This is a genomic window from Streptomyces sp. NPDC051561, from assembly GCF_044454195.1.
In the GTDB taxonomy this organism is placed as follows: domain Bacteria; phylum Actinomycetota; class Actinomycetes; order Streptomycetales; family Streptomycetaceae; genus Streptomyces.
Genome location: NZ_JBITDM010000015.1, coordinates 1 through 57,671, shown reverse-complemented (window position 1 = coordinate 57,671; position 57,671 = coordinate 1). Strand labels below are relative to the sequence as shown.

The window sequence follows — 57,671 nt, the reverse complement described above, 5'->3', positions numbered from 1 at the left end:
GAAGAATCCCGACTCCGACGACTTCTTCGTGGGCCAGGAGCCGAACGACCGGGGCAGCTGGTTCGACGAACAGTCCTCCCACGCACCGCCCAAGCCCCACCTCGTCTACAAGGGTGAGGTCGACCTCGCCGTCTCCGACGGCTTCGACCTGGCCGTGGAACACGCGGGCGGCGGGCAGGAGCCGAAGAACTTCTTCGCCACCGACAAGCAGTTCAACGACTCGGTCAAGCGGCTTCCCGGAGCCAAGCAGAACAAGGGGATCTCCCTCTCCAAGACCGGCAGGACCCTGACCATCGAGGGCCGGGGCAAGACGGTCACGCTGTACGAGATCGAGCCCAAGCTCCGCAAGGAGAAGGGCGGTCCGAAGACCAAGGGCCTTGAGGTGACGGGCCCGCAGCGCTGCAACGAGATGATCGGCGTCGTCACGGGCAAGCGCAGCATGGCGCGCGCGGCCGACGCCCAGTACTGGGAGGTCCTGGAGAAGTTCCTCGTGCGCCTGGACCCGCAGGGCGGCTGGAAGGGCAGGTACCAGGAGGCCATGGATCTCGGCAGCGACGGCGACACCGAGCCGTACATGAGGACCACGGAGGCGATGAGCGGCCGGTTCCAGGAACTGGTCAAGGAGGACGAGGAGAAGGCCGAGGCGGCCCTCAAGGCACTGGGCATCAATCAGCACGCCCCCACGCCCAAGGTGGGCGAGGGAATGACGACCATGACGCAGCCCAACGCCGAGCAGGTCGACGGCATGAGGGGAGCCGTGCCGTTCCACTTCGGAGGAGTCGTCGCCCGCAGCGGCGACGACTACGTCACCCTGGAGAACTACTTCCGCGAACAGAAGGAAGGCACCCTGGACACCGCCAGCTCCAACGATCCTCTGTGGTACTTCCGCATGTACGGCCAGGAGGCGGGCCGCACCTGGCACGAGGGCTGGACGAGCGCGGAGCTGTTCGTGGGCGCGACGATCACCATGACCCTGCGAGGCTGACGCCTTGAGCACGCCGGGAAGCGCCCACGAGCCGGCGCCCCTCGCCCGGCAAGCGCCGGACCCGCAGATCGTCGTACGCCTGCACCATCTCCAGGACAGAGCCGGAAACGCAGCCGTCGTACGCATGCTGGCAGGGCCGGGAGCGACGGATGGTGCAGCGGGCCGCGGTGGGGACGAGGGCCCGGAGGTCCACGCTTGACGCCCCCTCCCGCGCCCCCTGCACACCCCCGCGCCCTCTGATGAGAACAACCAGTTTGGCTGTCGGAAGGACCTGCATGCACCACCGAGGACACGGACAGGCGCACGGCCATGAATACGCCACGAGGAGCGGGACTCGCTCCGCCACGCCGCGCGACGCCGCACCCCGCCCGGGAATGTCGAACGCCTGGCTGTCCCAGCTTCAGCGCATCGCGGCCCACGGCGGCAGAGCCGCCGCCGGTCCCGCCGCGGTCCAGCGCACCAACCGTTCGACCCGGGAGGAGGTGGAGGCGTCCCGCTCCGGCTCGGCACTGAAGCGCAGCGCCGAATTCCTCCAGGCCCAGGGCAAGACGGACATGGCCGCGAAGCTGTGGCAGCAGTTGGACAAGAACCTGCCCGTTCCGATGGCGGGGACGGTCGCGTTCGCCAACGAAATGCTCGTCCAGCAACGCAACGGCGCACGCTACAAGCTCTCCCTGGACCTGGAGACGATGCTCTACTCCGCGACACCCCACGAGGGCCGCAAGCAGTACGGAGCCCCCGAACCGGCCAACGGCAAATACAACTTCGTGGTCCCCGTCCGGAAGCCCGACAAGATCATGGCCTCCCAGGTCGGCACCGAGCAGGAAGAGGGTCATTCCGCGCTCGCCAAGGCCAAGAGGGCCGGTGAAGGACTCGTGTACTGGGCGGGCACCGCCGTGTTCTCCAACGGCGTCCTGGAGAAGTGGACGAACGACAGCGGTCACTACCGGCCCACGGGCGCCGACGCTCATCAACTCGCCGGAATCACGGGCGGCTTCCCGCTGGACAAGTACAAGAACTTCGACGACCCGGGCGGGGCAGACTGAGTACGGGGCGGACTGAGTACTGGGCGGACTGAGTACTGGGCGGACGAGCACGGCAGACTGCACTGCCTCGGCGGCGTAGGCCCCGGCGGCGTCCGGGCCTTGCCCCGGCGACACCTGGACGTGTGGCTCTCCTGCGTTCAGGAGCTGTGCCATAGCTCCGTGCGGGTGTCTTCTGCCCAGCTTCGCAAGATGCCTGCATTCGTGGACACGGACGGGTCAGGGCCGGGCGGGCCATGGCTGGTTCGGGTTCTGATGGGTGTTCGTTCCGGCTTCCTGTTCCTGCTGAAGATCACTCACCAGGGAATCGTCGCCGCTGGCCGTCCACCGGTGCCGGTGCGTATCCGCATGCGGTGACAGTCCGTCCGCCTTGCCTACAGCGCTCTGATGTGCGCGGAGCGCCCGGTGGTCCGGCACGGGTGTGCCGGACCACCGGGCGCTCAGGGTGGTGTCTCTCCCGGATGCGGGTGGGCGGCGAAGTCGCGCAGGTCGCCCCCGCAAAGGGAAAGGGCGCAGCTCCTTAGCTGGCTGTGGGGGTGCAGATCGTCAGGACCTGGATCGTGGAGTCGCTGGACCCGTTGTTCCTGACGCGGATGCGCCAGGAGTTCGCGCTCTCCCTGGAATAGCTGTCCCAGACAACGACGGAGCTGCCCACGTCGCTGCGGTAATAGCCGCCGCTGCTGACCGCGTGCCCGGCGGGGCACACGGGGCCGTCGAGCGTGATGAGCGCCCCGCCCACCGGGACTGTCTGGTTGGCGCTGTAGAGGTGCTTGAGCGGCCCGGCAGGTCCCCGTTCGCCCTGGGGCCCGGTCGCGCCCTGAGGGCCTGTGGCTCCTGTGGGCCCGGCAGCACCCGTGTCACCCTTGGGACCCGCAACACCCGTGGCACCCTTGTCGCCCTTGGGGCCGGTAGCACCAGCGGCTCCCGTGTCACCCTTCGCCCCCGGGTCACCCTTGACACCGGCAGCACCCGCAGCTCCGGCCGGGCCGGTGGCTCCGGCTGCTCCGGTGTCGCCCTTTGCCCCGGCGGGGCCTGTGGGGCCTGCTGCTCCGGTGTCGCCCTTCGTCCCGGCGGGGCCTGTGGGGCCTGCTGCTCCGGTGTCGCCCTTGTCGCCCTTGGCTCCCGTGTCGCCCTTGGGGCCTGCGGCACCGGTATCGCCCTTGGGGCCGGCCGGGCCGTCGGCACCGGGATCGCCCTTGTCGCCCTTGTTGCCCTTCATCTCCGCCTTCTCCGCGTCCGTCCAGTCGTCCGGGGACGTGCGCGGGCCCTCGGGACCCTGAGGCCCCGCAGGACCGGCTGGGCCGGTGTCGCCCTTCGGGCCCTTCATCTCGGCCTTCTCCGCGTCGGTCCAGATGTCCGGGCTCACCCGGGAGCCTTCCGGTCCCCGGGGTCCTGCCGGGCCTGCCGGACCCTCCGGGCCCGCGTCTCCCTTCGGGCCCTGGGCGCCGTCGGTGCCGGGGGCACCCTGGGGACCGGCCGGGCCTGCGGGGCCGGTATCGCCCTTGTCGCCCTTCGGGCCGCCGGGGTCACCCTTCTCCCCCTTCGGTCCCTTCATCTCGGCTTTCTCCGCGTCCGTCCAGTCGTCCGGGCTCACCCGCGGTCCGGCCGGGCCCTGGGGACCCGCAGGACCAGCCGCACCCGCCGGGCCCGGGGCCCCGTCGGTTCCCGCATCACCCTTCGGTCCCGCCGGCCCGGCGGGACCTGACGGGCCCGGATCGCCCTTCTCGCCCTTGGTTCCCTTGGTGACCGAGGTGGGGCACCAGGCGACGGGCGCGGAGTTGGAGACGTAGCGGGCGCTCATCCACCCGGTACGGTCGTAGAGCTTGTACCAGATGCTGTTGCCCGCAACGTTCTGACTTCTGACTTTGCACTTCAGCGAGACGCGGGCACCGGGCCGGTACGCGCCCAGCTTCCTCGCCTTGGTGGTAGGTGTCGCGCGGACGAACTGTCCGATCCGGGATGTCACCTTCCCCGCCACGGGACGGGAAGCAAACGTGGTCGCAGCGTCGGGGACTGCGGCTTGCGCCACGGCGGGAACCATCAGCGCGGCGGACACACCCAGGGTGAGAGCCCCCTGAACCACCCGCACGGGAACACCCGCACGGCGAAGCGAAGACGACAGCACAGCAGTATCTCCTCAGCAACAGACGCGGAGATGCCGCCAGCGCAGCACCCGAGCGCCACCCTCAAACGCAAACCACCCTGGATCGGGCCGCCGCGCGGCACGGGTAAGCCGATCGGACCAACACCTGTTGCGACAATCCCACCAACACCCCCTCAGAGGGGTGGGGTGCATCTGGCGAAGCCGCGCGGAAGAAAGGACTCGGGTGAGGTGCCCGCCCGCCCGGTGGGCGGACCCGCCCGCGTCGCCGGTGGTGACGAAGCGAACCCAGGCCTCCTGGAGTTCGCGGGAACGAAGCGCCTGGCCTACAGGAAGGCGGCCGGGACGGAGCCGGTACTGCCCAGATGGCTGCGCGAAGGCTCGACTCGGGACGGTGCCGGCTTGGACCTGCGCCCGAGCCCCGACCGCCATACCCGCACTCGGGGGTGCCCAGCTCGGACACGAGGTGCAGCAGCCGCCCGTCGGCGCCCCGTGTTCACGGCAGGGTCCTGCTTCAGGCACCGATTTTGTCGCCGCTTCCCGCCTCGGCTGCGTCCTGGCTTGCGTCGGGTCTCGGTAGGGGGAGGGAGAACCACACGGCTTTGCCTTCCTGGGTGGGCAAGGTTCCCCAGGTGGCCGCCAGTTGGTCCAGCAGGGCCAGACCGCGGCCCGACTCCTCGTGAGCATCAGCGGTCCTGGCCTGCGGTAGTACGGGGCTGCCGTCACAGACCTCGATGTGGAGCTCGTAACTGGTGCGGCGCAGCCGCAGCCGCAGGGGGTCGCAGGCATGGCGTACCGAATTGGTCAGCAGTTCGGAGGCCAGGAGGCAGGCGGTGTCGGTGAGGTCCTCGCAGCCCCAGTCCCTGAGGGTGCCCCGCAGGAACCGGCGCCCGGTGCCCACGCTGACCGGCTGCGCGGGGAGCAGTGCGGAGACGGCGGTCACGGGTGCCGGGGGGACGCGGGCGAGGAGCAGTGTCACATCGTCGGCGTAATCCTGGGGATCGGGGAGCAGGGCCGCGAGTACGGAGTCGGCGGCCATTTCCAGGCAGGGGGTGTCGGCGGTGGCCTTCTCCAGAGCTATGGCGAGCGCGTCGATCTGTTCCTCGATGTCGCTGGTGGGGGTCTCCACCAGGCCGTCGGTGTACAGGGCCAGCACTGAGGAGGGCGGTACGGTCAGCCGGGTTTCCTGATGGGGGACCTCTCCGACGCCCAGTGGCACGCTGACCGGTACGGGGAGCCTGCGGACCTGTCCTGTGGGGTCCACCAGCAGGACGGGCAGGTGGCCGGCGGAGCACACGGTGAGGGCGCTTTCGTCGGGGTCCAGGATGAGGTAGCAGCAGGTGACGAGTTGGTCGGGGAGTTCGCTGACGACCGCGTCCAGGGCCCGCATCAGCTGCCAGGGCGGCATGCCGGTCTTGGCCAGGGCGTGCGAGGCCGAGCGCAGCTGGCCCATCACGGCGGCGGCCTCCAGCCCGCGGCCCATGACGTCGCCCATCAGTACGCCGACCCGGCCGCCGCCGAGCGCGATCAGGTCGAACCAGTCTCCGCCGACCCCCGGGCCCTGTCGGGCGGGGAAGTAGCGGTGGGAGGTGTCCATGCCGGGCAGTGGGGCGGGCGAGCCCATCAGGCTGCGTTGCAGGGTCAGGGCGACGTGGCGTTGCTGTTCGTAGAGTTCGGCGAGCTGGGCCTCGGCGGCCTTGCGTTCGCTGACGTCGCGGATGGCGGCGGAGACGAGGGTCCCGTCCGGCGTTTCCAGGGGGCTGAGGCTGATCTCGACGGGGAATTCGACACCGTCCTTGCGCAGGCCGTAGAGGTCGAGTCCGGCGCCCATGGGGCGTACGCGGCGGTTGTCGACGTAGCCGTGCCGGTGGGAGGGATGGTGATGGTGGAACCGTTGTGGGACCAGGACTTCCACCTGTTGGCCCAGGAGCTCTTCGCGACGGTAGCCGAAGAGGGCTTCGGTCTGTGCGTTCACCAGTTGGACGACGCCGGCGTCGTCCACGATCACGATGGCGTCCGGAGCGGCCTCCAGCAGAGCGCGGAAGCGAGCCTCGGCGGCCTTGCGTTCGCTGACGTCGCGGACGGCGGCCGAGATCAGGAGGCCGCCGGGGGTCTGGAGAGGGCTGAGGCTGATTTCGACGGGGAACTCCGCTCCGTCGCGGCGCAGTCCGTACAGTTCGAGGTTGGCACCCATGGGCCGGACCTGCTGGTTGGCGGAGTAGCCCAGGCGGTGGCCGGGGTGCTGGTCCCGGAACCGCTGGGGTACCAGAATTTCCACGGGCCGGCCGAGGAGTTCCTTTCGGGGGTATCCGAACAGCGTCTCTGTCTGTGCGTTGACCAGCCGGATGATCCCGCCGTCGTCCACGATCACCATCGCGTCGGGGGCTGCTTCGAGGAGCGCGCGAAACGGTTCCTCCGCGAAGGGGATCGTTCCGGGGTGAGTTCTGTCCTTGGCCGGTTCCATGGAGCATCTCAGCATGCGCGTCTTCCCGGAGGGGCAGTTTGTCGCCAAGCGCTCGCTTGTGACGAATCCTGAACCTTTATACGCCGCACCGCCACCACCGGGAGGGGTGGCTGTTCGGTCCTGCGGCAAGCGGACGGTCACCTCATGATCTTCTGGGTGTGACGATCAAGGATCAGGACGTGACCGCAAGGACCGCCCCCGGCGCACCCTGGGCGTGCGGACTAAGGCCGGACACGTCGAACCAGCCGACGACTCCTCTTCGATTCGATGCTTCCCGAGCTTGAGCCGCGGCCCCCGCCACGGGAGACGACACGCCGGGTCCGTACGAACGGCCGGCGCCCCCACGAGGTCTTCGCGCCCACCCCGTCGTGACCGCCTCCTCCTGACCGCCTCGTCGCCCCTCCTGAGCACCCCGTGCCGTGCGTGCGTTCAGGCGGCGGACCCGTCGGCGTCCATGGTCATGCGGGCCACGTGCAGCGCCAGATAGGAGACTTCGTCCTCGCTCAGCCGCTCTCCCAGACGCATCTCGACGATCGTCGCCAGGCGCTGGGCGGTATGGGTCGCCTCCGGATAGTGGCGGCGGATGCCCGTACCGATCGTGGACTCGTGGCCCGTCAGCTGCCGGTGCTGCTGGATCCGTACGAAGAGGTAGCGCACGTGGGTGATGAACCGCGCCGCGCTCATGGACTCCTGGGAGACCTCCAGTCCGTACTGCTTCTGCACGACGGTGAGCATCTGCTGGATGACCCCGGTCATCGTGTACGTGAAGGACAGGTCGCCCGAGGCGAAGCCCGCGTTGACCAGGTGCAGCGTGAGCGCGGTCGCCTCGGAGTCGTCCAGCTTGGGGTCCAGACGCTTGTTGATGGCCTGGAGCAGGCGCTGCGCCTGGGCGTACTCGGTGGCGTACAGGGCCTGGGCCTCGGCGCGCAGCGGGTACTCGACGACGATGCCGCGCCCGGCCCGGTCCAGTGCGCCCGCTACGTGATCGGCGACCGCGATGGCGAGGGTGGGCCGGGTGGACTCGCGTCCCTCGATGCCGACTTCGGTGAGAGCGATCACGACGGCCCGCAGGACCTCCTCGCCGACGAGGGCGAGGGCTTCGGCCAGGTGGTCGGGGTCGCGGCCGTCGGCCGGCACGAAGACGCGCACGATCAGGGAGGGGTCGACGGGCTTGCCCTGGCGGGCGCCGAAGCCGATGCCACGACCGGTGAGGATGACTTCCTGGCCGTTCTCGTCGCGCGCGAGAACCACGTTGTTGTTGAGGACACGCAGCGCCTTCAACGCCGGTCCGCCTTTCCGTCCGTGGTCCGATTTCCGACCAATGATCTCGCATTGCCCACCGTGTCGCGTCACCCCTCCCCAACCGACGCGGTGCTCGCAGGCGTCCCGCCGGGGACGCCTGCGAGCACCGGATCGTGGTGCGGGGGTGGTCACCGCCGCACGGTCACCACAGGAGCGCCGACAGTGACGTCCTGCCCGAGGTGCGGTTCGACCGAGGTGAGGTCGGCGGTGTTGGTGACCGTCATGAGTGTGACGGCCGGGTGCTGTGCGGCCCGGACGGCGTCGAGGTCGACCTCGGCGAGGAGGTCACCGACGGACACGCGCCGACCCGCCTCGACGCGTACGTCGAAGCCCTCGCCCTTCATCTGCACCGTGTCGATGCCGATGTGGATGAGCACTTCGACGCCGTCGTCGGTCCGGATTCCGAAGGAGTGGCCGGTGGCGGCGGTCGTCACCAGTTCACCGTCGACCGGGGATACGACGCGGCCGTCGGACGGCTCGATTCCCACGCCTTCGCCGAGGGCACGGGAGGCGAAGACCGGGTCCGGGACCTCGTCGAGGCCGACCACGCGGCCGGCGACCGGCGCCGCGAGGACGAGGCTTGGTCCGGGAGCGGCGGGAGCGGCGGCCGTGGCGGTGGAACCTGCGGACGCGCGGACGGCACCGGCACCGGCACCGGCACCGACGGCCACGAGCGCGCGGTCGTCGGCCGGAGTGGTCTCGGCCGGGGTGGTGTTCTCGGTCCCGGTGGTGTTCTCGGCGTCCGTGGCCCGTTCGGCCGCGTCCCGTTCGGCGTTGGCCAGGGCGCGCTCCGCCGGGGTGCGGAAGTCGGAGAAGTACACGAGCGCCATCGAGGTGAAGAAGGCCGCCGTGATCGCGATGCCGTACGTGGCCATCGGCGAGAAGACCGGGATGGTAAGCAGCGAGGTGAAGGCGAACGCGTTGGTGTCGACGCCGCCCAGGACGCCCACGAGCACACCGCCCACGAGGCAGCCCACGAGCATGCGCGGGTAGATCCGCTTGAAGCGCAGGTGGATGCCGTACAGCGACGGCTCGGAGATACCGCCGAACAGACCTGCCGCGAGGGCTCCCGTCGCGGTCTGGCGCATCTCCTTCTCGCGGTGGCGTACGGAGAGCAGCAGCACGCCGGCGGTGGCGCCGAAGCAGGCGAAGTTCCAGGCGCCCATGGGGCCCTGGATGAAGTCGTAACCGAGGGTGTTGATGTTCACCAGCATGAGCGCGTTCAGCGGCCAGTGCAGGCCGAGCGGCACCAGGAACGGGTAGATCAGCGGGATGATGATCGCGAAGACGATCGGGGCGTTGCCGTTCAGCCAGGACAGCCCCTCACCGAGTCCGTTGCCGGCCCAGATGCCCATGGGACCGATGAGGAAGGCGGTCACCGGGATCATGATCAGCATGCTGAAGAACGGCACGAACACCATGTGCACATTCTCCGGGAAGACGCGCTGCAGACCCTTGTAGACCAGGGCGAGCAGGGCGACCATCAGCAGCGGCACGAAGACCTGGCCGCCGTAGTCGTTCAGCTGCATCGGCAGCCCGAAGACGTGCGCCACGCACTCCTGGGTGCCCAGCGTGGCGTTGGTGGTGCAGGTGATGCCGGGGATGCCGGAGTCCTTGTTGAGCATGCCCGTGAAGTTCGGGGTCATCACCGCGGCCATCACGGCGGCGCCCACCCACGGGTCGATCCTCAGCTTCTTGGCCGCGTTGTACGCGACGAAGATCGGCAGGAAATACAGCACCGAACGCCACATCGCGTCGACGAACACCCAGGTGGCGGACTTGTCCGCGGCTCGGAAATCGACCAGGCCGAAGGCGTCGAGTACGGAGGCGATCGCGATGATCAGCGAGGAACCGAGGAGTACGCCCATGAGCGGCCGGAACGAGTCGGAGAGGTACTCGAAGAAGTTGTCGACCCAGCCGTAGCGCCCGCGGCCCTTGGCGCGGACCGCCGCCTTGACCTCGGCGTCGGACTTGGGGCGGGGCGCGGTGCCACCGCTCATCGACGGCAGATTCATGATCTCGGCGTGGACGCGCGCGACGGCTCCGCCGATCACGATCTGGAAGCGGTCGCCGGACTGCGCCACGGTGCCCATGACGCCGCCGAGGGCGTCGAGGCCGGGCTTGTCCACCTTCTCGCCGTCGTGGAGCTGGAATCGCAGCCGTGTCGCGCAGTGCGTGAGGCTCTCGATGTTCTCGGCTCCGCCGACACCGCGGAGAATCTCCTCCGCCAGTGCCCCGGGCCCCTGTGCGTGTGTGTTCATGATGCGTCCTTGCATCTACGGGCGCTTGCCGTCCTGGATCGGTCCGCGACCTCGCACGCCGGATTGTGGGCAACAAAAAAGGCCCGGGTCGCGCACGCGGCGCGTCCCAGGCCTTGCCTCCCCTCAAGCGGTACGCCGCCGTCGCATCGCGAGTGGCGATGGCGGTGACGTCCTCGGGGAGTAACAATCCTGCGATCGAGATCGATCGGACACGACTGTAGCACCGCGTGCCGAGCGACCGGACGGGCTGCCGGTGACCCCGGGTGACACCCTGCTTCAGGCCCTCTCGCGAGCCGATTCTGCTCGCCCCCGATCTCGCCGGCCGTTTCCTGGATGCCGGGAGCAGAAACGGAAACGAGCGAGCCACGCACCGGCACCAGCACCAGCACGGTAACTACGGAGCCGGGAAGGTGCCTTGGGACATTTCCGGGACCGTACGGGCCCCGCGCACCCGTTAAGCTGCAGGAACTCCACGGGGGAAGCCGGTCGAAATCCGGCGCTGACCCGCAACGGTGGGCGGGACCGGGCACTTCCGGTCCCGCGAGCCCGATCACCCGCGGACGTGAAACGCACCTGTCGATTCGCCGTGGACTGCGAGAGGCGCTGCACCGGGCGTCCCGCGCCCCGGGCCGCTGCTTCGGTCGTCGTAGCCGCACGGCCCGAGGCGAAAGCGATCGTGCCCGTGGCCACTGCCCTCGACCGCCCCTGCGCACCACCGGACACCACGCGTACCGGTGCGCCACCGCCCCGGCGCGCCCCGCTGTCCCTCCTGATACCGGCTCTGGTCGTCGCCCTGGCGCTCTCCCTGGTCTGCGGGGCGGGTTTCGGCGCCTCCGGTCTGACCTGGGGCGAGGTGCTGCACTACCTGTGGGCGGGGCTGAGCGGCGGGGCGATTTCGGCCGACGAGGTCGCCGCCTACACGATCGTGTGGGAACTCCGTTTCCCGCGTGCCGTGCTGGCCGCGGTGGTCGGTGCCGGTCTTTCGGCGATCGGCGTCGCGGTGCAGGCGATGGTCCGCAACGCGCTCGCCGACCCCTTCGTCCTGGGCATCTCCTCGGGGGCTGCGGTCGGCGCGAACGCGGTGCTGCTCTTCGGGGCCCTCGGCGCGCTCGGCGTGTGGGCGCTCTCCGCGGCCGCCTTCACCTCCGCGCTCGCCTCCATGGCCCTGGTCTACGCGGTGGCCCGCACGCCGCGCGGGCTGACACCGCTGCGCCTGGTCCTGACGGGCACCGCCATGTACTACGGCTTCTCGGCCGTCACCACCTTCATGGTGTTCGCCGCCGAACGCGGCGAGGCGGCCCGCTCCGCCATGATGTGGCTGCTGGGCAGCCTGGGCGGGGCGAGCTGGGCCTCCGTCCCCATCGCGGCGGGCGCGGTCTGCGCGGGACTCGCCCATCTCGCCTGGTCCGCACGCCGGTTGAACGCCCTCGCCATGGGCGACGAGACCGCCGCCGCGCTGGGCGTGGACGCCGCTCGCCTGCGCAAGGAGCTGTTCGTGGTGTGCGCGGCCGTGACCGGGGCGGTGGTCGCGGTGAGCGGGGCGATCGGCTTCGTCGGACTGATGGTGCCGCACGCGGTGCGGATGCTCGTGGGTGCGGACCACCGCCGGCTCCTCGCGGTGGCCCCTCTGCTGGGAGCACTTCTCCTCATCTGGGTCGACGTGCTGTCCCGCGTGGTGCTCGCACCGGTGGAACTCCCGGTGGGGGTGGTGACGGCGGCGGTCGGCGTACCGTGCTTCGTACTGCTGATGCGGCGCAACTCCTACTCCTTCGGGGGTGTGTGATGCGTGTCGACATCACGGATCTGACCGTGGAGATCGCCGGGACCCGGCTGGTGTCCGACCTGGCGCTGCACGCCGGCAGCGGCCAGTTCGTCGGCCTGGTCGGCCCGAACGGCAGCGGCAAGTCCACCCTGCTGCGCACCGTCTACCGCGCGCTGCGCCCGACCACCGGCACCATCCTGCTCGACGGTGACGACCTGTACGCGATGAGCGCGCGCGAGGGCGCACGCCGGCTTGCCGCGCTCCCTCAGGAAGCGTCCACGGAATTCGACTTCACGGTCGCCGAGGTCGTCGCGATGGGACGGGTTCCGCACCAGCGTGCGACGGCTCGCGCCACCGACGACGACCGCGACGTCTGCACGACCTCCCTCGCCCGGGTCGGCGCGGCGCACCTGGCCGGCCGGGGCTTCCTCACCCTCTCCGGCGGCGAGAAGCAGCGCGTCCTGATCGCCCGCGCACTCGCCCAGCAGCCACGGGTCCTCGTCCTCGACGAGCCCACCAACCACCTGGACATCGCCCAGCAGTTGGAGGTCCTCGCCCTGGTGCGCGCCAGCGGCCTGACTGTCCTCACGGCGCTGCACGACCTCAACCTCGCCGCCCTGCACTGCGATCTCCTGTACGTCATCCACTCCGGCCGCATCGTGGCCTCCGGCGCCCCGCACGACGTCCTTTCGCCGGATCTCCTGGCCGAGGTATTCGGCGTACGGGCACACCGCGTCCGGCACCCGGAGACCGGTGCCACACAGCTCCTCTTCGACCGCGTCCTGCCCACCGTCCCACCTGCCAAGGAACTCTGATGCGCACCCCGGCCCGCCCCACCGCCCTCGCTCTCACCCTCTGCGCGCTGCTCCTCGTAGGCTGCGGCGCCCACGTCACCGACGCGAAGGACCAGCCCCCCGCGAGGGCGGACGACGCCCACTACCCCGTCAGCGTCGAGAACTGCGGCACCCGGCAGACGTACGCCAAGGCCCCGCAGCGGGTGGTCACCAACGACGTCGGCATCACCGAGATCATGTTCGCGCTCGGCCTGGAAAGCCACATGGCGGGTTTCGTGATGCCCGACGACAAGGGCGACCTGGCATCCGTCCCCTGGAAGGACGCCTACGCGAAGACGAAGTGGCTCTCCAAGAAGCAGATCACCAAGGAAATGGCCCTGGCCGCCCGTGCGGACCTGGTCTTCGCGGGCTGGAACTACGGCTTCAACGAGGGCGAGGGGTTCACGCCCGCCGACCTGAAGAAGGCCGGCATCGGTTCGTACCTGCTGAGCGAGTCCTGCCGCAACGGGCGCGGCGCGACCTCCCGCGGGGTCATGCCGCCCTTGGACGCCCTGTACACCGACCTGCGGAACCTGGGCCGCATCTTCGCGGTCGAGGACCGGGCGCAGGCACTGATCGCGACCTTCCGCAAGCAGGTCGCGGACGCGGAGTCGCACGCGCTGAAGGGGGTCGACCGGCCGCGCGTCTTCCTCTACGACGACGGCCGCGACAAGCCCTTCACCTCGGGTCTCTACGCGGCGCCGCACGACATCATCACCCGCGCGGGCGGCGACCACGTGATGAAGGACCTGAAGGACAGCTGGGCGACGGTGGGTTGGGAGACGGTCGTCGAGCGCGACCCCGAAGTCATCGTGATCAACGACTACGGCGACACGACGGCCGCACAGAAGCGCGCGTTCCTCAAGTCGTACGCGCCCCTGGCGAACGTCTCGGCGATCAAGAACGACCGGATCGTGGTGCTCGACTACGCGGAACTGGTGGAGAGCCCGCGCAACCCCGCGGCCATCGCGTCCCTGTCCAAGAGCCTGCGGCAACTCATGCGGAAGTGACGGCCGGGGTTTAGACACAGGCTCTGAGGCGCAGCGGCTGGACCGCCACCGGACCACGACTCTGGGCCCACCCCGTGATCGACTACGACGCTCGTCGTGTGGACGGTCCGGCGACAGGCGCTCGGAGTCGGAGGGTGCGTGCTGACCTGCTGGCCCGCGATGAGGCGTCGTCAGGCAGCCGTGGTGCGGCGGGCGTAGGCGCGGGCGGCGCGGGCGCGGTCGCCGCAGCGGGTGGAACACCACTGGCGGCGGCCGTGCTTGAGCAGGAAGCGATTGCAGGGCGGGGAGGCGCAGGCGGCCAGGCGGGCGGCGTCGGGCGAGGTGAGCAGGTCGGCGGCGTCGGCGGCGAGGGCCGCGAGGGCGTGTTCGACGATCGCGGTGGTGGGGTGGGGTGTGGCGCGGTACGGGCCGCTCTTCGCGTCCCACGCCAGCAGGGGTGCGGTGGGGACGCGGGTCATCGCGTCGTTGACCGCCGTTACGGCGGCGGGCAGGGCGCTGTGCCCGGCGACGCGGGAGGCGAGCAGCGACCTGATCTGTTCGCGCAACGCGCGCAGCTGCGTCGCGCACACCTCCGCCAGTCCGGCGCCGTCCGGGGCGAGATCGCGCTGTGTCAGCCACTGCTCGGCCCGCGCCGGGGTGCCCAGCAGGTCGGTCATGTGCCCGCCGGGCAGTGCGACGGCGCTGTTGACCAAGGCCAGGGAGGGGCGCTCCGCCTCGCCCGGCGCCAGCGGCACGGCGGCGTCTTCCGTCACGAGCTCTTCCATGCTTCTCATGGTACGGGTTGCATTCATCCGTGAGGTGCACCTACTGTCATCTCACGGTTAATACGCAATCCATCCGTGAGGAAGTGTCTCCGTGTCTTCCCCGACCCCGCACACCGGCCCCTTCCCCGTCCGCGTCTTCGGCGGTCCGACCGCCCTCTTCGAATACGGCGGGCTCCGCTTCCTCACCGACCCGACCTTCGACGGCCCCGGCGACCACCCGTCGCCGGGCGTCATGCTGACCAAGACGGCGGCGGCCGACGGCAGCCCGGCCGCACTCGGCCGCGTCGACGTGGTCCTGCTCTCGCACGACGAGCACGCCGACAACCTCGACACCTCCGGCCGCGCCCTGCTCGCCGACGTCCCGCTGACGCTCACCACCCCCGGCGGCGGGGAGCGTCTCGGTGAGACGGCCACCGGGCTCACCGACTGGCAGTCGGTCGAGCTGGAGCGCCGGGACGGCGGGCCCGGCACGGTTACCGTCACCGGCGTGCCCGCCATCCACGGCCCCGGCCCGCGCGAGGAGGTCGAACCGATCACCGGCCAGGTCGTCGGGTTCGTCCTGACCGGCGAAGGACTGCCCACCGTCTACGTCAGCGGCGACAACGCCTCACTCGACGCGGTCAAGGACATCGCCCAGCGCTTCGCCCCGGTCCATACCGCTCTCCTCTTCGCCGGAGCGCCCCGCTTCACCGAGGTCTTCGACGGCGCGGTGATCGTCCTGGACAGCGCCCAGGCCGCCCGGGCCGCGAAGATCCTCGACGCCGGCCGCATCGTGCCCGTCCACTACGACAGCTGGGCCCACTTCACCGAGGGCAGCGAGGAACTCGTCGCCGCCTTCGCCGCCGCCGGCCTCAGCGACCGCCTCGACCTCGGCGTCCGCGGCTGACCCACCCACCCGCGCCGCACACGCACACCGGACACGGCCAGGCGCCGGCGAAGAGGACCGCCGCCCGGAAGTCGACTGCCTGAGCAGCTTCAGTCCCGGACGCGGGTCACCGTGACCTGTGCGTGCCGGGTGGTGTCCGCCAATACTTCGGCAGTGAGGCCCGGCCGGCACGGAATGTAGCGGCCGGTGCGGCAGGTGCGGTGCCCGCGAGGTGGGCGGCGATGTCGACGCGGACCGGTGCGGTGCTCCGGAGCGTGTCCCACCAGACGCGTGCGACCTCGACGTCTTCGGTCATGGGCACGGCTTGCAAGGGCGGCTGGCCCACGTCGGCTCGGAAGCGGACTCGGGCCATCCGCGCGCGGGCTTTCGTGCAGGCGCCTCCGGTCCCTTGTGGCTGTGCCGCGGCGGGACCGCACCGCCCCTTGTGGCAGCCGCCTACCGCAGGGTCGCCAGGAGCGCTTCGACGTCGTCGAAGTCCAGCGGGACAATGGGGAGTTTGGCGAGCTGACTGAGCCTCATGTCGGCGATCATCCGGTAGCGGGGTGTGCCGTCCTTCGGGTACGCGTCGCCCATGGTCTTCCGTACCCGCTCAAGCAGGGTCTGCATGGCGGGGCCGCCGACCGGGTGGGCGAGCCAGCGACCGAGCGTCGAGTCGGCGTCCGGGAGGTCCACGTACGGGTCGCCCTCGACCGTGACGGTCGTGGTCAGGCGGATGTCGCGGCTGGAGGCGCCGACGTCGATGCGGTGGTCGAGGCTCTCGACGAGCCAGGTCCCGGCACCGATGTCGAAGTGGGCGAGGTCCTGGCGGTCGATGCGAAGGGTGATGTCGCGGCGCTCGGCCGCTTCGAGCCAGGCGGCCTTGAATGCCCGCAGCTCCCGGACAGGCCGCCGTACCCGCGAGCCGGGTGCGCCCACGTACACCTGCACCACCTCGTGTCCGGCCCGCGGGCCGGTGTTGGTGACCGTCACGGTGACGTCGATTCCGGACCCGTCCTGGGTCACCCGTAGGTCCGTGTAATCGAAGGTGGTGTACGAGAGGCCGTGGCCGAAGGGGAAGGAGACGTTCAATTCGCGGGCGTCGTAGTACCGGTAGCCGACGAACAGGCCCTCGCCGTAGCGGGCGTGGCCCTGCTCGCCCGGCCAGTCGAGGTGGGCCGGGGTGTCGGCCAGGCGCAGTGGGACGGTCTCGGTGAGCCGGCCCGACGGGTTGGCGTGGCCGAGCAGCAGGTCGGCGGTGGCGGAACCGCCCGCCTGGCCGAGCAGCCAGCCTTCCAGGACTGCGGGGACGTTGTCGATCCAGCCGGACAGCCGGACGACGCTGCCGTTGGCGAGGACCACGACCGTGCGAGAGTTGACGGCCGTCACGGCGGCGAGCAACTCGGTCTGTTCCAGCGGGAGTTCGATGTGTTCGCGGTCGTATCCCTCGGACTCGAAGCTTGGCGGGAGACCGAGGAAGAGGACGGCCACGTCGGCCTCGCGGGCGACGCGCACGGCCTCCTCGCGCAGCGCGGCCACGTCGCCGTCCGGGTCGTCCACGGGGAAGCCGGGTGCGAAGTCGACCGTCGCGTCGGGTGCGGCGGCGGTAAGGGCGCTGAGCGCGTCGTCCAGCCGGGTCGGCGTGACGCGCGAGCTGCCCGCGCCCTGGTAGCGGGGCGTACGGGCGAACTCGCCGAGCACCGCGATGCGGCTGCCAGGGGCGGGGTTCAGCGGCAGCAGCTCGCCCTCGTTCTTGAGCAGTACGGCTCCGCGCGTGGCGGCCTCGCGCGCCAGGGCATGGTGTGCGTCGACGTCGAAGGAGGCGTCGGCACGCGCCTGCGCGCCGGCCTTGCGGGCGAGTTCCACCACGCGCGCGGCGCTGCGGTCCAGCACCTGCCCGTCCAACTCACCCGAGCTGATCGCTTCCACCAGCCGGGCGGGGCCCTGCCCCGACGAGGACGGCATTTCCAGGTCGAGTCCGGCGGCGAGGGCGCGGACCCGGTCGATGACGGCGCCCCAGTCGGAGACGACCACGCCCTCGTACCCCCACTCGTCACGCAGCACGTCGGTGAGCAGCCAGGGGTTTTCCGAGGAGTGCACCCCGTTGAGGCGGTTGTAGGCGCACATGACGGTCCAGGGCTTCGCCTCCGTCACGACCCGGCGGAAGGCGGGGAGGTAGATCTCGCGCAGGGTGCGGGCGTCGATGTCGGCGCTGATCGACATGCGGCCGCCCTCCTGGTTGTTCGCGGCGAAGTGCTTCAGGGAGGTGCCGACGCCCTGCGACTGGACGCCGTTCACCCAGGCGGTGCCCAGGACGCCGCTGAGCAGCGGGTCCTCGGAGAAGTACTCGAAGTTGCGCCCGCACAGGGGGCTGCGCTTGATGTTGACGCCGGGGCCCAGCAGCACGTGCACGCCGTGCGTGAGCGACTCGCGGCCCAGCGCGCGGCCTACGCGTTCGGCGAGTTCGGTGTCCCAGCTGCTGGCCAGAGTGACGGCGGGCGGGAAGCAGGTTGCGGGGGTGCTGCCGTTGATGCCGAGGTGGTCGGCCCGGTCCTCGTTCTGGAGGCGCAGCCCGTGCGGTCCGTCCGAGAGCCGGAAGGCGGGGATGCCGGCGTGCGGGAAGGCCTCGGTGGTCCACCAGGTCGCGCCGGTGGTCAGGGCGGCCTTCTCTTCGAGGCTCAGCCCGGCCACCGTCTCCTCGGGGGTTTCGGTGGCTGTCGTCGGATCGGTCACGGTGTACTCCTTGTGGGTGCTGTACGGAGAGGGAGAGGGAGGGTATTCAGCGGACGCTTCGGACCCGCAGGACCGCGACCGCGCCGAGCACCCCGAAAGCCGCCGCCGCGGGGAACAGGGCCTGATAGCCGCCCAGTCCGAGGACCAGGGCCGCGGCGACGGTCGGTGCGAGCGCCTGCGGCAGGGCGGCGGCGATGTTGACGACGCCGAGGTCGCGGGCGAAGGACTTCCCCGAGGGCAGTACCTGGGAGATGAGGGCGGTGTCCACGCCCACGAAGCAGCCGAAGCCGAGGCCCACCAGGAAGGCCATCACCAGCATCCCGGTCATGGTGGGCACGGCCAGCGGGACGAGCATGGCGCAGCCGATGAGGGCGGCCGAGGCGACGACGAAGGGCTTGCGTCTGCCGAGCCGGTCCGACAGCGGCCCGCAGATCAGCGTGGACGGCAGGATTCCGGCGACTCCGGCGACGGCGAGCGCGGGCACGTGGCCGATCGCCTCGTCCCCGAGCCCGATGTAGTCCTGGAGGATGTAGAGCTTGTAGCCGAGGACCAGGAAGTACGACTGGTAGGTGCAGAGCCGGCCGATGAAGACCCAGAAGAAGTCGGGGTGTCTCCGGGGATCGGGCAGCAGGTCCCGCAGGAACTCGCCCACCCGGAAGGGCTCTTGGGGCATGTCCCGGCTGGAGCGGTCCGGGTTGACGAGGACGAAGACGGTCACCGCGACGACCGAGAAGCACGCGATCAGGAGGTACGCCAGGGTGATGCGGGCTTCCAGCACGGCTCCCAGAGTCTGTCCGACGAGCGAGCCGCACATCGAAGCCAGCCCCAGCACTGCCGCGTACCGGCCCCGCTTCGCGAGCGGCACCCGGTCGGGCATCACCGCGGCCAGCGGACTCATCGCGAAGTTGTAGCCGATGTGTACGAAGCACCAGGCGAGCAGGATCGCGGGCACGGAGGTCATGAACGCCATGGCCACCAGGGCCGTTCCGCCGGTCAGTGCTCCGGCCACGATCCACGGCGTACGCCTGCCGAACCGCGAACGGGTCCGGTCCGAGACCGCACCGGCGACGGGCTGCGCCGCCATCGCGACGATCGCGCCGACGGTAGTGACCAGCCCGAGCGTGCCGACCTTGGTGTCCTCGCCGACCGTGCGCTGGATCTGGAGGGCCAGCAGGATGCTGGGCACCGCGCCCCAGACGAGGGCGATGCTCAGGCTCGCGGGCCCGGCGCAGGCCGTCATGCGGCGCAGCGGACGGCCGTCGACGGTGGGGCTGATGGCCAGGGCGGCGGGTGATGCGGGCGGGACGGTGGGTCCCTCAACGGGTCCAACGGGTCCTTGCACGGACGGGGCCTTCTCTCGGCCGGGCACGGCGGTGTGCACCGACGGTGAATCGTGCGGAGCGAGCGGATGTCGCAAAACAGTACGGCGTACTGTTTTGGTGGGCAAGGGTCGGCAGGGTCCGAAATCGCGCGGCGCATAGGCTGATCCCGTGACAACGAAGAACTCGTACGCCAAGGGCGCGGCCAAGCGGGAGGAGGTTCTCCGGACCACCCTGGAGATCTTCGGACGCGAGGGCGCACGCGGCACCACGCTGCGTGCGGTGGCCAAGGAGAGCGGCATCAGTCTCACCGGCCTGATGCACTACTTCGACTCCAAGGACCACCTCCTCGTCGAGGTGCTGAGCGCGAGCGACCGGCGGGCAGAGGTCCGCTTCTACGCTCCGGACGCCGACCGCGACCCGGGCGAACTGCTCGCCGCGGCACTGGCGGCGAACACCGAGAACGCGGCCCGCGCCCGGCTGTACGTCACCCTCGTCGCCGAGGCGACCGACCCGGCCCACCCGGCGCACGCCTACTTCAAGGAACGCTTCGCCCGCCTGCGCGCCGCCATCGCCGACCACCTGGCGGCCGACGAACGCGCGGGCCGCATCCGCCCCGGAGTCGACCCGGACTTCACCGCGTCGGCGATCGTTGCCGCGTCCGACGGGATCATGCACCAGTGGCTGAGCGACCCCTCCGTCGACATGGCCGGGCACGTGCGCCGCGTGTGGCGGATGCTCACTGCCTGACCCTCACTGCTCGACCGTCCTGAATCCGCAGTTCCCACTGCTGGAAGCAGGCGTGTTGGCCGAGCGGGCGGCCACCCGGTAGCGGTGGCAGTAGGAGTGGTGGCACAGGTAGGACCCGCCGCGCATCACCCGCCGCTCGCCCTTCTCCGGCCCCCGGGGATCGTCCGTGGGGGAGTGGGCGTAGTAGTCCGGCGCGAACCGGTCGGCGCACCATTCCCACACGTTCCCGGCGACTTCGTACAGGCCGAAGCCGTTGGGCGGGTACGTGCGCACGGGTGCGGTCGCGAGGTGCCCGTCGGCGCCGGTGTTCTCGTACGGGAAGCGGCCCTGCCAGATGTTGCACACCCACCGGCCGCCGGGATTCAGCTCGTCGCCCCAGGCGAAGCGCCGCCCCTCCAGGCCGCCCCGCGCCGCGTACTCCCACTCGGCCTCGGTCGGCAGCCGGCGGCCCGCCCACGCGCAGTACGCCACCGCGTCGTCCCAGGCCATGTGCACCACGGGGTGGTCGGGCTCGGCGTCGGACAGCGGGCCGTGCGGGTGGCGCCAGTCGGCTCCCCGTACGTCGAGCCACCACGGTACGGCGGGGTCGGCGGCGGCGACGTCGGCCCGTTCGGCGGCGACCGCGAGATGGAAGACCGCCGAGCTCCCCTCCCGCTCGGCCACGGTGACGTACCCGCTCTCCTCGGCGAAGGCCCGGAACATCGCGACGGTCACGGTCGTGACGTCGATGGCGAACGGAGCGAGCCGCACCGGGTGCACGGGCAGTTCACCGTCCGGCGGATAACCCTCACCGAAGGCGTCCCCCATCGCGAACTCGCCGCCGGGCAAAGGGACTTGGTCGTGTGCGGGCGGGTGGGCGGCCGGTCCGGGCAGCGGGCGCGGGGCAGCGGCCGGGGGAGCGATCCCGGAAGAGGGCCGGGAAGTCGATGCGCAGCAATCCATTGACGTCTCCATGCATCCGAGTATATGAATTCGCACATAGGTGAGGATGCACATAGGGAGTCGACCGCGTGAAGTTCGAGCACGTCCTGCTGGGCCTGCTGGCCCGCCGCCCTTACAGCGGCTACGACCTGCGCAAGTGGCTGGAGACAGACGGCCAGTTCGTGTGGGCGAAGGCCCACCACAGCCAGATCTACCGGAAGCTCGCGCAGATGGAGAGCGACGGCTGGGTACGGCACGAGGTCGACTCCCGCGAGGGCCGCCCCGACGCCAAGGTGTACAGGCTCACCGGGCGCGGACGCGACGTCCTGCTGGAGTGGGTGCATACGCCGTACGAGCCGCTGACCCGCTTCCAGGACACCGACTTCACCGCTCGCCTCAGTGTGGCGGCGCCCCTCGACAGGGACGCGGCAATCTCGCTCGTACGCACCGAACTCGCCTACCGCCGGGCCCAGATCGCCAAGAACCGTAACCGGGACCGGACCCTGCACTACGAGGACCCCTTGCCGGGCCTCGATCAGGAGATCGACGCCTATCTCCACGATGCGCTCCATCTGCTCGGAGCGGGAGCGATGGACCAATGGGTGGCCTGGCTGGAGCGGACCCTGCTCCGGCTGACGGCCGGGAACGACAGAAACGACTGACGCGCAGCAGCGCCTGGCGCGCAGAAACACCTGACGCACAGAATCGAGACGGCACTCACATGTCCGAGCTCAGCAAAACCCCTCCTGCGCACCCCGCCACGGGTGCCCCCGCAAACGGCGTACAGGTCAAGGGCCGCAACAAGCAGCTCGCCCTGCTCGGCGGCACCATGCTGGTCGACAGCACCGAGGCCAGCCTCGTCAGCAGCCTGTTCCCCCTGATCAAGCAGTCCCTCGGCGTTTCACTCGGAGCCCTGGGCATCCTCACCGCGGCCAGCAAGCTCGTGGGCGTGCTCGCCGGACCGTTCTGGGTGTGGGCGGCCGAACGCACCTCACGCAAGAGCGTCCTCGTGGTGGCCACCGGCCTGTGGGGGGCCTGGGGCGTGGCCGCGGGCTTCTCCCAGAACTTCACCCAACTCCTCGTCCTCTACACGATATTGGCGGCGGGCTACGCCGCCGCGGGTCCCCTCATCACCGAAGTCATCGGTGACCTCTTCGGCGGCTCGTCCCGCGGCCGTGCCGTCGGCATCGTGTACGGGACGGTATCGCTGGCCAGCGCCGTGATCGGGCCCATCAAGGGACAGCTCGCGGGGCTGGACGAGGGATGGCGCTGGGGCCTGTGGGGCATCGGCGCGTTCAACATCCTGCTCGGTATCGCCCTGCTGATCTGGTTCCGCGACCCGGGCCGGGGCGCTGCCGAGGAGCAACTCGCCAACCTCGACAGAGCCACCCGTGAAGCCCATGCGAAGCTCACCTGGGCCAGGGCGTTCTCCCTCCTCCAAATCCGCAGCCTGGTCATCCTGCTCGTCTCGCGCCTGCTGTCCGGGCACCTGCTGGTCGCCACCTTCGGTGTGGTGTTCCTGGTGGACGTGCGAGGCTTCAGCACCCAGGAAGCCGCGCTCGTCACCCTGCCCTTCGGTGTCGGCTACTTCCTCGGAACCCTCCTGGGCGGCGCCGCGAACGACTGGGCGACGCGCCGCAGCCCCCGCTACGGGCCGGTCGCGATCCTCCAGGCGGCACAGTTCGCCTTCGCCGTCTTCGCCTTCTTCGGCAGCCAGTTCTCCTACGACAGCATCCTTGTGTACGGCGCCTTCTTCGCCCTGCTCGGCGCTTCGCAGGGGATCAACCCGAGCGTCAACCGGCCGATGGTCATGGCCATCACCCCGCCCGAACTCCGGGGCGCCGCCTTCGCGTTGTACGTCTCCATCGCCGAGGCGATCGCCTGGGCGGGCTACAGCCTCGGCGCCGGCTTCCTCGCCGATACCCTCGGCCTGCAGGCCGTCTTCCTGTGGGTCCTGGTGGTTCTGATGCTGGTGAACGGCCTCTTCCTCAGCCTGCTCTACCGCCCTTACGCCGCCGACACGGCCCGCGTACAGCGGGACCTGGACTCCCGCCGCAAGGACGCCCTGGACTCTCCCGGGGCCTGAGTCCTGCACCTGATAGCCACCACCCGAAAAGAGACCCAGCTCATGGCACACGCACGCCACCTGCCCGACGGCTTCCTCTGGGGCGCCTCCACCGCCGCGCACCAGATCGAGGGCAACAACACCAACAGCGACTGGTGGGAGTTCGAGCACCGCGGAGTCCCCTACATCAAGGAACCCAGCGGGGATGCCTGCGACAGCTACCACCGCTGGCGCGAGGACATGGACCTGCTGGCCGAACTCGGCTTCACCGACTACCGGTTCAGCATCGAGTGGGCCCGCATCGAGCCGGCCCCCGGCGAGTTCTCCCAGGCCGCCATCGCCCACTACCGGCGCATGGTCGAAGGCGCCAGGGAACGCGGGCTGAGGCCCATGGTGACCCTGCACCACTTCACCGCCCCCCGGTGGTTCACCGAGCGCGGCGGCTGGGCCGCCGCCGGATCGGACGACCTGTTCGCCCGCTTCCTCACCGCGGCCGCCCCCGTCTACGCCACCGACGTGACACACGCCTGCACCATCAACGAACCCAACATCCTCGCCGTCATGGCCACCGCGTACGCCGCCCTCGCCTCCGGCCGGACCGCGAACTTCGCCGACAACCCGCCGTCCCCGGACGGACCCACCACCGACGCCCTGATCCGGGCGCACGCCCGCGCCGTCGAGACCGTCAAGTCCCTCGCCCCGCACGTGCGGACCGGCTGGTCCATCGCCAACCTGGTGTGCCAGGCCCTGCCCGGAGCCGAGGACGTCGCCGACGCCTACCGCCGCCCGCGGGTGGACGTCTTCCTCGAAGCCGCCCGGGGCAACGACTGGCTCGGCGTCCAGGCGTACACCCGTACGCTCATCGGCCCGCAGGGCAGGCTGCCCGTGCCCGAGGACGTGGAACGCACCCTCATGGGCTGGGAGTACTACCCCGAGGCCGTGGGCCACGCCGTGCGGCACAGCGCCTCCGTCGCCCCCGGCACCCCGCTGATCGTCACCGAGAACGGCCTCGCGACCGCCGACGACACCCGCCGCATCGACTACACCGCCGGTGCACTGAGCTCCCTCGCCGATGCCATGGACGACGGCATCGACATCCGCGGCTACTACCACTGGAGCGCCCTGGACAACTACGAATGGGGCCGCTACGCACCCACCTTCGGCCTGATCGCCGTCGACCGCGAGACCTTCGTCCGTACCCCCAAGCCCTCCGCCGCATGGCTCGGCGCCGCAGGACGCACCCGCGTCCTGCCCACCGCACGCTGAGCCCCGGAAACCTGCCCCCCAGCACGAAAGGAGCATCCCCCGTCATGAAGGCGATCATGGTGATGTTCGACAGCCTCAACCGGCACATGCTGCCCCCGTACGGAGGCGATTGGACGCACGCCCCCAACTTCGCCCGGCTCGCGGAGCGCGCCGTCACCTTCGACAACGCGTACGCGGGCTCGATGCCCTGCATGCCTGCCCGCCGCGAACTCCACACCGGGCGGCACAACTTCCTGCACCGCAGCTGGGGCCCGCTGGAGCCGTTCGACGACTCCATGCCCGAGCTGCTCAAGCAGAACGGCGTGTACACCCACCTCGTCAGCGACCACCCGCACTACTGGGAGGACGGCGGCGCCACCTACCACGGCCGCTACCACACCTGGGAGTTCTTCCGGGGGCAGGAGGGCGACCCCTGGAAGGGGCAGGTCGCCGACCCGCCGATGCCCGAGGACCTCAAGAAGATGCGCTTCGGCGGGTACCGGCAGGACTGGGTCAACCGGCAGCACATGGCGACGGAGGACCGGCACCCGCAGACCCTCACCTTCGACGCCGGCCTCGACTTCGTCGCGGCGAACAAGGACGCCGACCGGTGGTTCGTCCAGATCGAGACCTTCGACCCGCACGAGCCCTTCTTCAGCCACCAGCGGTACAAGGACCTCTACCCGCACGACTACGAGGGCCCGCACTTCGACTGGCCCGACTACAAACGCGTCGTGGAGAGTGACGAACAGGTCCATCACGGGCGGATGGAGTACGGGGCCCTGCTGTCCATGTGCGACCACTCCCTCGGCCGTGTCCTGGACACCATGGACGAACTGGACCTGTGGGACGACACCCTGCTGATCGTCAACACCGACCACGGGCTGCTGCTCGGCGAGAAGGGCTGGTGGGGCAAGAGCGTCCAGCCCTGGTTCAACGAACTGGTCCACCTGCCGCTCTTCGCCTGGGACCCGCGCACGGCCGACGGGGGCACGCGCCGCGGCGCACTGGTGCAGACGATCGACCTGGCCCCCACCCTCCTGGAGTTCTTCGGCGTCGAGCGCCCCGGCGACATGCAGGGCTCGCCACTGCCGATGGCCGAGGACACGTCCCCGCGCGAGGCCGGGCTCTTCGGCATCCACGGCGGACACGTCAACATCACCGACGGGCGGTACGTGTACATGCGGGCCCCCGCGTCCGCCGCCAACTCGCCCCTGTACGAGCACACTCTGATGCCCACCCACATGCGCGGACGCTTCACCCCCGCCGAACTCGTCGACCTGGAACTGGCCGAACCCTTCACCTTCACCAAGAACGTGCGCACCCTGCGCGTACCGGGCCGCACCCTCCTCAACGCGTACCACCACGGAACCCTCCTCTTCGACCTGGAGAGCGACCCCGAACAGAGCACACCGCTCGTCGACGACGCCGCGGAACTGCGCATGGCGACCCTCATGGTCGAGCTGATGCGGGCCAACGACGCACCACCCAGCCAGTACCAACGCCTCGGACTTCCCGAGCACGGCGCGGTGACGGACGACCACCTGCTGGTCCGCGCCCAGCGGAACCAGGCGGAACTTGCGGCCCAACCGCTGCCGTGCACGGCGGACTTCCCGGCGGGCCGGCTGTCGCTGCGCACACCGCTCCAGGCCCTGATCGCCGACCCGTTCGCCGTCGAGGTGCTGCGCACCCACCTGCCAGGCGTCGTCGACTCGGAACTGCTCCAGATGCTCGGCTCGACCCCCCTGATCGACCTCGCAGCCATGGCGGGCGCGCACTTCCCCGCTGCCGCACTGCACCGCGTCGCCGAGGACCTCGCGGAACTCTGACCACGCGTCGGGCGCAGAGGGCGTGGATCCTGGCTTCATGTTCGCGCGGCCAGTGTTCCGCCCTTGTGAGGCTGCCGCTTGCCCAGGCTGCGCCGCACGACTCGCCGGCGACGGCCGGCGCTGCATCGGTCGGCGCTGCACCCGACTCCGCCTACGCTCTGTCAGACCCCTCTGCTGACGGGAGCTTCTTGGCACAGGCCGTGCTGGTGCCTGGCCCGCGGGGTTCGGTGTGCAGCACCACTTCTACGGCTCCCGCCCAGGGGTGAGGCTCTGGCCTGGTCAGTCTGCGGCTCGGCGACGGTTACTGATCGTTTCAAAGTGCGGTGCGTAGTCGCCGCAGGCAGATGATGCTGCGGGCGAGTTGGACAAGCCCTTGGTGGAGGTTCGCGCATCTGGCGTAGGGGATGCGCAGGCGCTTGAACTGGTGCAGCCACGCGAAGGTGCACGCTCCTGCCCAGCAGGTATTGCCCAGGCCGGAGCCGTGCGGGACGCCTCGGCGGGCGCTTCTGTGGGGTGATGCCGCGCTTGCGGATCAGCCGGCGGTACGTGGCGACGTCGTGGCCACGGGCCGCTTGCCGACCTCCAGGTGTAGGCGACCGACCCCGTGGTGATGGGGAGCCGCCGCTCAAGTGGCCGATCCTCTCCGGAGGCTCTCTGCGAGCGGTCAGGCGCCCGGAGGGAAATCGCCGAGCGCCCGCCTCGGTACGACGCATGGTTCCGGGGCTCTACGTCCAGCGCTGAAGCGCGGGGGACGCGTGTTCGTCGACCCGCGCCGGGTTCGCCGACTGGACGTACGACGTGCAACGAGATACGCGCGGAGCTCGACCAAGGACTTCTCCAACTCGCCTGCAGTAGCATCTGCTTGGCGGTGCGCCTCCGGGGAAAGGTTGTGCCCGATCGCCTCGCGCGCGTCGCGGACACGGACCAGCGCCGCGGTCAGTCGCGGGTGGGCATGGCGAGCGTGACCAGCAGGGCGATCAGCGTCACCGCCGCGCAGATTCCCCAGATCGCCAGGTAGGCGCCCAAGGCAGGGGTGTTGGTGCCGCTGAGCACCCACGAGCCGAGCAGCGCCGTGAAAACGGTGCTCGCCACGCTGCCGCCGACCGTCTTGAGGTTGTTGTAGACGGCGGTGGCCGCCGCCACCCGCTCAGGTGTGCTGGCCTCCACCACGGCAATGGGCAGACCGCCCAGGGCCAGGCCCATTCCGGCCGCGGCGATCGCGTAGGCCACGAGGAACAGCGCCAGCGAATCGTAGACGGCGAGCAGTGCGAGGTGACCGCCGACGGTCAGGAGGAACGCGAGCTTCAGCATCCGGCGCAGTCCCAGGCGGGCTGCGACGGATGCGGCCAGGGCGGCTCCGGCGAAGGACAGGAGCTGGGGGAGCGCGATGCACACGCCGATCTGCCAGACAGCGAGACCGAATCCGTACCCCTCATGCTCCGGTGAGGCATCGAGATAGCTGACACACACGACCGGTGCGGCGAGCATCACCACACCGAAGGCCATCGCGGACAGCAGCTGCGGGGCCATCGCCCGTGAGGCCGACGCCCGCACGTCCACCAGCGGGTGCGCGACACGGCGTTCCCACCACACCCAGAGCGTGAAGAGGAGCAGTCCGGCGACGATGGCCGCAGCAGAAGGCAGGGGCGAGCTGTTCACCTGGGAGATGCCGGCGAGGAAAAGGACCAGGGCGATGCTCAGCAGCAGTGCCCCCGCCCAGTCCATCGTGCCGGGTGCCCGTGTGGTGGATTCGGGGATGCGGGTGAAGGACAGGGCCAGGCATGCCGCGCCGAGGAGGGCGAAGACCCACAGCATGGGACGGAGACCGCCGACCAGGTTGCTGATCGGCCCGGTGGCCAGCGCACCGAGCAGTGAGCCCAGCGCGAGGGTGGAGACCAGGATGCTGACCGCCTGGCGGCTTTCCTTGGGCGAGAGCCGGGTCCGGCACAGCCCGATTTCCAGGGCCAGCAGGACGGCGAGCGGGCCGAGAAGCACCCGGCCGGCCAGCAGCAGGGGCAGGCCGGGAGCCAGCGCGACGAGCACGCTGCCGACGGTGATGAACCCCAGGGACCAGCGCAGCAGGCGGCGGTGCCCGACGCGGTCACCGAGCCGGCCGAACACGGGAGCGCAGATGGCGGCGCCGAGCAACTGGACCGCCGCGATGAGCTGGGCCTGTCCCGTGCTGAGGTCGAGGGAGTCGCGGATCTGCGGGATCAGCTGAGTGGTGCCGCCCTGGATGAAGCCGCTGAGCAGTTCGAACAGGGCGAGCAGTCCGACGGCGGCACGGGCGCCCGACGGGGAGACGGTTGTGGATTCGCCGGGCGTCGCAGTGGAGTCGGTGATGTTCATGGGCGTTCACCGCGGTGTGCGAGGCGGGAGGCCGCCAGCTCGGCCAGCAGGGCGGCTTGCGGTCCCAGCACGCTGTCGTCGAACACCGCGATGGGGGAGTGAAGGGGAGGAGCGGTCGCCGGGTCCAGTCCTGCGGGGGTCGCACCGAGCAGGAGCATCGCTCCGGGCACCTGCTGCAGGACGTAGGAGAAGTCCTCCGACCCGGCGCTGGGCTGCGGAGAGAGCCACACCTGGTCGTCGCCGAACAGTTCGCGTGCGGTGTCCATGGCGAAGTCGGTCTCGTGGGGCGCGTTGACCGTCACCGGGTACTGGCGCTCGTAGTCCACCTCCGCCTCCAGACCGTGTGCGGCGGCGATGGAGCGCACCAGTAGGGGCAGGCCTGCGGCCAGCCTTTCCCGGCTTGCTTCGGAGAAGCTGCGCACGGTGGCGTGGAACGTGGCGGTCTCCGGGATGACGTTCTGCTGAGATCCGGCGTGGAAACTGCCGACCGAGACTACGACGGGGTCGAAGATGTCGAAGGTGCGCGAGGTCCACGTGCTGATCGCGGTCACCATCTCGCAGGCTGCGGGAACCGGATCGAGGGCCTGGTGGGGCGCCGAGCCGTGGCCGCCGCGGCCGCGCACGGTCACATGCAGGGCGTCGGAGGCCGTCGTGATCGGGCCGGGACGGCTCGCGAGCATCCCCGCGGGAAGCGTGTTGGACGCCACGTGGACGGCGTACGCCGCGTCAAGCGGCTTGCCGGCAGCTTCCAGTACTCCTTCGTCGATCATGCGACCGGCGCCGTTGAAACCCTCCTCACCGGGCTGGAACATGAACACGACGTCGCCGCACAGAGTGTCGCGCTGGGCACTCAGCAGCGTTGCCGCACCCACCAGCGCGGCGGTGTGCAGATCGTGCCCGCAGGCGTGCATCCGGTCGGCGATCTCGGAGGCGTAGTCCAGCCCTGTCTTCTCCTGCAACGGCAGGGCGTCCATGTCGCCCCGGAGCAACACCGCCCCGCCGGGGCGGCCGCCGCGCAGCACAGCGGTCACCGAGGAGAGGCCCTTGCCCAGGGTGATGTCCAGGGGGAGCCCGTTCAGGGCATCGAGGACCTTCTCCTGGGTGCGGGGCAGCATCAGGCCGAGTTCCGGTTCACGGTGCAGCGCCCGGCGCAGAGCGACCAGTTCGCCCTGGATTTCTTCGGCATTGCTCAGCATCGACATCGACAAGGCGGGTGCCGTCCTTCCTGACGAGGCAACCCTCGGCGAGGGAGGGCGGAGGCGGATGTCGGCTACGCTGCGGGACCGGTGCCACCGGTGGCGAGAAACCGCCGGAAAAACGCAAGGAGCTCTCAGGGATGCAGGATCTTCGCCTCGTGCTGGATGAGGTGGACCGGGCGCTGGTGCACGCGCTGCAGATCGACGCCCGGGCCAGTTGGTCCCGCCTGGCAGCCGTGCTCGGCCTGGACGAGGTGACCGTGGCGCGCCGCTGGGGGCGGCTCAGCGAGCAGGGAGCCGCATGGATCAACGGCCACCCGGGCGTGGGTCTGAGCACGCAGGGCTGCCTGTCCTTCATCGAGGTCGTCTGTGTCAACGGCCGGGTACTTGAGGTCGCCGAGCGGCTGCAGGAGCACCCGATGGTCGTCACCGTCGAACACCTCACCGGCAACCGGGACCTCCTGCTCACCCTCATGGCACCGGACGTGGCGAGCCTGTCCCACTGGCTCACCCATGTCGTCGGCCTCACGCCGGGCATCACCGCTGTGCGCACTCATCTCGCCGACTCGGTCTACACCGAGGGCAGCCGCTGGAGAACCCACGCCCTGAGTGCCGCCCAGGTCGCCCAGCTGCAACGGGGCCACCCCACGGGCGAGCGCCCCGCGGTACCGGTGCTGGATGACGTGGACCGCACGATCACCACCCTGCTTTCGACGGACGGCCGCATGTCCTACCGTGACCTCTCCGAGCGGTCTGGCGTCAGCGCGGACACAGTCCGCCGCCGTACCAAGCGCCTGCTGGAATCCGGCGCCGTCCACCTGCGCTGCGAAGTCTCCCGGCCCCTTTCGGATCGCCCTACGACAGTGATCCTGTGGGCCCAAACCCCGGTGGAGCGACTGGAGTCCACCGCCCGGCACATCGCAGGCATGGGCGACATCCGCCTGTGTGCCGGCGTGACGGGACGTCACAACCTTCTTGTCGCAGGCTGGATCCGCTCCGTCAACGACCTCCAACGCCTGGAGACCCGCATCCTGGAGCGTGCCCCGCACGTGGTGATCAACGAACGCGCGGTCACGCTGCGCACGATGAAACTGAGCGGGCAGGTCCTGGCCGCCAACGGGCTGCGGCGATACGCGGTTCCCATCAACCCGTGGCTGGTCCTGGACGCAGCCGATGGCGACGAAGGGCCGCACCAGTAGGTCGCCACCTGTCGTGACCTTCGTAGTGGGAGCCAGGCCTCAAGTGCACTGCAAAGACAGCCTCAAGTGCACTGCAAAGACAGGGGGACTCCACCCGACAGGGGTGTAACGATGATGATCGGCCCAGCGAGAGCTGCAGCGGAGAAGAGGTTTCGGCCGGAGGCCTACTGGGGTTGCCGCCTTCGTTTCCGCCAGTGGTGCCCGCCGCAGCCGCAGCTCGGCCTCGCGTTTGCGGCAACGTCAGCCATCCCCAGGAAGGACTCGGCCAACTCGGTTGATCTCCGAGGACCACGAGGCCCCCGCGCCGCACACTGGTGCGTCCGTTGACCATGGGGGGAATCATGGCTTACCAGGATTTCGATGTGTCCGGCCTGCCACCGGAGTTTCGGGTCGAGTGCTTGTGTGAGGTGGTGGGCCGGGGCGCCGTGCCCAGCCGGCTCACCAGCGGCTGCGCGGCGGACTTCACGGGCCGGGTGGGAGTCGCGGACCTGGGACCGGTGAGGTTGACCACCATGGATTTTCCCGCGCCGTGTTCGCACCGTTGCGCCAAACTCGTCCGCAGCGAGGACCCGGAGACCTTCGAGCTGACGCTGATAGTCGATGAGGACCTCCAAGCCGGGCAGGAGGCCGGCGATGTGCGCGCGCTCATCCTGCATCTGCCCCAGGAACTGGTCCCGCTGCCGCGTGCCAGGATCCGCGAGCTGTTCGCCCGTGGGCGGCTGCCGCTGGACTGCTCCGCCACGAGCAGGGTCCTGGCGCGGTACCTGCGCTCCCTGGAGGAGGAGGCGCAGACCCTGGACGAGGGAGCGAGTGCCCGGCTCGGCGCGACTGCTCTCCACCTGGCCAGCGGATTCTTCGCCGAACAGATAGGTGTCCAGGAGCGGCTGCCGTCCGAGACGCGCCGACAGGTCCTGCTTGCCGCCATCGACACCTTCATCGAGGACCACCTCGCCGAACCGCACCTCACTCCCGCGACCGTCGCAGCCCGCCACCACATCTCCGTGCGGCATCTGCACCACCTCTTCCGCCACCGGCCGGAGACCGTCGCCGCCCTGATTCGGCGCAGGCGGCTGGAACAGTGCTACCAGGACCTCGCGTCGCCGCACCTCAGGGCCCTGCCCGTGTACGCCATCGCCGCGCGCTGGGGCCTGACCAATGCCGAAGGGTTCAGCCGGTCCTTCCGGGCCCTGTACCACATGGCTCCCGGCCATCATCGGAGCCTCGCGCTGAACGCCCGTGACCTCGTCGCTCGGTAGCCCTGTCCGCACGTGCACGTGCGGACAAGAAACGTAGCGCTCTGGGCCAACGACACGGCCCCTTCGATGCCCGAGCCTGATGCGTGGCACGACGCAGTACCTCGCAAGGGGCCAAGAAGGCCCCCTGGTGTTCGCTGCGGAACGGGATCTCCATCAGAGAGGCAACTCAATGACAGAGCACGGAACTTTCAGATCCACCACGTGGGGGAGGGGCGTCGTCGCACTTGCGATGACGGTCGTCGCGCTGGCGGTCACGACGAGTGTCGCTGGTGCCTCGACCGCCGCAGGGGGCGGCCATCCCGACTTCGGGTCCCAGGCGAGAACCCTGGGTCTGTCCAGCTCCCAGGCCAAGAGCCTCCAGATCAAGGTCGACGGCTACCTGGCCAAGGAGGGCGGTACTCAGGTGGCCGCCAACAGGATTCAGCTGCCCGGGGCGGACCTGACCGTTGCCCTGCCCGGGGAGAAGTACGCACGCGACAGCAACGGAAACAAGGTCAACGACCAACGCGCCGCGGCTGCCAGCTGCACGTACACCAATGTGTGTGCGTACAGCAAGACGTACTTCGGGGGCGACAAGAAGACCCTCTACACCTGCAATCAGCTGAACTCCATCCCGTGGGTCGGAGACGGGTCGTGGATCAACAACCAGAACTCCTCCCTGCGGGCGAGGTTCTACGACATCAACCAGAACGTCGGCTGGATTTCTCCCGGCGGATACAGCGAGGACCTGGTTGCCCCCTGGGGATGGGTGCACTGGCTCAGCCCCTGCTAATACCGCCAGTGGCGTTCCGCTACTTGGCCTGGTCGCAGGCGTCACCGAGAGAGTAGCGAGCGGGTCCGGAGCCAGGGCCGACTCGGGACAGGACCCCATCCACGAAACCCTCCGCTCCATGCCCTGCCCCGAAAGTGGGCAGGGCATGGAGCGTGAGCGACGACTTGGCGTACGTGAACTGGAACCGGGAAGTGGAAGGACGCCCCCATGCAACGGATTCCAGAGGGTCGCGCAGACAGCCGATGCTGATCATCAAGCCGCCGGCCCGGAGATGTGCTGCCCCGCCCGATCGGCCGCGGCGAGCTCCCTCCTGTCACGCAGGGAGTCCAGCGCACTGTCCGCGGCCTCGCGCGGCATACCGATCCGCAGACAGCCCATGCCTATCGGCGGGACCAACTCGAAGTTCATGCGCGCATGCTGTCACGGCGAGCAGCCGGCTCAATGACCGCCTGGAGGGTCCGCCCGCTGAGAGAGCAACTGCTGAATCCCGCTGCCCGGCCGTGTCCGCCATCCGGCGCATCATGCGCGCCCGGTGAACGACGGTCGGCCGCCAGGGCCGGACCCGGCCCTAGCGTGTGCCGGATGTGGCACGACATGTTCGACGCAGGCATCTCGTACGGCGAGAAGGCCCTTCGCACGGTCCTCGTCTATCTGGCCCTGGTGATCCTGCTGCGGCTGATGGGCAAGCGCGGTATGGCCCAGCTCAACACCCTCGACCTGGTGGTGATGCTCCTGCTGTCGAACGTCGTGCAGAACGCGATCATCGGCGACGACAACTCCCTGTCCGGGGGTCTGTTCGGCGCGGCCGTCCTCATGGTGGCGAACTGGATCATGGCTGGCTGCGCGGCCCGCTGGAACTGGTTCTTCCGTCTCTTCGAGGGGACCGAGACCGTACTCGCGAAGGACGGCTCCTACCTCGAACCCGAGATCCGCAGACAGGGATTCCGCAAGGGCGACCTCGACGTGGCCGTACACCACCAGGGTGGCGACGGTGTCGACGAGACCACCCTCATCGTCCTGGAGCCGGGCGGCACTCTGCTGGTCAGGCTCAGGGACGACGACCAGGCCGCCGACAAGGGCGACATCCGGGCGCTGTCCGCAGCCGTGGCACGCCTCGAAGAACGCCTCGACCGCCGCCTCGACGGGTAGCCCTCCTGCGAAGCCCCTCCTGCGCCCTTTCCACGAGGCTCGGCATCAGCCCTGCCGGACGAGCAGGCTGCCGGCAGCGCCTCCGCCGTGGCACATCGGCGCTTCGGCGGAAGCGCTCGCGGACACCGTGCTGGACTGGGATTCGACTCGGTGTGCCGGAACGAGACGTACGAACGCTTCGTCGCCCGGATGCACGTAGTGCCCGGCAGTGGCGGGGACCAGCGTTGAGCGGGACGCCACGGGCTGCCTTGCGGAGGCCGGTGCCGACTGGGTTGGCGTCGCGATACGCCTCCCGCAAGGCGACCGTGTCCGCGTCGTGATACGCCTCCAGCAAGGCCACCTCCGCCTTGTCCTCGTGTCCCGGAACGCGCGTCATTCAGCCTCTGGTCTGCGACTGATTTCCGGTAACTCAGGTCCGCGCCAGGGGTGGTTGATCTATTTTGGATTTCCTCATCCTTACGACGGGGGATTGACGCATGGCCAAGGACGAGATGCGCATCCGTACCGGGCGGTTGCCGTCCCTACTCGTATCTGCTCCCGCCGCCCGACGAGGCCCGGACGATCGAACGGTCGCGTACGACCGGGGGTCCGCGCGGGACATGCGGTACGGCAGCTTCGTCAACGGCACCACCTGTGGCGCCAGCTCGACGCTGGTCGACCCGACGGGGAACGTCCTGAGCAAGGGGTTCGGCCACGGGGCGAGCCCCTATGTGAAGGACTGATCCCTCCACCGTGGAACAGCTGACGGAGCAGGACCCCACACACATCGGCCCCTACCGCCTGATAGCCCGCCTCGGCGAGGGCGGAATGGGCCTGGTCTACCTGGGCCGGTCCGACCTCGGCCGTACGGTCGCGGTGAAGGTCGTGCAGGCCGACCATGCCCAACACCACGAATTCCGCAGGCGGTTCACTCGGGAGGTCGCCGCGGCCAGGCGGGTGGGCGGTAACTGGACGGCCGCTGTCCTCGACGCGGACACCGAGGCGGCGGTGCCCTGGGTGGCGACCCAGTACATACCCGGGCCCGACCTGACCACCGTGGTCGGCAAGGAATTCGGTCCGCTGCCCGAACACTCGGTACGCACCCTCGCCCACCGTCTCGCCCTCGCCCTGCAGACGGTGCACGAGGCAGGCCTGATTCACCGCGACCTGAAACCGTCGAACGTGCTGGTGACCGTCGACGGTCCACGGGTCATCGACTTCGGGATCGCCCGGGCTCTCGACAGTCTCGGCGGGGACAGTCTGCTCACCCGCACCGGCATGCTGATCGGCTCCCCGGGCTTCATGTCTCCGGAACAGGTCCGGGGCCACGCACTCACCCCGGCCAACGACATCTTCTGTCTGGGGGCGGTCCTCGTCTACGCCGCCACCGGACGCCTCCTCTTCGGCGCCACGGAGACCGGACTGAACGCGCATCTGTTCCGGATCGCCGAAGAGGAGGCAGACCTCACCGGCGTTCCGGATTCTCTCGTGGCCCTCGTACGCGCGTGCCTGGACAAGGACCCGGCGAAGCGGCCCACGCCCGCACAGGTGGTGGAGCGTACGGCGTCGGAGCGGGTGGAGGAGTGGCTGCCCGGGGCAGTACTGGCGCAACTGGGGCGGCGGGCAGCGGAGTTGCTGGACTTCACCCCGCAAGTGCGAGCCCCGCAGCCGGACCCGGGAGTACAGACCGCCCTCTCGGCCGCTCCGCCCCAGCCGACCTCTTACCCCCTTCAGCCGGCCGCGTCACCGGCCCCGTACGCCCCGGCCCCGCACCCACCGGCGGCCGCCGTGAACTCCGCCCCCACGGCGGGATCCGCACCATCGGTGACTCCACTGCCCGGCGCCCCGACCGCACCCGCGCCCTCGGGTCCGGCAGGGGGTGCCGGGAATCCTCATGCCAGGAGGGGATGGGGCCTCGCGGTGGCCATGATCGCGCAGCTGGCCGTGCTGATCGACATGTCGACAACCACGCCGCAGCTACTGCGCGAATTCGGTGCCGACCTGGACCCGGACCAGACCTCCGCGCAGTGGCTGTACGCCGGCCAGGCCCTGGCCTTCGGTGCGCTGCTGCTCGTCGGCGGTCACCTCGCGGACCTCATCGGCCGCAAGCCGGTGCTGCTCATCGGCCTGTCCGGTTTCGCGATGACCACCGGGGCCGGCGCGGCCTCCCACGAGTTCGCCGCACAGGTCGCGAGCCAGGCCCTCAAGGGCGCTTTCGCCGCCCTGATCATCGTTGCCTCCCTCGGTCTGATCACCTCCCAGTTCACGGAGCCGAGGCTACGCAGGAGGGCCGTCGGGCTCTACGCCATGATCGGGCTCGGCGGTTCCGTGCTTGCGGTGCCGCTCGCCGTTGTGCCGCTCTCGTGGCTCGGCTTCCTGTACGTCACCGCCCTGCTGGCGCTCGTGGCCCTCATCGGCACTGCCGCCCTGGTCCGCGACCGGACTGGCCGCCGCACTCCCGCCGTCTTCGACGCGTCCGGCGCGTTGTTGAGCGCGTTCGGTGTCGCTGCGCTCGTCTTCGGCCTCGCGGAGTCCGCGGCCGTCGGTTGGGGAGCTCCCCTCCCGTCCCTGTCCCTCGCGTGCGGCATCCTCCTGGTCGCGGCCTTCGCCCGGCGGCAGTCGAAGGCCCGGAACGCGATCCTGCCCGCCTACCCCGCCAGGAGCCGTGACAGTATCGGCGCGTCGCTCGCCCTGTTCATGACCGGGCTCGCCCTGTCGACGGCGATCTCGCCGCTCCGCGAATTCGTGGGTGACAACGTCGGAAAGGTGCCCACGGCGGCGGCCTTCGTGCTGCTGACCGCCTCATTCCTCGTCGGCTCCCTGCTGATTTCCGTCAGCCTGCTGCCTCGCGTCGGGCCGCGCGCCCTGCTGGTAACAGGCCTGCTCGTCGCGGCGGCCGGGCCATTGGTTCAGCTGGCCGCGGGCGGCTCCGCCCCCAGCATCTACCCCACCGTGATCTGTCTCGGTCTCGGCGTCGGTACGGCCGGCACGGTGCTCTACTCGACCCTGCTGGACGGCATCGCCGCCCATGACTCCGGCGGACGGGCCGGGTTCGTCACGGTGAGCCAGCACCTGGGCGCCGAGCTCGGATTCGCGCTGCTCGCCGGAGCGGCCGGGCACGGAATCGCGCTCTCCTTCCTGGAGAACGATGCGCTGAACCTCCCTCTGGGGGCCGCGTCCCTGCTGGTTGCCGCGCTGTTCGGAGGGCTGATGATCAGGGCGAGGCCAACGGAGGGCGTCGCAGCCAACGCGCGGGCGCCGTACCCGGCGGGCCCGTCCGCCGCATCGGATCGCAGGGGAGCGGCCAGACTGCTCCTCCTGAAGAACGGCCGCGTCACCCGCATCCCGATGGCGCTGCACGGGCTCGAACTGGTGGAGGAGATCAGCCGGCTGCTCCGGTCCGAGAACGTCACGATGACAAGGCTCGGCCCGGACCTGACGCTCTGGCATTCCGTGGGCGTGGGCACGTCCAATCCGGTCGCAAGCCGTCTCATGGCCGAGCACGGATTCGAGCCGGTTACCGGGGACGCGATCGTGGCCGGTCCCATGATCGGCAATTCCCCGTTCCCGCTGGGTAACGATGCGGCCGAGGGCCTCGTACGCCGTCTGGAGGAGTAACCAGCTCGAATCCGTGCTCGTACAGGAGTTGGAGCATGCTCCGGTGCAGCCGGCTAGCTAACCGCCGCGAAGACCGCCTCATCATCGATGTTCGCCGCCCCGCCGCCCTGCGGACGCACTCGCGCCGCGGGTAGTAGAGGCTCGGCGAGTTCCCAGAACCCGATCGGCACGATCCAGTCCCACCGCCCACTGCTCGTGAAGGTCGGCTACCTCAACTCACCATGCAGGACACGGTCCATGGCCCGGCCTGCGCGGGAGTGCCTGGCCCGAATCCCGCTCAGAAGGCTGACCTGGTCCACGTCTTTGACCGGGCGAGCGGAACGGCGCTATTTCGTACTCGCCCTGTGCCTGGGAGAACATTGAGCCGTTTCCACCTCACTGCCTCACTGCGCCCCTCATGACTCACTCTGTTCCCCACGACCTGGAAGGCCTGCTCGCGTGCGCCGTCGTTCTCTCCTCTCCACTCTGTCCGCTGCCGCCCTGGCGGTCCCGCTCCTCTCCGGCTGCTCCGGCGCCGAAGCGCCGACCGCCGACAAGCCCACGTCCGCGAAGCCCGCCGCCCCGGGCAAGGCCCCGGGCAAGAACGTCTACTTCGACGTCGCCATCGACGGCAAGTCCGCAGGGCGCATCGAATTCGCCCTGCGTGACGACGTCGCACCCCGCACCGCTGCGAACTTCCGCGCCTTGGCCACGGGCGAGAAGGGCTACGGCTACAAGGGTTCCACCTTCCACCGGATCATCCCGGCCTTCATGCTCCAGGGCGGAGACTTCACCGCGGGCAACGGCACCGGCGGCCGCAGCATCTACGGCGACACCTTCAAGGACGAGGACTTCTCCCTGAAGCACACGGACGCGGGCACGCTCTCGATGGCCAACAGCGGTCCGAACACCAACGGTTCGCAGTTCTTCGTCACCACTGCCGCGACCCCGTGGCTCGACGGCAAGCACGTCGTCTTCGGCAAGGTCGTCAAGGGCATGGACGTCGTCCGCAAGGCCGAGGCCCAGGGCTCGCAGGAGGGCACCACGAAGGCCCCGGTCACGATCACGGCCTCCGGAGTGCTCTGACCCGGGCCCCGCAGACGGGTCCGTAGGGTGCGCGGTGCGCGAGTCCGCGAGTCCGCGAGTCCGCGAGTCCGCGAGGGAGCCTTCGGTTCCGTACGCGGCCGTCGCGCTGCCCTGGCACCTCCACTGCTCGGGGGCGAGGACCGGTCCTCGCCGTCTTCCGCATCCCGCTCGGGGCCGTCATGCTGGCCCGGTGACCGACGAGGCGGGAACCGGCGCGTGCCACTGGGAGATGTTCGACAGCGAGCACGTACCCCAACGTGACGTCAGCAGTGGTGTCTTCGTGACACTGTTGCACCTGCTCACGGTGGGCGGGGCCTGGGTCGGGGAGCCGCTCGCGGGCATTGCCCTGGGCACCGTCTTCGCGGTGTTCTGGGGAGCGGTTCTGCTGCCTCCGTACTGGCGGGACAGGCGCTCGGTGGTGGCGGTCGACATCCGGCCGGGCCCGCCCGCAACCCTGGTACTACGACGGTACGGCGGCGCGGAGACCACTCGGCCTCTCGCCTCGTTGACCCGGTTGCGGACGCTCACGGTCGGCTACCGGTCGGCGGACAGCAAGCCGGACGAGATCCTGGAACTGCGCGTGGGACGCTCGGTGTACCGCACCCGGGCGGCTTTCAACACGCCCGAGAACGACGTGCAGTTGCTGGCGGACGCGCTGCGCCTGGCCTGCCCGCAGGTGGTGATCGCCCCGCATGTGAACAGGTCGACCTGGGCGTCTGACGGCGGGTGAGTGCGGTATGGACGCCGCACCCGCTCGTACGGGCGCCCTTCGTCAGGTCGCCGGCCCCGGCCCCGTCCCCGATGAGGCCTGCGCCCTCACTGTGCAACTGCTGCACGACACAGTCGCCCACGTCGTCCTACGCCCCCCAGCTCTCGGCTTCGCTCGAACAGGGAGGGACCTCCGGCGGCGTTGCGACAAGGCCCCGGTAGCTCCTTCCCCAAGCTCTCGACGATCCGCATCCGGTCCGAGTCGCCCGCACCCAGGTTCTAGCCGAGTTCCAGGGGGAGCACCTTGAAGTCGCCCGTCTTCGCGTCGACCTTCTCGATCGGCGCAGAACCCAGGCACTTGCCCAGTCCGCGCGGCTGGTTCGCGAGGTGGCCGTTCAGCAGCCAGCTGTACCCCAGCCGGTCGCCCTTGGGCCGGTCGTCCACGGTGATGCCCACCCGCTTGCCGTGCTGCCCCGCGATGTTGCTCTTCGCCACGGTGCCGGTAACGACCGCCACCTTGCCGCCCGTGACCAGGCAGTCCACCTTCACGTCCGCCCACTGGACGGTGCCGTCGGGCCACTGGTGCCGGACGCCGACCTTGCCCGTCGCCTTGTCCGGGAACGCCCCCGCAGGCAGATGTGCGTCGAAGGCGAAAGTGATCACGTGCTCGGGCCGGTCGAGCCGGGCCTTCCCGGTCAGCGCCGCGGCCTCGCGCGGTGGGTCCTGCCGAGTGGTGGCGGTCGTCGGCCGCTCCGTCGATACGGTGCTTCCGGTGCCTGTCTCTACGGCGGAAGCGGCCGCGGTGCCCGCCACGCCGGCCGTGACCAGGAGGGCCACGGACAGCGCCACCAGGCGGGTTCGGCGGGAGGTGGCGATGTGGCGGGTCTTGCGCGTCATGGCGAGGCCTTTCGGAGAACTTCGGTGAGCCGGGAGGGGTTCTCCCGACACCCGCAACTCTTCCGCCCGGCCTGGCCGGGGACGTCGCACCCAAGGAGGGTCGTGATCGGCCGTGCGGGGGAGCCCCGGGTCCTCCTCCCGGCCCATACACGCGAATCGCCGCCCCCTCCCCGTCCGCCGCCGGGGCTGCCGACGTCCCCCGGACTACGGGCGCACGTCCGGACTATGGGCGCACGTCGTCCGGTGAGCTCAACGCGATGACGACCTTGCCCCGGACTTTCCCTTCCTGCAATCGGCGCAGAGCCGTTGCGGTTTCCGCCAGCGGGTACGTCCGGTCGATGGCCGGCATGACTTTCCCCGCCTCGCAGAGATCCCTGAGAACGAGCAGGTCCGCGCGGTTCTCCCGGCAGATGTACGTCCTCAGCCGCTGCGGCACAAAGGGGCTCAGGGCGCTCGCACGGAGCTGCCGGTCGAAGCCGCCGAGCCAGCGCCCGGAGGTCTCGCCACCCCCGATGACAACCGTGCCTCTGGGGGTGAGGGCGTGGCGGAGGCGGGCGAGGGACGGGTTTCCTGCGAGGTCCAGAATGACGTCGTAGCGACGCTCTCCGGCTTGCCTGCCGTGCGTCCTGCTGTCCAGCGTGCCGTCCTGCTCGCTGTCGGCGCCGAGCAGGTCCTCCTGCGTGTGGTCGATGACGTGGTCCGCTCCCAGGGAGCGGACCAGATCTGCCTTTGACGTACGGCAGACGGCGGTGACCTCCGCGCCGAAGGCGGCGGCGAGCTGTACGGCGAAGGTGCCGACTCCGCCCGACGCGCCGGTGATCAGGACCTGCGTGCCCGGTCCGACGCGGCCGTGATCGCGGAGTCCCTGGAGCGCGGTCAGGCCGGACACGCCGAGGGCGGCGGCCTGCGGGAAGGTGAGTCCGGCAGGCTTCGGGGCGAGTTTGGTGGTCTTGGCGCAGGCGTATTCGGCGAAGGTGCCCTCACCGACGCCGAACACTTCGTCGCCGACCCGCAATTCCGCCCCGGTGCCCCCGTCGCCCTCGGCACCACCGGCCCCCGCCTCCCTGCTGCCGACCTCCACGACTACCCCGGCCAACTCCCGCCCCAGGAATGGGTACTTGGGGGTTCGTAAGCCGTTTCCCGCAAGCCGTAGCGGATAGGGCAGTCCGGTCATGAAGTGCAGCGCGCCCCGTTCGACCCCGGCGCCATGGACCCGTACCAGTACTTCCCCCTCGGCCGGACGGGGCCGCTCCGTCTCCCGCAGTTCCAGGACCTCCGTCGAACCATACGCACGCCGAACGATCGCCTTCATGTCCCGCTCACCTTCGCCCCGGATTGCCCTGCCCTGCCCCGTCCAGCCGTGCCCGGCCTTCCGGCAAGTATGCGGGCGGCGAAGCGAGTTGGTGCTGGTGGGAGGGGCTCGACGTGAGGGGCGGGTCAGCCCGCGAGACCGGTGAGGACGACGGCGCCGGGGAGACGGCGCCGGGGAGCTGGGCGAGCGACCGCAACGACGTCACCCAGCTCATCCCGCTCCTCGAAGCCGTTCCACCGGTGAGCGGCAAGCGCGGTCGGCCCCGGCGCCGCCCAGGCCTCGTGCTCGGTGGCCTCGGCTACGACCACGACAAGTACCGCCGCGTCGTCCGGGCACTCGGTGTGAAGCCGGTGACAGCCCGCCGCGGCACCAAGCACGGCTCCGGCCCGGGCACCCAACGCTGGTTCGTGGCGCGCGCCTTCGCCCACTTGCACTGGTTCCGCCGCCTGCGCATCCGCTGGGAGATCCGCGACGACATCCACGAAGTCTTCCTGACCCTCGGATGTGCGCTCATCTGCTGGCGGCGACTTGCCGCCCTACCCTGACAGCATCGGAACCCAGTGATCCATCACCTGGCGCAGACGCCGACGGTGGTCAGCGATCCAGTCGTCCGGCGGGACGATCGGAACCCGCACGGTGACCATGGACCCGGACTCGTCCTCCACGACCACCTCCGGGCAGTCACGCTCGCCCGTGAGCTGGATGAAGAGGGACGGCCCTCTGCTCATCTCCATCCAGGCCACATCTTCCCCGGCGTCGAGCTGGTCCAGCGCGTTGGCCCAGCTCTCCAGCCTCGCAACGTACAACGCCAGATCGATACGACCGGACACGAAAGGTGTCTGGACGACGATCTCCGCGTCGAGCCCAGCGGCCCACCCGGGACTACGCCGCAGAACGTTGACCGAGACATTGTTGCCCTCGTCATCAGCGAGCGAGATGAGCTCTCTCGGGGGCCTGCCGCCCATAGCTGCCCTTTCGTCAGCGAGTACTGAGCGATCCTCGCCCAACCCGAGGGCATCCTTCATCTCATTTTGCTAGGAGTTCTCAGTGCGTTACACGCGGCAGCGGGCCGCATGCATCCGCTTCCCGTCGCCCCTGACGGGGCGCTCCCGGGGATAACCCCGACCCGGCGTGCGGTGCCGCTCAGGGGGCACCGAGGGATCGTCTCCTCCTCGACGACGACCTCGATCGAACCATCGGAGTTCAGGATGGATCACGTCAACTCCGGCGTAACTCAATGCACTTGGAGCCTCCGTGACCCGTCGCACCCGCACCGCCCTTGCCGCCGCTCTCCTGCTCGGCCTCACGGCCGGCCCTCTCGCGGCACCCGCTCTCGCCCAGGGGAGGCCCGCCGTGGCCGAGCAGAGAGGCCCGGACCGTACCGCCCTGAAGGAAGCGCTCAAGGGGCTCCCCGACGCCCAGGCCACTTCCGCGATCGTCCGCGTCGGCGGCCACGGCACTTGGCGGGGCAGCGCCGGCGTCCGGGACATCCGTACCGGAGCGAAGGTCATCGGCAACGCCCGCTTCCGGGCCGGTTCCACCACCAAAGTGGTCACCGCCGCCCTCGTCCTGAAGCTCGCGGCCCAGGGCAGGATCGACCTCGACGGCACCGTGCAGCACTACCTTCCCGGGCTGCTCACCGGGGATTTCGCGCCCATCACCGTACGGCAGCTGCTCAACTACACCAGCGGCCTCCAGCCGGGGAAGTCCCTCGGAGACACCGTCGACGAGGCGTACCGGCACCGCTTCGAAACCCTCACCCCCGAGGAGGTCGTCGCCGCCTCGGTGGCGAAGGGGCCCCGCCATGCACCCGGTGCGGAGCAGCACTACGGCAACCACCACTACCTCGTGCTCGCCATGCTCGTGGAGGAAGTCACCGGCGACACCTACGCCCACCAGGCGCAGGTGCGGGTCCTGCGGCCGCTCGGCATGCGCGACACCTCCTTTCCGGTCGGGGGCGACCCTCGCATCCATGGCCCCCACAACCGCGGGTACGAGGACATGGAAGGCCGCCTCGTCGACGTCACCGAGTGGAACGTCTCCGACCGCTGGGCCGCGGGCGACATGATCTCGACGCTGCCGGACCTGGAGAGGCTGATGGTGGGACTGTTCGACGGCAGGTTCCTGCCGAAGGCCCAACTCGACGAGATGTTCGCGGTCCCCGATCTGCCGGGCGCACGGTACGGGGCCGGACTGGAGAGGATCGTGGTGAACGGCCGTGAGGTCTGGGGCAAGACCGGTGCCCGCCCCGGTTACCACACAGTCGTCGCCGCGACGCGCGACCTGTCCCGGACCCTCGTCTACTCCGTTACCGCCACCGACGCCCACACCGACGGCCTCGCCCTCGCCCAGCGCTTCGCATTCCCGGCCTTCAACAGCTGAGGGGCGTGCGAGGCGAAGAGGAAGGGCGCTGAGCGGTCTGGGTCCAGGGCCTCACGGATGCACGGATGTGGTCGCGTTGGCAGGTCAGGGCCTCGTCGGCGGCCTGGCCGATGGCGTCGGTGCTGGTCTGGGAGCGCTGCGGGTAGTTCGTGTACTTCGCCTGACGCCAGATGAGTTCGATGTCGTTCAACTCCGGGCTGTAGGGCGGCAGGTGGAACAGCTGGATCCCGATCTTCGCCAGTTGCCGGCGGCGGCCCTTGAACGCCTTGGCCGTGTGGATGGAGGCGTTGTCGAGCACGACCGTGCATGGCCGGTGCCGTTCCCAGGTTCTCTCGCCCATTGCGAGTTGTTGCTTCCAGTCGATCGTTCACGGTTCGCCTGCCGTTCCCGCGCATCAGGCGACGTTGGTGGGAGGCTCCGGACGGGGCTGCGCTGGGTGTTGTTGTCGGTGCGCCGGTCCAGCTCGGTGCGGAGTTCGTGGATGACCCGGGCATAGACGGCGACGCGCTCGCGAAGCCGGTCGTTCTGCTCCCGCTGGGCCCGGGCGGCGGCTTCGGCTTCCACTGCGCGAGCGCGCAGATGCTGGAACGCGGGTGGGATGCCGTTCGCTTCGGACTTTCGGCGGACGAATTCTTCCTTGAGGTCCACGTGCTTGTGCGTGAGGACCCAGCGCTTGACGCCCGCCTCGGCGGCAAGTTGCAGCGTGGTGAGCGCTCCAGTGGACCGGGTTGGACGACCGTCGAGGAGCCGTTGGATCGCTGCGGTGATGGCGTCGCGCTCGGCGTCGTGGTCAGTGGCCATCGTGGGGTTCTCCCGTCGATTCGTGGGCCGTGACGATGCGTTCCAGGCGGTCGAGCTCGTGCTGTTCGCGGGCATGGCGGAAGGCGGGAGCCAGCGGGTCGTCGATGAGCGGCCGTAGCTGCTCGATCTGGACGAGGACGTGTTCGATGTCGCGATCGGTCCGCGCGATGTTGACGCAGTTCGGGCGGCAGGAAGTTCGAGCGGCCGAACAACGCGTACACCAGCAGAGCCACGGGGGCCGTGCAGAACGCGTTCTGCGGAGGGAGACCGGCGATCTGCGCGTAGGCGACACTCTCGGGGACGATCAGCGCCCACGCGGTGAGTGCCCCCAGCACGTCCCCCCGCAGCAGGCCCGGACGGTAGCGCCCCAGCCAGCCTGCCACCTGCCTGTTCCGGTGTTCCTGTCCGGCCCTCACCCGGACGGCCCCGGAGAGTACGTCGTGAGCCCCATGGCCGGCTCCTTCACTGCGTCCGGGTCGGTGCCCGAAGGGCAGGGCTGCGGATGCGGCCCACGAAGTGGCGTGACATTTTGAAGCGATATGTGCGCTCTGTGCGAGGAGGTCGGTGTGTCGGAGCTGACGGTCGAGGAGGCGCGGCGGACTGCGGCCGAGGGGTGGATCTGGGGGTACGCGCTCCTGGAGAACTACCGGACGATGTACCCGCAGGCGGTCGACTCCGACGACCCCCGGTACGTGGGGGGCTTCGGGCGTTTCCGGCACTACTCGCAGCCCTTCACCGCGGCCAACACCGACGTGGTGACACCGAACAACGACACCCCCTACTCGTGGGCCTGGCTGGACCTGCGCACCGAGCCCTACGTGATCTCGGTGCCGGCCGTGGACCGGTACTACGTCCTGCCGCTGCACGACCTGGACACCTCCTACATCGGCTACATCGGCGCCCGGACGACCGGCTCGCAGGCGGGTGACTACCTGGTCGCCGGGCCCGGCTGGGACGGTGTCGTTCCCGAGGGCATCGCGGGCGTGCTGCGCGCCGACACGTTCCTGGTCGGCATCCTGGGCCGCACCTATCTGGCCGGCCCCGAGGACGTACCGGCCCTGCGGGCGATCCAGGAGCAGTACGTGCTGCGCCCGCTGTCGGAGTTCACCGACACCGCCGCACCCCACCCGGCCGACGAACCCGTGTGGCCGGCATGGTGGGAGGAGGACCTCGCGACCGTCGAGTTCTTCACCCTTCTCGACTTCCTGCTCCAGTTCTTCCCCGTCCTGGCCGGCGAGCGGGAGCTGCGGGACCGGCTCGCCGCGCTCGGTGTCACCGGCAGCGGCGAGTTCGAGCCCGCCGCCCTGACACCCGAGATCCGCGCCGCGGCCGAGCAGGGCATCGCGGACGCCCGCGCACACCTGGAGGAAGCGAAGAAGGACGCCGTCGACTCCACTCACTGGTTCGGCATCCGCGCCGAGCACGGCGACGACTACCTGACCCGGGCGGTGGGCGTCGACAAGGGCCTGTACGGCCTGCCGGCGGCGGAGGCGTGGTACGCGGGGTGGGCCCAGGACGACCAGGGCAACCGGCCGCCGAACGCCTCCACGCACGACCACGTGATCCACTTCGCCCCCGGCGCGCTGCCGCCGGCCCGCTACTTCTGGTCGGCCACCATCTACCGGCTGCCCGAACGGCTTCTTGTCGCCAACGAGATCGACCGCTACTCGATCGGCGACCGCACCCCCGGACTGGTCCACGACGACGACGGCGGCCTCACCCTCCACGTGAGCAAACACCGCCCGGCCGACCCGGAGCAGGAGGCGAACTGGCTGCCGGCCCCCGACGGGCCCTTCACCATCGCCATCCGCGTGTACGGCCCGGAGACCTCAGTCCTAGACGGATCCTGGACCCTGCCCGCCCTGAGCGTCGACGCCTGACAGGAGCCAACCATGACCAGCAAAACCCCCCCGAGCAGTCCGGCCGACACCGACAGTCTCGCCGATCTGGCCGCCGACGCGTACGTCTACGGCTACCCCCTCGTCTTCGACGTCTCCATGATCTCCGCGTTCATGCACCAGGGCTTCGGCTCGCTGGCGCCCACCCCCTTCAACCAGTTCGGGCACTCCACCAAACTGGCCACCCCCGACGCCCACTTCGTGTCCGTGAACAACGACACCGTCTACTCCATCGCCCAGGTCGACCTCTCCGGCGGCCCCATCCTGCTCCACGTCCCCGACACCGCCGGCGCCTACTACGTCCTGCAGTTCGTGGACGTCTGGAGCAACAACTTCGCCTACCTGGGAAAACGCGCCACCGGCACGGAAGAAGGCGACTGGCTCATCGTCCCGCCCGGCTGGTCCGGCACCGCACCCGACACGGTGCGCGGGGTGATCGAAGCACCGACCGCAGTGATCTCCATCGTGGGCCGCAACGCCTGCGACGGCCCCGACGACATGCCCCGCGTCCACGCCCTGCAGCAGCGGCTCACCCTCACCCCGCTGGACACAGCCACCCACCGCACGGGCCTGCCCGCACCGGATCCCGCCGTGCCCGAGGAACTGCGCTTCTACGAGCAGCTACGCCTCTGGATGGCGAGCTTCCCGCCCGCCGGCCCCGACCAGGACTACCAGGAACGCTTCCAACCCCTGGGGCTGCTCGAAGAGGGCCCCACGCCGTACGTGAACGCCGGCCCCGCCCTTGTCAAGGCCCTCACCGAGGGGCTGGCGGCCGGTAAGGCGCGGGTCGAAGCCGCGTCGAATCCCCCGGACGACGACGGACGTCCGCCGGGCGCCTGGGAGGCCAACCCGCACCTGTTCGACTACAACCTCGACCACCTCGGCACCGGGACGATCGACGCGCTGCAGTGGAAGATCGCCGACCGCGAAGCGTCCTACCTCCTACGGGCCGCCGCGGCGCGGGCCGCGCTGTGGGGCAACCACGGGTACGAGGCGGTGTATGCGCACACCTTCACCGACTCCGACGGCGAACAGCTGAACGGCTCCCGCTCCTACACCCTGCGCTTCGAGCAGCCGCCGCCCGTGGAGTCGTTCTGGTCGGTGACCATGTATGACACCCCCGACTACTACCTCGTCGCCAACCCCGCCGGCCGTTACTCACTCGGCGACCGCACCCCCGGCTTGGTGTACGACGAGGACGGCTCGCTGACCGTCGTCATCCAACGGGAACGGCCCGACAGCCCGGCCGAGGCAGCGAACTGGCTGCCCGCCCCGGAAGGCGACTTCCGGCCCATGATCCGCCTCTACACCCCCGGGCAGTCCGTCCTCGACGGCACCTACCAGCTGCCGCCCATCGTGGCGAAGGGCTAAGGCCACCGTGGGAGACGCCATCGGGCAGATGCTCGCCTCGGCGGTCGGCATCGCCATCAGCCCCCTGCCGCTGATCGCCGTGATCCTCATGCTGGCCACCCCAAAGGGCCGGGGGAACGGCATCGCCTTCACGGCGGGCTGGCTGGTCTCGCTCGCCGTGCTCGTCACGGTCGTCGTCCTCGCCGGCTCGGGAGGAGACGCCTCCGGTGACCATGACGGTCCTGCCTCCTGGACGCTGTGGCTGAAGCTGGGCCTGGGCATGCTCTTCCTGCTCATGGGCGTCAAACAGTGGAAGGGCCGGCCGAAAGAAGGCCACGCGGCCGAGCAGCCGGGCTGGATGAAAGCGATCGACACCTTCACCCCCGGCAAATCGGCCGGACTCGCCGCCGCGCTCGCCGTCGCCAACCCGAAAAACCTAGTCCTGGCCGTCGGTGGCGCCGTCTCCATCGCCGCGAGCACGGCCTCGACGGGCGGGAAGACAGCCGCCGCCGTCCTCATGGTGCTGCTCGCGTCCCTGTGCACCCTGCTACCGCTCGGCCTTTACCTCCTCGGCGGCCGGAAGTCGGCGAAAATGCTCGGCGAGTGGAAGGCATGGATGGCCGCCCACAACACGGCCATCATGACCACCGTGCTGATCATCCTCGGCGCGAAGTACATCGGCGACGCAATCAGCGGGCTGACAGGCTGAACGCCCTGACAGCAGCGCGCGGCAGGCGATCGTGCAGGGCGCGGACAATGCCAGCGCCACGCGCCAGACCGCCCCACTCGTCAGAAGGTGGTAGTCACCAACGCTCGCCCCTCTCCCGTCGGCTGTGGCCCTGACCCTGCCGTGCCGGTCGCAGGCCACGGCACGGCCGCACTTGCGGGACAGCCCTTCCAGCAACAGTTGCTTGTGGCTAGAGACTTCGACCGGGACGTCAGCTACCTACTGAGGCTGACCCGCTAACCGGCCTCGCCGGCAGCTCCTCCCAATCTCGGCGAGTCCCGGTGAAGATCCTCCCGGAGAGTCCCTTCGATTGTCTGTGTGTCACGCCCGCCAGATCGACGTGTCCGCTACCGACCGCCGGCGGCTTAAGCAGATCGCCTACTCCCACACCGCCCCTCACCAGCTCGTGATCCGAGTCCGGATCGTGCTGGATGCCGCGCACGGCTACTCCAACGCGCGCATAGCCCAGCGTCGAGGCGTGCACATCGACACGGTCCGGCTGTGGCGGGGCCGCTACGACAGCGAGCAGGGCGTCAAGAGCCTGGCCGACCGGCCCCGCCCAGGTCGCCCGCCGACGTTCGGCCCGCTGCAGCGGGCCGAAATCAAAGCGCTGGCCTGCCAGTTACCGGCCGAGAGTGGTGTGCCGCTGTCGCGCTGGAGCTGCGGCGACCTGGCACGAGAGGTCGTCGCTCGTGGCCTGGCGACGGCGATCCCGACCTCCACCGTGCGCCGCATTCTGGCCACCGACGCGCTCAAGCCCTGGCAGTACCAGTCGTGGATCTTCATCCGGGACCCGGCCTTCGCGTCCAGGGCCGCCCGCGTGCTGGACCTGTACGCCCGTGTCTGGGACGGCCTCCCGCTCGGCGCGGACGAGTACGTGATCAGCGCTGATGAGAAGACCTCCATCCAGGCCCGCTGTCGCTGTCACCCCACCCTGCCACCCGGCACCTCCCGGATGATGCGCGTCAACCACGACTACGACCGCGGTGGCGCGCTGGCCTACCTGGCCGCCTACGACGTCCACACCGCTCGCGTGATGGGCCGCTGCTCGGCCAAGACCGGGATCGTCCCGTTCATGGGTCCGGTAGAAAAGATCATGACGAGCGAGCCATACGCCTCGGCCAAGCGGGTGTTCTGGGGCGTCGACAACGGCTCCTCCCACCGCGACAAGGCCGCCGCCGACCGGTTGGCCGAGCGCTTGCCCAACGCGGTCATGGTGCACACGCCCGTGCACGCCTCCTGGCTCAACCAGGTGGAGATCTTCATTTCCATCGTGCAGCGCAAGGTCATCACGCCCAACGACTTCACCAACCTTGACCAGGTCGAAGACCGGCTGATCGCCTCGAGCGTCGTTACAACGAGACCGCCCGGCCCTTCCGATGGAAGTTCACCCTGCCCGACCTCAAGGACCTGCTGGTCCGGATCGAGCGGCACGAACAGAAAGAGTTGAACTCCCAACAGCCCCTTGGCTGCGATCAACAGCCTGCCCTGCTCGACCAGGCCGCGTAACCCCCGAAGGACTTACGCGCTCAACCGCTTAGCCAATCGCCCACGGCTGCGCACGCCGCCCGCGACGCCGGCGCGTACCCCCTCCGTCAGGGAGCACAATTGCCAGCCCCTCCTTGCTCATTCGACGCCTCCCTCCCGGGGCCTCCCCTGGTGTTCTTCGGTCGCGCAGACAGCGTGGAAAGAGGGCAGTGTGGCGGTGTCGGCCGTACCTCGTGAGGGAGTACTCATGACGACAGACCAGAACCACCCCTCCACCGCCATCCCCGAGAGCGACGATGAGTCGCTGCCGGTTCTGGACGTCCCCGCTCCCGCGCCCCAGCGGCGCTGGACCGTGTTGCTGCGCTGGCTTTTGCTGATCCCCCAGTTCCTTGTGGTCTGGGCGCTCGGCATCGTGGCGTTCTTCGTTACGATCGCGGGCTGGCTCGCCGCCCTGTTCACGGGGCGGCTGCCCGACAGGATCTTCCAGTTCCTGAGTTCCGTGCTCGCCTACACGACGCGCGTTCACGCCAGTGCCGCGGTCCTCGTCGACCGCTATCCGCCCTTCTCGTTGACCGCCCCGGACTATCCGGTGCGGATCGAGGTGCGGCCCACCCCGCTCAACCGTCTCGCGGTGCTCTTCCGGCTGTTCCTGGTGATCCCCGCAGCGATCGTCGCCAGCCTCCTGCAGAGTGGCTGGGCCGCGGTCAGCTGGGTGTTCTGGCTCGTCACCCTCGTTCTGGGTCGGCTGCCCGCACCGCTGTACGGTGCGACAGCGGCCGTCGTCCGGTACAACATGCGGCTGAGCGCCTACGCGTACCTGCTCACCCCGGCCTACCCCAAGCACCTGTTCGGGGAGGCCCGTCCAGCCGCCTCCGCCCCTGTCCACTCCTCCGTCCACGCCTCCGCTCCTGCCGAGGAAGCGACCCGGTCCGGCACTCGGCCACTGGTGCTCGACACCACCGCCAAGGTCCTCCTCGTGCTGATCCTGCTGCTCGGCGTGGCCGGCCACATCGTCAATGCCACCACCGACTACGGACCTAACCACCGCAACGGCTACTCCTTCACCCCCTGAACTCCCGGGCGCAGGGGCCCGGACCGAGCACACCTTCGCCCGGACGAAGAACTCCTCGATGCTTTCCGCGGTCACCCCCTGCCTGTACACCGAGATGTCCAGGTAGGGGTCGAGCTCGTACATGCGCCGCGCGCAGATGTCGGTCTTCGACTGCGATCGCGTGGCCGGCACCACCGAGCGCGGGCAACGACCTGTGGTACTCGGTGAAGGGCCACTGATTGGCGGAGCGTAGCCCGTTGGCTCACGGATGGGTGGACCAGTGGTGGACGCTGGCGCGGGTCAAGACGCTGATCGGCCGGCTGTTCCGTGTCTCGTACACGGTCGAGGGCACCTGGCGGCTGCTGAAGCGGCACGGCTGGAGCTGGCAGCAGCCCGCTCGACGGGCGATCGAGCGCGAGGCGACGCGGTCGAGGTGTGAAGGAAGGAGACCTGGCCGCGGGTAAGAGCATCGCGGCGGAGCGCAACGCCTCGATCGTTTTCGAGGATGAGGCTGGGCAGTCGATGACTCCGCCGCGTGCCAGGACCTGGGGCCGGATCGGCCGGACCCCGGTGGTGAGGGTGGCGGGCAGGGGCTCGGGGCGGGTGTCGATGGCGGGCGTGGCCTGCTGCAAGCCGGGCGAGCGGTCCAGGTTGATCTACGCGATCCGCGAGTACCGGGGCCGTAAGGACGAGCCGAAGGGCTTCGGCTGGCGCGACTTCCGTTACCTGATCGTCCGCGCCCGCATCCAGCTCGGCGGACCGATCGTGCTCGTCCGGGACAACGTCCGCCTCCACCTGACGGCCGGCATGCGCGAATTCATCAACGCGAACGCCCAGTGGCTCACGGTGTTCCGGCTGCCCGCCTATGCTCCGGACCGCAACCCGACCGAGGGCGTGTGGTCGCTGGTCAAGCGTGACGTCGGCAATCTCGCCGCGGCCGACCTCAGCCAGATCACCCGCGCTGTGAAGCGCAAACTGAAGATGCTGCAGTACCGACCGGAGGTCATCGACGGCTGCCTCGCCGGTACCGACCTGCCCCTGGACCTGTGAGCGCCGGGCCGGCGAACCCGAAATTGATCGAAGCCCAGAGCCGCTGGTCAACTGCGTTGGCGGCATGACTGACAGCCTGCCCGAGACGTAGCAGACGTGCTTGACCTCGTCCTGAACCCGGACGAGCCCGCTCACGTCGCCCCCCGGCAAGTGCGGGTGCGGCACTGCCTACTTTGAGCTCGATACCGATGTGGTGGAGAGCGCGCCAACAGGCCCCGGCACCGCCGTGGCTGCCGACGTACAACTGTTCACCGAAACCGGCGAGTGCCCGGGCGAGGTCCTGGTCTGCGCGCAAGGCCGGTACCTCTCATGGCTGGAAGTCTCCTCCTGGAGCGATGACGTCGAGGTGAACCTCGCCTCGGCACGGCGAGCCGGCGTCCTGAACCCAAGCCGGCAGCATCCGGCGCTCTCGGATCCCGACGGCGTCACCACGAGCCGACCGACATCACAAGTTCAAGTTCAGCAGCTCGTAGGACTGGTCGTGGACAACAGTGTCCGTCGACTCGTTGGGGTCGCCGGCTCGGTGGTGGACGTTCTGATGGCACAGGGAGGCACTACTCCGGCCCGGTGTTGCTTGACCCGGCTGCAGGATTGTCCGACAGCGGAGGGGCCGGTGGGCGGCGGAGGGTAGCCATGAGCACGGCGACGGCCCCGAGCAGCGCGCCCAGGCCGGCGCCCAACGCACCGAGTGTTCTGACGATCTCCCACGCTGTACTCTCCGCCGGGCGGCAGCCCGGGTCGCACACCCACGGCCGGGCGCCGTCCGTCCGCGCGGTCGCGAGAGCGGCCAAGCCCAGCAGCAACAGGGCGACGCCGGACCAGAACATTCTTCGGGCGGCTGCCTCGTACCGTCGCGAGCGAGTGTCGACCATGCCAGCCACGGTCCCACCCCGGAGAACGGGTCAGCAATGGTGCGGATCCAAGAAGACTGCCCGACGCAGGACATGGCCGCGCTCCTGCAACACAAGCATGACCATCGGCGTGAGAAAGGCCAGAGATCCGCAGGCCACGGTGTCGTCATGTGGCGAGCGTTCTGAGATCCCACACTTGGCCCGGTGCCGCGCGGCGGCGCGCGGAAGACAGGCGACAGCCTGCACCGACGTAATAGTGCAGCCCGGCGGCACCATGCGGCTTCAGGAAATGGCCACTGCCGGGCACCTTCAGGGTTGCCGCCCCGCCCCTGTCACGCTCCGTTGCCGAGGTGGGAAAAGGCCGACAGCCGGCCTCGACCAGACCCCGTTGTCGTAGATCTCCCCGGGACATGGCCGTGTCGAGTCCGCGCAGTCGGGTGCACGGGGTGGATTGAGACGCCCGGCGTATGACTTTGTGCCATTTCTCAGCAACCCACCGTCACGGCCTGACTCGCCTCGCTAAACAGAGGGGTCAAGGTGGGCGGTTTCGGGGGAGGGCCTGGTGATTCTGACCATCAACCTTGCGGTGCTGCTGGCTGTCGTCGTGTACTTCCGGCTCAAACGGCGCACCCAGGCACGCAGTCGGGTCGAGGAACGGACGACCGCGCTGATCGTCCTGGTCCTCGGGATCCTGATCGCGCCGACACCCGTCGGGCAGGGCATCGGGGACTTCCTGAAGCAGCTCGCGCAAAGTGTCACCCAGAGCAGCCAGTGAGTGCCCCCGCCCGCCGAAGGCGGCCGGCAAGGAAACGGCGGGCCGGTGCGCGGCCGCGGCCGCGCACCTCCGGCAAACGGCGCCAGCGCGAGAACGAGCAGCTGATCGGCATCGTCGTGGCCGGGCTCGTGGGCGCGGGCCTGGTGGTGTCGGCGGTGAACTGGCTGCTGGCGAACTGGTGGCTGCTCGTCATCCTGGGAGTGACGGCCGCGGGGGCCGGCAGTGTCTGGCTGCACCAGCGACAGCAGCGGGCCCGCTGGGACGCCGTGCAGGCACAGGCGCTGCGGTACGCGATGCCCCACCTTGACGCACTGCACCACTCCCGGTTCGAGGACGCAGTCCGGGACCTGATGTTCCGCGACGGGTGCCGGGACGCGGTCCGCGTGGGCGGCGGCGGGGACCAGGGCGCCGACGTGAAGGCCACCGACCCCTACGGCAGGCTGTGGGTCATCCAGTGCAAACACCGCCGCCAGGGCCTCGCCGGATCCGCCGTCGGCACCCCCGACCTCCAGGTCCTCAACGGGACCGCCCGCCCGGTGCACCACGCCGACATCGCGGTCATCGTGACCAACGGGCGGGTCACCGCACCCGCGGTGACCTTCGCCCAGCAGCAACGACTCCACGTCGCCGACCGCCACACCCTCGCCGCCTGGGCCTCCGGGTCCCGACCCCTGTGGGAACTGCTCCCCGCCGTACCCCGGCCCCGCAAACCCGGTGCTCTGTCCTGAGCCCCGCGCATCCCGATCGGCACGCATCGGCCCCCGGTACGACGTGGGAACACCCTCAAACGCCCTGCGACCGAGACCGAACGCGATCGAAAGGGACCGCAGCGATCACAACCCCGCAGCACAGAGAGTGACCGATCGATGTCAGGGAACAAGCCGAGGTATCGGTACCTCTACGGGTTCCCGCTCGATCCCTTCCCCCCCCCCGGGCTCCTTTCGCTGGGCTGTCCGGCGTCAGCTGTCCTCGGTGCCCATGGCCTCGAAGGTCTCGCGCATCAACTGGTCGATGGTTCCCGGCTTCTCGGCCAGGGAGTCGAAGAGATCGGCGAGCAGCCACAGCACGAAGCTGTGGACCATCGCCTCCTTCGACTCGATCTTCCCGAACTGGTCGCGCCAGGCCACGGTGTCCATGCCCATCGCCGCGGCCATGAGGACACCGGTGGCCATCGGCACCTGCTCCGGGTCGGCCATCTCGAAGGAGGGCAGCTTGCGGATCACGGCGGGGATGAGGTCGTTGAGCGGATCGAGCCGCTTCCCGCCGCCGGGCGGCTCCGCGATCAGGTACCCCGTCAGGACCCCCACCAGGAACACCGTGCCCCGGGAGACCTCCTCGCGCCCGACGGAGTCCATCACGGCCGTCACCCGCTGCTGCGCCCGCTGCCGCTCCTCAGCGGGCGTCCGCTTCTCCAGGATCCGATAGGCGTCCCACGCCGCACGAACCGCCTCATCAACCACCACGCCGTCGCTGCTCATGAAGGCGACCGTAGGCGAGACGACGCGATACGCGAAGTCGGGATCAACCACCTTCTCCGGATTGGACGAGTCCGTTTCCCTCGAAGCCCTGACTACCGAACAGCCGCAGGGAACCAAGGAGCGTCGCGACCGCGCCGGATCGGGGTCTGATGCAGGTCTGGGCGGCAGGTTGGCCTTCCCCATGGGCTCCCACGCGTTGCCGACTTCCTCGAAGGTCTGTCCGGTGAAGGTGTTCACGGTGAAGACGGTCCGGTCGACGTGGATGGGCACCCGGTAGAGGTCCACGAGCACCGACGCGTCGTCGCCCCCCTGTCCGGCGCCGTCCACGCGGTTGTCTCTCGTGCGGGTGGCGGAGCCGTCGTCACTGATGAGGTGTTGGAAGAAGATGACGTCCACGGGCTGGCCCGCGGTGTCCGGCCGCAGCGGGCCCGACGGGCTTTCCTCACCCAGGTCGCCATGGCGGGCCGTCACCCGTACCTCGCCTCCGCCCTGATCGGGCAGCCGCCCGAGCTGAAGGGTTCATCGGAAACGCTCTTTGCCCGCATCCTCACCAAGATCCTTCAGCCCGACGACATCGGAGCGGGCCTTCTTCCGGCCCGGACCGCTGTTGGCCCGGGCTGGTTCGCGCCCGCCTGGTCCGGAGCCTGGCGTGGAGAAGCGCGCATTGAGCCGCTCCGGTCAACGGTCGGTGCCGGGGGAGTCCGTGGGGCGGCAGCCGCGCCTTGTCGGGTGGTGTTCAGGGCCCGTTGGGTGAGTCCTGGAGGGTGCGGAAGTCGTCGTAGAAGGCTGGATTGTGGGCCATCCTGCCGTCGGGGGAGGGGCGGGCAGTACGGTTGGCGTAGAGGCTGTTGAGCAACCACGGCGTCTTCTTCGGCCCGATGTCGCGGGTCATGGCCGGCCCTTGGACGCTGCCGTAGGTGGGCACGGTCAGGCGCCCGGTGGCACGGAACTGCTGTACCTGGGTGGTCAGGTAGTCCTGGTGCGAGGTGAACCAGGGGCTGTTCATCAACAGGTCGTGCCACTGCTGCCGCGGTACAGGATGCGCGGCGGCGTCCCGTACCTCCTGCCACGTAGGGGTGGTGGCGGGCACGTGGTAGCGGTCGGCGTAGCCGGCGGGGACGGGGTCGCACCAGTGTTGCTTCCACCAGTGCACCAAGGAGAACTCGGTGGCCAGGAAGCGCTGGTCGGGGCGGATGCGGGGCAGTACGTAGTCCGTGAAGGTCTTGGCCTGCTCGATGGAGGCGACGTGCGGGTGGATGTCGACGCCGTCGATCTCGGGGCTGTTCCTGACGTGGTCCAGCCATCCGTCGACGGCGGGCGTGCGCCAGGCGGGGTCGTGGAGGCGGTTGAGTGCGCCCAAGTAGAGGTGGGTGCGGCAGTCGGATCCGTAGCGCTTGGTGCGCTCGGCGATCACGTGCGCGGTGACGGCCTGGTAGAAGGGGTTCAGGAGAGCGGCACGGTCCAGGTCGCGGGTTTCAAGGAACGGCTCGTTGTCGATGACCAGGATGCCGACCTTGTCCAGGACGGCATCAAGGACTCTGTCGATACGGGCGAGTTCGGCGACCATCGGGCCGGTGCCAGGCTGCGGGAGCGGCCTCTTCTGATACGGGAACTTCAGCGACAGCACGGTGTGGTAGCCGGATCCTGCGAACGCCAGCAGGGTTCGGACCGCAGGGTGCAGGGATGCCTGCACGGAATCCAGGTCGCTCATGGGGGACGAAGCCGCGCACCCACTTCGCGCGCAGGCCGTCGAGGACCTGGACGATTCTCTTCTCGGGGCCGAAGCCAGGTGCCGTTCAGTCACATGTCGCGTGTCAGCGCGGCCGGCGCGCTCTCTGCCGCCGTGACCGTCGCGTCCACTGAGGGGATTGGGCAGTGGGGCACGGGGGCAATCTCCGTTCTGCGGACCCTCGGCCGAGGTGGAGCCTTTGTGGCGTAAGCAACCACTGTCCGAGAGCAGGGAAGACTTCAGGGGCGGAGTTGGTGCAGAGTGGAACGGCGCTTGTCGGTTGCGACGCACTGGGGCAGCTTCATAGCCGTGGTCGATTCCGGTCGGTTGGTGCGTATCGAG

The 57,671-nt window shown here is 69.7% G+C and carries 48 protein-coding genes, 4 pseudogenes and 1 riboswitch (1 of these 53 running past the window's edge); of the genes and pseudogenes, 32 read left to right on the top strand and 20 right to left on the bottom strand.

The window, feature by feature from the left end:
* The 3 genes from ACIA73_RS28140 to ACIA73_RS28130 all read left to right on the top strand — a co-directional run.
* A protein-coding gene (locus ACIA73_RS28140) for a DUF4157 domain-containing protein (RefSeq protein WP_399441559.1) crosses the window boundary here: on the top strand, positions 1-985 show its 3' portion. It extends 701 nt beyond the left edge of the window; only the last 985 of its 1,686 coding nucleotides appear in the window; its start codon lies off the left edge, out of view; it ends in the stop codon at positions 983-985.
* Between the two features lie 374 nt (positions 986-1,359).
* Positions 1,360-2,031 carry a hypothetical protein gene (locus ACIA73_RS28135; protein ID WP_399441558.1) on the top strand — a complete coding sequence of 224 codons (672 nt, stop codon included), beginning with the start codon at positions 1,360-1,362 and terminating at the stop codon, positions 2,029-2,031.
* Positions 2,032-2,220: 189 nt separating this feature from the next.
* Entirely contained in the window at positions 2,221-2,385 is a 165-nt protein-coding gene (locus ACIA73_RS28130; protein WP_399441557.1) for a hypothetical protein, read from the top strand.
* 163 nt (positions 2,386-2,548) lie between these two features.
* Here ACIA73_RS28130 and ACIA73_RS28125 read toward each other — a convergent pair whose 3' ends face one another.
* The 4 genes from ACIA73_RS28125 to ACIA73_RS28110 form a co-directional block, all read right to left on the bottom strand.
* A complete protein-coding gene (locus tag ACIA73_RS28125) occupies positions 2,549-3,994 on the bottom strand; it encodes a hypothetical protein (protein ID WP_399441555.1) in 1,446 nt (481 codons plus the stop codon).
* Positions 3,995-4,643: 649 nt separating this feature from the next.
* Positions 4,644-6,608 carry a PAS domain S-box protein gene (locus tag ACIA73_RS28120; RefSeq protein ID WP_399441554.1) on the bottom strand — a complete coding sequence of 655 codons (1,965 nt, stop codon included), beginning with the start codon at positions 6,606-6,608 and terminating at the stop codon, positions 4,644-4,646.
* A gap of 414 nt (positions 6,609-7,022) precedes the next feature.
* Entirely contained in the window at positions 7,023-7,874 is an 852-nt protein-coding gene (locus ACIA73_RS28115; RefSeq protein ID WP_399441553.1) for a PRD domain-containing protein, read from the bottom strand.
* Between the two features lie 149 nt (positions 7,875-8,023).
* Positions 8,024-10,156, bottom strand: a complete 2,133-nt coding sequence (locus ACIA73_RS28110; protein WP_399441551.1) for a glucose PTS transporter subunit IIA — start codon at positions 10,154-10,156, stop codon at positions 8,024-8,026.
* Positions 10,157-10,571: 415 nt separating this feature from the next.
* Positions 10,572-10,733, top strand: a riboswitch (cobalamin riboswitch).
* 105 nt (positions 10,734-10,838) lie between these two features.
* Between ACIA73_RS28110 and ACIA73_RS28105 the strand changes: the two genes are divergently transcribed.
* From ACIA73_RS28105 to ACIA73_RS28095, 3 genes are read left to right on the top strand one after another with little or no spacing between them, the layout of a single operon-like run.
* Positions 10,839-11,939, top strand: coding sequence for a FecCD family ABC transporter permease (locus ACIA73_RS28105; protein ID WP_399441694.1), 1,101 nt, complete (start codon positions 10,839-10,841; stop codon positions 11,937-11,939).
* A complete protein-coding gene (locus ACIA73_RS28100) occupies positions 11,939-12,733 on the top strand; it encodes an ABC transporter ATP-binding protein (protein WP_399441550.1) in 795 nt (264 codons plus the stop codon). Before ACIA73_RS28105 ends, ACIA73_RS28100 begins: the two co-directional genes overlap by 1 nt.
* Complete coding sequence (locus tag ACIA73_RS28095) at positions 12,733-13,761, top strand: ABC transporter substrate-binding protein (RefSeq protein WP_399441549.1); 1,029 nt, start codon at positions 12,733-12,735, stop codon at positions 13,759-13,761. The genes ACIA73_RS28100 and ACIA73_RS28095 overlap by 1 nt, the downstream gene beginning before the upstream one ends.
* A 170-nt stretch (positions 13,762-13,931) precedes the next feature.
* Here ACIA73_RS28095 and ACIA73_RS28090 read toward each other — a convergent pair whose 3' ends face one another.
* Entirely contained in the window at positions 13,932-14,525 is a 594-nt protein-coding gene (locus tag ACIA73_RS28090; protein WP_399441548.1) for a CGNR zinc finger domain-containing protein, read from the bottom strand.
* 91 nt (positions 14,526-14,616) lie between these two features.
* Between ACIA73_RS28090 and ACIA73_RS28085 the strand changes: the two genes are divergently transcribed.
* On the top strand, positions 14,617-15,411 hold the full coding sequence (locus ACIA73_RS28085) for an MBL fold metallo-hydrolase (RefSeq protein WP_399441547.1): 795 nt from the start codon (positions 14,617-14,619) through the stop codon (positions 15,409-15,411).
* 106 nt (positions 15,412-15,517) lie between these two features.
* Here ACIA73_RS28085 and ACIA73_RS28080 read toward each other — a convergent pair whose 3' ends face one another.
* The 3 genes from ACIA73_RS28080 to ACIA73_RS28070 form a co-directional block, all read right to left on the bottom strand.
* The gene (locus ACIA73_RS28080; RefSeq protein WP_399441546.1) at positions 15,518-15,706 is read right to left on the bottom strand and encodes a hypothetical protein; all 189 of its coding nucleotides are present in this window, start codon (positions 15,704-15,706) and stop codon (positions 15,518-15,520) included.
* A gap of 140 nt (positions 15,707-15,846) precedes the next feature.
* The gene (locus ACIA73_RS28075) at positions 15,847-18,120 is read right to left on the bottom strand and encodes a glycoside hydrolase family 3 C-terminal domain-containing protein (protein WP_399441545.1); all 2,274 of its coding nucleotides are present in this window, start codon (positions 18,118-18,120) and stop codon (positions 15,847-15,849) included.
* Positions 18,121-18,166: 46 nt separating this feature from the next.
* Positions 18,167-19,462: an MFS transporter gene (locus ACIA73_RS28070; protein WP_399441544.1), complete on the bottom strand. Its 1,296-nt coding sequence runs from the start codon at positions 19,460-19,462 to the stop codon at positions 18,167-18,169.
* 148 nt (positions 19,463-19,610) lie between these two features.
* Here ACIA73_RS28070 and ACIA73_RS28065 point away from each other — a divergent pair, with 148 nt between their 5' ends.
* Positions 19,611-20,189, top strand: coding sequence for a TetR/AcrR family transcriptional regulator (locus tag ACIA73_RS28065; RefSeq protein ID WP_399441543.1), 579 nt, complete (start codon positions 19,611-19,613; stop codon positions 20,187-20,189).
* A 3-nt stretch (positions 20,190-20,192) separates the two neighbouring features.
* Here ACIA73_RS28065 and ACIA73_RS28060 read toward each other — a convergent pair whose 3' ends face one another.
* Positions 20,193-21,143 (bottom strand): formylglycine-generating enzyme family protein, encoded by a 951-nt coding sequence (locus ACIA73_RS28060; RefSeq protein ID WP_399441542.1) that lies wholly within the window; start codon positions 21,141-21,143, stop codon positions 20,193-20,195.
* A gap of 56 nt (positions 21,144-21,199) precedes the next feature.
* Here ACIA73_RS28060 and ACIA73_RS28055 point away from each other — a divergent pair, with 56 nt between their 5' ends.
* From ACIA73_RS28055 to ACIA73_RS28040, 4 genes are read left to right on the top strand one after another with little or no spacing between them, the layout of a single operon-like run.
* The gene (locus ACIA73_RS28055; RefSeq protein ID WP_399441541.1) at positions 21,200-21,772 is read left to right on the top strand and encodes a PadR family transcriptional regulator; all 573 of its coding nucleotides are present in this window, start codon (positions 21,200-21,202) and stop codon (positions 21,770-21,772) included.
* Between the two features lie 59 nt (positions 21,773-21,831).
* Positions 21,832-23,196, top strand: coding sequence for an MFS transporter (locus ACIA73_RS28050; protein ID WP_399441540.1), 1,365 nt, complete (start codon positions 21,832-21,834; stop codon positions 23,194-23,196).
* Between the two features lie 42 nt (positions 23,197-23,238).
* A complete protein-coding gene (locus tag ACIA73_RS28045; protein WP_399441539.1) occupies positions 23,239-24,441 on the top strand; it encodes a glycoside hydrolase family 1 protein in 1,203 nt (400 codons plus the stop codon).
* Positions 24,442-24,485: 44 nt separating this feature from the next.
* Positions 24,486-26,249 (top strand): sulfatase-like hydrolase/transferase, encoded by a 1,764-nt coding sequence (locus ACIA73_RS28040; protein ID WP_399441538.1) that lies wholly within the window; start codon positions 24,486-24,488, stop codon positions 26,247-26,249.
* Positions 26,250-26,562: 313 nt separating this feature from the next.
* Here ACIA73_RS28040 and ACIA73_RS28035 read toward each other — a convergent pair.
* From ACIA73_RS28035 to ACIA73_RS28025, 3 genes and pseudogenes are all read right to left on the bottom strand, one after another.
* A pseudogene (locus ACIA73_RS28035) lies at positions 26,563-26,821 on the bottom strand (IS5/IS1182 family transposase); the annotation flags it as partial.
* Positions 26,822-27,185: 364 nt separating this feature from the next.
* A complete protein-coding gene (locus ACIA73_RS28030) occupies positions 27,186-28,598 on the bottom strand; it encodes an MFS transporter (RefSeq protein ID WP_399441537.1) in 1,413 nt (470 codons plus the stop codon).
* On the bottom strand, positions 28,595-29,800 hold the full coding sequence (locus tag ACIA73_RS28025) for a M20 family metallopeptidase (RefSeq protein ID WP_399441693.1): 1,206 nt from the start codon (positions 29,798-29,800) through the stop codon (positions 28,595-28,597). The genes ACIA73_RS28030 and ACIA73_RS28025 overlap by 4 nt, the downstream gene beginning before the upstream one ends.
* A gap of 134 nt (positions 29,801-29,934) precedes the next feature.
* Here ACIA73_RS28025 and ACIA73_RS28020 point away from each other — a divergent pair, with 134 nt between their 5' ends.
* From ACIA73_RS28020 to ACIA73_RS28010, 3 genes are all read left to right on the top strand, one after another.
* Complete coding sequence (locus ACIA73_RS28020) at positions 29,935-30,993, top strand: Lrp/AsnC family transcriptional regulator (protein ID WP_399441536.1); 1,059 nt, start codon at positions 29,935-29,937, stop codon at positions 30,991-30,993.
* 341 nt (positions 30,994-31,334) lie between these two features.
* A complete protein-coding gene (locus tag ACIA73_RS28015; protein ID WP_399441535.1) occupies positions 31,335-32,249 on the top strand; it encodes a helix-turn-helix domain-containing protein in 915 nt (304 codons plus the stop codon).
* Between the two features lie 169 nt (positions 32,250-32,418).
* Positions 32,419-33,021 (top strand): hypothetical protein, encoded by a 603-nt coding sequence (locus ACIA73_RS28010; RefSeq protein ID WP_399441533.1) that lies wholly within the window; start codon positions 32,419-32,421, stop codon positions 33,019-33,021.
* A 252-nt stretch (positions 33,022-33,273) separates the two neighbouring features.
* Here the strand turns inward: ACIA73_RS28010 and ACIA73_RS28005 are convergent, their stop codons facing one another.
* Positions 33,274-33,429 (bottom strand): hypothetical protein, encoded by a 156-nt coding sequence (locus tag ACIA73_RS28005; protein WP_399441532.1) that lies wholly within the window; start codon positions 33,427-33,429, stop codon positions 33,274-33,276.
* A 174-nt stretch (positions 33,430-33,603) separates the two neighbouring features.
* Here ACIA73_RS28005 and ACIA73_RS28000 point away from each other — a divergent pair, with 174 nt between their 5' ends.
* From ACIA73_RS28000 to ACIA73_RS27980, 5 genes are all read left to right on the top strand, one after another.
* The gene (locus ACIA73_RS28000) at positions 33,604-34,170 is read left to right on the top strand and encodes a DUF421 domain-containing protein (protein WP_399441531.1); all 567 of its coding nucleotides are present in this window, start codon (positions 33,604-33,606) and stop codon (positions 34,168-34,170) included.
* 476 nt (positions 34,171-34,646) lie between these two features.
* Positions 34,647-34,892, top strand: a complete 246-nt coding sequence (locus ACIA73_RS27995) for a hypothetical protein (RefSeq protein WP_399441529.1) — start codon at positions 34,647-34,649, stop codon at positions 34,890-34,892.
* A gap of 10 nt (positions 34,893-34,902) precedes the next feature.
* Complete coding sequence (locus ACIA73_RS27990) at positions 34,903-37,767, top strand: MFS transporter (RefSeq protein ID WP_399441528.1); 2,865 nt, start codon at positions 34,903-34,905, stop codon at positions 37,765-37,767.
* Between the two features lie 603 nt (positions 37,768-38,370).
* A complete protein-coding gene (locus ACIA73_RS27985; RefSeq protein ID WP_399441691.1) occupies positions 38,371-38,832 on the top strand; it encodes a peptidylprolyl isomerase in 462 nt (153 codons plus the stop codon).
* 190 nt (positions 38,833-39,022) lie between these two features.
* Entirely contained in the window at positions 39,023-39,562 is a 540-nt protein-coding gene (locus tag ACIA73_RS27980; protein WP_399441527.1) for a hypothetical protein, read from the top strand.
* A gap of 257 nt (positions 39,563-39,819) precedes the next feature.
* Here ACIA73_RS27980 and ACIA73_RS27975 read toward each other — a convergent pair whose 3' ends face one another.
* Both ACIA73_RS27975 and ACIA73_RS27970 read right to left on the bottom strand, forming a co-directional pair.
* Positions 39,820-40,437 carry a Repetin gene (locus ACIA73_RS27975; RefSeq protein ID WP_399441526.1) on the bottom strand — a complete coding sequence of 206 codons (618 nt, stop codon included), beginning with the start codon at positions 40,435-40,437 and terminating at the stop codon, positions 39,820-39,822.
* Positions 40,438-40,660: 223 nt separating this feature from the next.
* A complete protein-coding gene (locus ACIA73_RS27970) occupies positions 40,661-41,749 on the bottom strand; it encodes an NAD(P)-dependent alcohol dehydrogenase (protein ID WP_399441525.1) in 1,089 nt (362 codons plus the stop codon).
* Positions 41,750-41,937: 188 nt separating this feature from the next.
* Here ACIA73_RS27970 and ACIA73_RS27965 point away from each other — a divergent pair.
* Positions 41,938-42,294 (top strand): annotated as a pseudogene (locus ACIA73_RS27965) (IS5/IS1182 family transposase); the annotation flags it as partial.
* Here the strand turns inward: ACIA73_RS27965 and ACIA73_RS27960 are convergent.
* Positions 42,286-42,774: a DUF5959 family protein gene (locus tag ACIA73_RS27960; RefSeq protein WP_399441524.1), complete on the bottom strand. Its 489-nt coding sequence runs from the start codon at positions 42,772-42,774 to the stop codon at positions 42,286-42,288. The pseudogene ACIA73_RS27965 and the gene ACIA73_RS27960 overlap by 9 nt on opposite strands.
* A gap of 229 nt (positions 42,775-43,003) precedes the next feature.
* Here ACIA73_RS27960 and ACIA73_RS27955 point away from each other — a divergent pair, with 229 nt between their 5' ends.
* On the top strand, positions 43,004-44,131 hold the full coding sequence (locus tag ACIA73_RS27955; protein WP_399441523.1) for a serine hydrolase domain-containing protein: 1,128 nt from the start codon (positions 43,004-43,006) through the stop codon (positions 44,129-44,131).
* Here the strand turns inward: ACIA73_RS27955 and ACIA73_RS27950 are convergent.
* Positions 44,121-44,471, bottom strand: coding sequence for a transposase (locus ACIA73_RS27950; RefSeq protein WP_399441522.1), 351 nt, complete (start codon positions 44,469-44,471; stop codon positions 44,121-44,123). The two genes, ACIA73_RS27955 and ACIA73_RS27950, sit on opposite strands and share 11 nt — an antisense overlap.
* 137 nt (positions 44,472-44,608) lie before the next feature.
* On the opposite strand from ACIA73_RS27950, the gene ACIA73_RS27945 reads away from it, so the two are divergent.
* Positions 44,609-44,965 carry a hypothetical protein gene (locus tag ACIA73_RS27945; RefSeq protein ID WP_399441520.1) on the top strand — a complete coding sequence of 119 codons (357 nt, stop codon included), beginning with the start codon at positions 44,609-44,611 and terminating at the stop codon, positions 44,963-44,965.
* A 176-nt stretch (positions 44,966-45,141) separates the two neighbouring features.
* Here the strand turns inward: ACIA73_RS27945 and ACIA73_RS27940 are convergent.
* Positions 45,142-45,267, bottom strand: a pseudogene (locus ACIA73_RS27940) (hypothetical protein); the annotation flags it as partial.
* 231 nt (positions 45,268-45,498) lie between these two features.
* Between ACIA73_RS27940 and ACIA73_RS27935 the strand changes: the two are divergent.
* The 9 genes from ACIA73_RS27935 to ACIA73_RS27895 all read left to right on the top strand — a co-directional run bounded on the left by ACIA73_RS27935 (position 45,499) and on the right by ACIA73_RS27895 (position 54,850).
* A complete protein-coding gene (locus ACIA73_RS27935) occupies positions 45,499-46,812 on the top strand; it encodes a DUF1254 domain-containing protein (RefSeq protein ID WP_399441519.1) in 1,314 nt (437 codons plus the stop codon).
* Between the two features lie 12 nt (positions 46,813-46,824).
* A complete protein-coding gene (locus ACIA73_RS27930) occupies positions 46,825-48,201 on the top strand; it encodes a DUF1254 domain-containing protein (RefSeq protein WP_399441518.1) in 1,377 nt (458 codons plus the stop codon).
* 7 nt (positions 48,202-48,208) lie between these two features.
* Positions 48,209-48,889 carry a GAP family protein gene (locus ACIA73_RS27925; RefSeq protein ID WP_399441517.1) on the top strand — a complete coding sequence of 227 codons (681 nt, stop codon included), beginning with the start codon at positions 48,209-48,211 and terminating at the stop codon, positions 48,887-48,889.
* 358 nt (positions 48,890-49,247) lie between these two features.
* A complete protein-coding gene (locus ACIA73_RS27920) occupies positions 49,248-50,357 on the top strand; it encodes an IS630 family transposase (protein WP_399441516.1) in 1,110 nt (369 codons plus the stop codon).
* A gap of 285 nt (positions 50,358-50,642) precedes the next feature.
* A complete protein-coding gene (locus tag ACIA73_RS27915; protein ID WP_399441515.1) occupies positions 50,643-51,467 on the top strand; it encodes a DUF4389 domain-containing protein in 825 nt (274 codons plus the stop codon).
* Between the two features lie 236 nt (positions 51,468-51,703).
* Positions 51,704-51,910: a winged helix-turn-helix domain-containing protein gene (locus ACIA73_RS27910; RefSeq protein ID WP_399441514.1), complete on the top strand. Its 207-nt coding sequence runs from the start codon at positions 51,704-51,706 to the stop codon at positions 51,908-51,910.
* A 58-nt stretch (positions 51,911-51,968) separates the two neighbouring features.
* Entirely contained in the window at positions 51,969-52,496 is a 528-nt protein-coding gene (locus ACIA73_RS27905; RefSeq protein ID WP_399441690.1) for a transposase, read from the top strand.
* A gap of 1,416 nt (positions 52,497-53,912) precedes the next feature.
* Positions 53,913-54,122, top strand: coding sequence for a hypothetical protein (locus ACIA73_RS27900; RefSeq protein WP_399441689.1), 210 nt, complete (start codon positions 53,913-53,915; stop codon positions 54,120-54,122).
* Positions 54,119-54,850 (top strand): restriction endonuclease, encoded by a 732-nt coding sequence (locus ACIA73_RS27895; RefSeq protein WP_399441513.1) that lies wholly within the window; start codon positions 54,119-54,121, stop codon positions 54,848-54,850. The genes ACIA73_RS27900 and ACIA73_RS27895 overlap by 4 nt, the downstream gene beginning before the upstream one ends.
* A gap of 939 nt (positions 54,851-55,789) precedes the next feature.
* On the opposite strand, the pseudogene ACIA73_RS27890 reads toward ACIA73_RS27895, so the two are convergent.
* Together ACIA73_RS27890 and ACIA73_RS27885 are read right to left on the bottom strand one after the other, a co-directional pair.
* Positions 55,790-56,002, bottom strand: a pseudogene (locus ACIA73_RS27890) (TerD family protein); the annotation flags it as partial.
* A gap of 334 nt (positions 56,003-56,336) precedes the next feature.
* Entirely contained in the window at positions 56,337-57,311 is a 975-nt protein-coding gene (locus ACIA73_RS27885; protein WP_399441512.1) for a hypothetical protein, read from the bottom strand.
* Positions 57,312-57,671: the final 360 nt, after the last annotated feature.

Bases quoted from the DNA above. Each gene is read 5' to 3' on its own strand.
- ACIA73_RS28050 (WP_399441540.1), top strand. From the start codon at position 21,832: ATGTCCGAGCTCAGCAAAACCCCTCCTGCGCACCCCGCCACGGGTGCC.
- ACIA73_RS28020 (WP_399441536.1), top strand. From the start codon at position 29,935: ATGCAGGATCTTCGCCTCGTGCTGGATGAGGTGGACCGGGCGCTGGTG.
- ACIA73_RS28010 (WP_399441533.1), top strand. From the start codon at position 32,419: ATGACAGAGCACGGAACTTTCAGATCCACCACGTGGGGGAGGGGCGTC.
- ACIA73_RS27995 (WP_399441529.1), top strand. From the start codon at position 34,647: ATGGCCAAGGACGAGATGCGCATCCGTACCGGGCGGTTGCCGTCCCTA.
- ACIA73_RS28040 (WP_399441538.1), top strand. From the start codon at position 24,486: ATGAAGGCGATCATGGTGATGTTCGACAGCCTCAACCGGCACATGCTG.
- ACIA73_RS28005 (WP_399441532.1), bottom strand. From the start codon at position 33,429: ATGAACTTCGAGTTGGTCCCGCCGATAGGCATGGGCTGTCTGCGGATC.
- ACIA73_RS28030 (WP_399441537.1), bottom strand. From the start codon at position 28,598: ATGAACATCACCGACTCCACTGCGACGCCCGGCGAATCCACAACCGTC.
- ACIA73_RS28130 (WP_399441557.1), top strand. From the start codon at position 2,221: ATGCCTGCATTCGTGGACACGGACGGGTCAGGGCCGGGCGGGCCATGG.
- ACIA73_RS27970 (WP_399441525.1), bottom strand. From the start codon at position 41,749: ATGAAGGCGATCGTTCGGCGTGCGTATGGTTCGACGGAGGTCCTGGAA.
- ACIA73_RS27950 (WP_399441522.1), bottom strand. From the start codon at position 44,471: ATGGGCGAGAGAACCTGGGAACGGCACCGGCCATGCACGGTCGTGCTC.
- ACIA73_RS28120 (WP_399441554.1), bottom strand. From the start codon at position 6,608: ATGCTGAGATGCTCCATGGAACCGGCCAAGGACAGAACTCACCCCGGA.
- ACIA73_RS28095 (WP_399441549.1), top strand. From the start codon at position 12,733: ATGCGCACCCCGGCCCGCCCCACCGCCCTCGCTCTCACCCTCTGCGCG.
- ACIA73_RS28015 (WP_399441535.1), top strand. From the start codon at position 31,335: ATGGCTTACCAGGATTTCGATGTGTCCGGCCTGCCACCGGAGTTTCGG.
- ACIA73_RS28090 (WP_399441548.1), bottom strand. From the start codon at position 14,525: ATGGAAGAGCTCGTGACGGAAGACGCCGCCGTGCCGCTGGCGCCGGGC.
- ACIA73_RS27885 (WP_399441512.1), bottom strand. From the start codon at position 57,311: ATGAGCGACCTGGATTCCGTGCAGGCATCCCTGCACCCTGCGGTCCGA.
- ACIA73_RS28080 (WP_399441546.1), bottom strand. From the start codon at position 15,706: ATGACCGAAGACGTCGAGGTCGCACGCGTCTGGTGGGACACGCTCCGG.
- ACIA73_RS28060 (WP_399441542.1), bottom strand. From the start codon at position 21,143: ATGGAGACGTCAATGGATTGCTGCGCATCGACTTCCCGGCCCTCTTCC.
- ACIA73_RS28135 (WP_399441558.1), top strand. From the start codon at position 1,360: ATGTCGAACGCCTGGCTGTCCCAGCTTCAGCGCATCGCGGCCCACGGC.
- ACIA73_RS27915 (WP_399441515.1), top strand. From the start codon at position 50,643: ATGACGACAGACCAGAACCACCCCTCCACCGCCATCCCCGAGAGCGAC.
- ACIA73_RS27930 (WP_399441518.1), top strand. From the start codon at position 46,825: ATGACCAGCAAAACCCCCCCGAGCAGTCCGGCCGACACCGACAGTCTC.
- ACIA73_RS27975 (WP_399441526.1), bottom strand. From the start codon at position 40,437: ATGACGCGCAAGACCCGCCACATCGCCACCTCCCGCCGAACCCGCCTG.
- ACIA73_RS28045 (WP_399441539.1), top strand. From the start codon at position 23,239: ATGGCACACGCACGCCACCTGCCCGACGGCTTCCTCTGGGGCGCCTCC.
- ACIA73_RS28000 (WP_399441531.1), top strand. From the start codon at position 33,604: ATGTGGCACGACATGTTCGACGCAGGCATCTCGTACGGCGAGAAGGCC.
- ACIA73_RS27960 (WP_399441524.1), bottom strand. From the start codon at position 42,774: ATGAAGGATGCCCTCGGGTTGGGCGAGGATCGCTCAGTACTCGCTGAC.
- ACIA73_RS27905 (WP_399441690.1), top strand. From the start codon at position 51,969: ATGACTCCGCCGCGTGCCAGGACCTGGGGCCGGATCGGCCGGACCCCG.
- ACIA73_RS28100 (WP_399441550.1), top strand. From the start codon at position 11,939: ATGCGTGTCGACATCACGGATCTGACCGTGGAGATCGCCGGGACCCGG.
- ACIA73_RS28025 (WP_399441693.1), bottom strand. From the start codon at position 29,800: ATGTCGATGCTGAGCAATGCCGAAGAAATCCAGGGCGAACTGGTCGCT.
- ACIA73_RS28110 (WP_399441551.1), bottom strand. From the start codon at position 10,156: ATGAACACACACGCACAGGGGCCCGGGGCACTGGCGGAGGAGATTCTC.